The 57,671-nt window shown below is 47.1% G+C and carries 42 protein-coding genes and 1 pseudogene (2 of these 43 running past the window's edge); 19 read left to right on the top strand and 24 right to left on the bottom strand.

Translation table 11 applies throughout. From position 1 onward, the window contains the following. Positions 1 to 409, top strand: partial view of a 3-hydroxyacyl-CoA dehydrogenase gene (locus H3H32_RS36415; RefSeq protein WP_182460576.1) — the 3' portion only. The gene continues 386 nt to the left of window position 1, outside the view; 409 of the gene's 795 nt are visible here — the last part of the coding sequence; its start codon lies off the left edge, out of view; it ends in the stop codon at positions 407 to 409. A gap of 201 nt (positions 410 to 610) precedes the next feature. On the opposite strand, the gene H3H32_RS36410 is transcribed toward H3H32_RS36415, so the two are convergent. From H3H32_RS36410 to H3H32_RS36395, 4 genes are all read right to left on the bottom strand, one after another. After that, positions 611 to 1,888, bottom strand: a complete 1,278-nt coding sequence (locus H3H32_RS36410; RefSeq protein WP_182460575.1) for an SGNH/GDSL hydrolase family protein — start codon at positions 1,886 to 1,888, stop codon at positions 611 to 613. A 184-nt stretch (positions 1,889 to 2,072) separates the two neighbouring features. Then, the gene (locus tag H3H32_RS36405; protein ID WP_240543598.1) at positions 2,073 to 2,939 is read right to left on the bottom strand and encodes an FKBP-type peptidyl-prolyl cis-trans isomerase; all 867 of its coding nucleotides are present in this window, start codon (positions 2,937 to 2,939) and stop codon (positions 2,073 to 2,075) included. Positions 2,940 to 2,995: 56 nt separating this feature from the next. Next, positions 2,996 to 3,877 (bottom strand): FKBP-type peptidyl-prolyl cis-trans isomerase, encoded by an 882-nt coding sequence (locus tag H3H32_RS36400; protein ID WP_240543597.1) that lies wholly within the window; start codon positions 3,875 to 3,877, stop codon positions 2,996 to 2,998. Between the two features lie 173 nt (positions 3,878 to 4,050). Then, positions 4,051 to 5,007, bottom strand: coding sequence for a fasciclin domain-containing protein (locus tag H3H32_RS36395; RefSeq protein ID WP_182460572.1), 957 nt, complete (start codon positions 5,005 to 5,007; stop codon positions 4,051 to 4,053). Positions 5,008 to 5,293: 286 nt separating this feature from the next. Between H3H32_RS36395 and uppS the strand changes: the two genes are divergently transcribed. The 5 genes from uppS (at position 5,294) to H3H32_RS36370 (ending at position 12,386) form a co-directional block, all read left to right on the top strand. Beyond that, entirely contained in the window at positions 5,294 to 6,031 is a 738-nt protein-coding gene (gene uppS, locus H3H32_RS36390; protein ID WP_182460571.1) for an undecaprenyl pyrophosphate synthase, read from the top strand. A gap of 109 nt (positions 6,032 to 6,140) precedes the next feature. Further along, complete coding sequence (gene bamA / locus H3H32_RS36385) at positions 6,141 to 8,732, top strand: outer membrane protein assembly factor BamA (protein WP_182460570.1); 2,592 nt, start codon at positions 6,141 to 6,143, stop codon at positions 8,730 to 8,732. A 154-nt stretch (positions 8,733 to 8,886) separates the two neighbouring features. Continuing rightward, entirely contained in the window at positions 8,887 to 9,459 is a 573-nt protein-coding gene (locus H3H32_RS36380) for an OmpH/Skp family outer membrane protein (protein WP_182460569.1), read from the top strand. 109 nt (positions 9,460 to 9,568) lie between these two features. After that, a complete protein-coding gene (locus H3H32_RS36375; protein ID WP_182460568.1) occupies positions 9,569 to 10,237 on the top strand; it encodes an OmpH/Skp family outer membrane protein in 669 nt (222 codons plus the stop codon). 190 nt (positions 10,238 to 10,427) lie between these two features. Further along, the gene (locus tag H3H32_RS36370; protein WP_182460567.1) at positions 10,428 to 12,386 is read left to right on the top strand and encodes a helix-turn-helix domain-containing protein; all 1,959 of its coding nucleotides are present in this window, start codon (positions 10,428 to 10,430) and stop codon (positions 12,384 to 12,386) included. Positions 12,387 to 12,533: 147 nt separating this feature from the next. Here H3H32_RS36370 and H3H32_RS36365 read toward each other — a convergent pair whose 3' ends face one another. Further along, positions 12,534 to 15,449, bottom strand: a complete 2,916-nt coding sequence (locus H3H32_RS36365) for an SdrD B-like domain-containing protein (protein WP_182460566.1) — start codon at positions 15,447 to 15,449, stop codon at positions 12,534 to 12,536. A gap of 93 nt (positions 15,450 to 15,542) precedes the next feature. Next, positions 15,543 to 18,263, bottom strand: a complete 2,721-nt coding sequence (locus tag H3H32_RS36360) for an SdrD B-like domain-containing protein (protein ID WP_182460564.1) — start codon at positions 18,261 to 18,263, stop codon at positions 15,543 to 15,545. Between the two features lie 958 nt (positions 18,264 to 19,221). Between H3H32_RS36360 and H3H32_RS36355 the strand changes: the two genes are divergently transcribed. Beyond that, a complete protein-coding gene (locus H3H32_RS36355) occupies positions 19,222 to 20,808 on the top strand; it encodes a hypothetical protein (protein WP_182460563.1) in 1,587 nt (528 codons plus the stop codon). A 68-nt stretch (positions 20,809 to 20,876) separates the two neighbouring features. On the opposite strand, the gene H3H32_RS36350 is transcribed toward H3H32_RS36355, so the two are convergent. From H3H32_RS36350 to H3H32_RS36320, 7 genes are all read right to left on the bottom strand, one after another. After that, positions 20,877 to 21,806, bottom strand: coding sequence for an aldose 1-epimerase family protein (locus H3H32_RS36350; RefSeq protein ID WP_445265555.1), 930 nt, complete (start codon positions 21,804 to 21,806; stop codon positions 20,877 to 20,879). A gap of 25 nt (positions 21,807 to 21,831) precedes the next feature. Further along, positions 21,832 to 22,299, bottom strand: a complete 468-nt coding sequence (gene rpsG, locus H3H32_RS36345) for a 30S ribosomal protein S7 (protein WP_182460562.1) — start codon at positions 22,297 to 22,299, stop codon at positions 21,832 to 21,834. A gap of 128 nt (positions 22,300 to 22,427) precedes the next feature. After that, positions 22,428 to 22,856, bottom strand: a complete 429-nt coding sequence (rpsL, locus tag H3H32_RS36340; RefSeq protein ID WP_182460561.1) for a 30S ribosomal protein S12 — start codon at positions 22,854 to 22,856, stop codon at positions 22,428 to 22,430. A gap of 145 nt (positions 22,857 to 23,001) precedes the next feature. Beyond that, on the bottom strand, positions 23,002 to 23,325 hold the full coding sequence (locus tag H3H32_RS36335) for a DUF3467 domain-containing protein (RefSeq protein ID WP_182460560.1): 324 nt from the start codon (positions 23,323 to 23,325) through the stop codon (positions 23,002 to 23,004). Between the two features lie 59 nt (positions 23,326 to 23,384). Next, positions 23,385 to 23,774, bottom strand: a complete 390-nt coding sequence (locus H3H32_RS36330; RefSeq protein WP_220472583.1) for a DUF4870 domain-containing protein — start codon at positions 23,772 to 23,774, stop codon at positions 23,385 to 23,387. A 220-nt stretch (positions 23,775 to 23,994) separates the two neighbouring features. Continuing rightward, positions 23,995 to 25,233 (bottom strand): TlpA disulfide reductase family protein, encoded by a 1,239-nt coding sequence (locus H3H32_RS36325; RefSeq protein WP_182460559.1) that lies wholly within the window; start codon positions 25,231 to 25,233, stop codon positions 23,995 to 23,997. Positions 25,234 to 25,350: 117 nt separating this feature from the next. Continuing rightward, complete coding sequence (locus H3H32_RS36320) at positions 25,351 to 28,800, bottom strand: pyruvate carboxylase (protein WP_182460558.1); 3,450 nt, start codon at positions 28,798 to 28,800, stop codon at positions 25,351 to 25,353. A gap of 474 nt (positions 28,801 to 29,274) precedes the next feature. Here H3H32_RS36320 and H3H32_RS36315 point away from each other — a divergent pair, with 474 nt between their 5' ends. After that, a complete protein-coding gene (locus H3H32_RS36315) occupies positions 29,275 to 29,928 on the top strand; it encodes a DUF1345 domain-containing protein (protein ID WP_182460557.1) in 654 nt (217 codons plus the stop codon). A gap of 1 nt (position 29,929) precedes the next feature. Here H3H32_RS36315 and H3H32_RS36310 read toward each other — a convergent pair whose 3' ends face one another. Then, entirely contained in the window at positions 29,930 to 30,100 is a 171-nt protein-coding gene (locus tag H3H32_RS36310; protein ID WP_182460556.1) for a hypothetical protein, read from the bottom strand. Positions 30,101 to 30,488: 388 nt separating this feature from the next. Between H3H32_RS36310 and H3H32_RS36305 the strand changes: the two genes are divergently transcribed. The 5 genes from H3H32_RS36305 to H3H32_RS36285 all read left to right on the top strand — a co-directional run bounded on the left by H3H32_RS36305 (position 30,489) and on the right by H3H32_RS36285 (position 36,595). Beyond that, positions 30,489 to 31,202, top strand: a complete 714-nt coding sequence (locus H3H32_RS36305; RefSeq protein WP_182460555.1) for a ferritin-like domain-containing protein — start codon at positions 30,489 to 30,491, stop codon at positions 31,200 to 31,202. Positions 31,203 to 31,217: 15 nt separating this feature from the next. After that, entirely contained in the window at positions 31,218 to 31,964 is a 747-nt protein-coding gene (locus H3H32_RS36300) for a ferritin-like domain-containing protein (protein ID WP_182460554.1), read from the top strand. Between the two features lie 249 nt (positions 31,965 to 32,213). After that, positions 32,214 to 33,569 (top strand): neutral/alkaline non-lysosomal ceramidase N-terminal domain-containing protein, encoded by a 1,356-nt coding sequence (locus tag H3H32_RS36295; RefSeq protein ID WP_182460553.1) that lies wholly within the window; start codon positions 32,214 to 32,216, stop codon positions 33,567 to 33,569. 24 nt (positions 33,570 to 33,593) lie between these two features. Further along, positions 33,594 to 36,209, top strand: coding sequence for a bifunctional glycoside hydrolase family 9 protein/polysaccharide deacetylase (locus tag H3H32_RS36290; RefSeq protein ID WP_182460552.1), 2,616 nt, complete (start codon positions 33,594 to 33,596; stop codon positions 36,207 to 36,209). Between the two features lie 98 nt (positions 36,210 to 36,307). After that, complete coding sequence (locus H3H32_RS36285; RefSeq protein ID WP_182460551.1) at positions 36,308 to 36,595, top strand: hypothetical protein; 288 nt, start codon at positions 36,308 to 36,310, stop codon at positions 36,593 to 36,595. A gap of 74 nt (positions 36,596 to 36,669) precedes the next feature. Here the strand turns inward: H3H32_RS36285 and H3H32_RS36280 are convergent. From H3H32_RS36280 to H3H32_RS36265, 4 genes and pseudogenes are all read right to left on the bottom strand, one after another. Beyond that, a pseudogene (locus tag H3H32_RS36280) lies at positions 36,670 to 37,882 on the bottom strand (ATP-grasp domain-containing protein). A gap of 133 nt (positions 37,883 to 38,015) precedes the next feature. After that, on the bottom strand, positions 38,016 to 39,491 hold the full coding sequence (locus H3H32_RS36275; protein WP_182460550.1) for a leucyl aminopeptidase family protein: 1,476 nt from the start codon (positions 39,489 to 39,491) through the stop codon (positions 38,016 to 38,018). 390 nt (positions 39,492 to 39,881) lie between these two features. Then, the gene (locus H3H32_RS36270; RefSeq protein ID WP_182460549.1) at positions 39,882 to 40,958 is read right to left on the bottom strand and encodes an alpha/beta hydrolase; all 1,077 of its coding nucleotides are present in this window, start codon (positions 40,956 to 40,958) and stop codon (positions 39,882 to 39,884) included. Between the two features lie 63 nt (positions 40,959 to 41,021). Further along, positions 41,022 to 41,450 (bottom strand): response regulator, encoded by a 429-nt coding sequence (locus H3H32_RS36265; RefSeq protein ID WP_182460548.1) that lies wholly within the window; start codon positions 41,448 to 41,450, stop codon positions 41,022 to 41,024. A gap of 485 nt (positions 41,451 to 41,935) precedes the next feature. On the opposite strand from H3H32_RS36265, the gene H3H32_RS36260 reads away from it, so the two are divergent. The 5 genes from H3H32_RS36260 (at position 41,936) to H3H32_RS36240 (ending at position 49,944) form a co-directional block, all read left to right on the top strand. Next, positions 41,936 to 43,102, top strand: a complete 1,167-nt coding sequence (locus tag H3H32_RS36260) for a DUF4856 domain-containing protein (protein WP_182460547.1) — start codon at positions 41,936 to 41,938, stop codon at positions 43,100 to 43,102. A gap of 205 nt (positions 43,103 to 43,307) precedes the next feature. Then, positions 43,308 to 44,468 carry an imelysin family protein gene (locus H3H32_RS36255; RefSeq protein WP_182460546.1) on the top strand — a complete coding sequence of 387 codons (1,161 nt, stop codon included), beginning with the start codon at positions 43,308 to 43,310 and terminating at the stop codon, positions 44,466 to 44,468. Between the two features lie 108 nt (positions 44,469 to 44,576). Then, a complete protein-coding gene (locus H3H32_RS36250) occupies positions 44,577 to 45,926 on the top strand; it encodes an HTTM domain-containing protein (RefSeq protein ID WP_182460545.1) in 1,350 nt (449 codons plus the stop codon). A gap of 97 nt (positions 45,927 to 46,023) precedes the next feature. After that, positions 46,024 to 48,468, top strand: a complete 2,445-nt coding sequence (locus H3H32_RS36245; RefSeq protein WP_182464592.1) for a TonB-dependent receptor domain-containing protein — start codon at positions 46,024 to 46,026, stop codon at positions 48,466 to 48,468. A 312-nt stretch (positions 48,469 to 48,780) separates the two neighbouring features. Continuing rightward, complete coding sequence (locus H3H32_RS36240; RefSeq protein ID WP_182460544.1) at positions 48,781 to 49,944, top strand: transglutaminase domain-containing protein; 1,164 nt, start codon at positions 48,781 to 48,783, stop codon at positions 49,942 to 49,944. 93 nt (positions 49,945 to 50,037) lie between these two features. On the opposite strand, the gene H3H32_RS36235 is transcribed toward H3H32_RS36240, so the two are convergent. The 5 genes from H3H32_RS36235 to H3H32_RS36215 form a co-directional block, all read right to left on the bottom strand. After that, positions 50,038 to 51,675, bottom strand: coding sequence for a SulP family inorganic anion transporter (locus H3H32_RS36235; protein WP_182460543.1), 1,638 nt, complete (start codon positions 51,673 to 51,675; stop codon positions 50,038 to 50,040). Positions 51,676 to 51,810: 135 nt separating this feature from the next. Next, entirely contained in the window at positions 51,811 to 52,101 is a 291-nt protein-coding gene (locus tag H3H32_RS36230) for a hypothetical protein (RefSeq protein ID WP_182460542.1), read from the bottom strand. A gap of 270 nt (positions 52,102 to 52,371) precedes the next feature. Next, the gene (locus tag H3H32_RS36225; RefSeq protein WP_182460541.1) at positions 52,372 to 53,739 is read right to left on the bottom strand and encodes a HAMP domain-containing sensor histidine kinase; all 1,368 of its coding nucleotides are present in this window, start codon (positions 53,737 to 53,739) and stop codon (positions 52,372 to 52,374) included. A 218-nt stretch (positions 53,740 to 53,957) separates the two neighbouring features. Continuing rightward, positions 53,958 to 54,962, bottom strand: coding sequence for an IS701 family transposase (locus H3H32_RS36220; protein WP_182460540.1), 1,005 nt, complete (start codon positions 54,960 to 54,962; stop codon positions 53,958 to 53,960). 119 nt (positions 54,963 to 55,081) lie between these two features. Next, on the bottom strand, positions 55,082 to 55,765 hold the full coding sequence (locus tag H3H32_RS36215) for a response regulator transcription factor (RefSeq protein WP_182460539.1): 684 nt from the start codon (positions 55,763 to 55,765) through the stop codon (positions 55,082 to 55,084). Positions 55,766 to 55,907: 142 nt separating this feature from the next. Here H3H32_RS36215 and H3H32_RS36210 point away from each other — a divergent pair, with 142 nt between their 5' ends. Continuing rightward, positions 55,908 to 56,774, top strand: a complete 867-nt coding sequence (locus H3H32_RS36210) for a tetratricopeptide repeat protein (protein ID WP_182460538.1) — start codon at positions 55,908 to 55,910, stop codon at positions 56,772 to 56,774. Between the two features lie 104 nt (positions 56,775 to 56,878). On the opposite strand, the gene H3H32_RS36205 is transcribed toward H3H32_RS36210, so the two are convergent. Then, positions 56,879 to 57,671: the 3' portion of an exo-alpha-sialidase gene (locus tag H3H32_RS36205; protein ID WP_182460537.1), read on the bottom strand. It continues 422 nt past the right edge of the window; only the last 793 of its 1,215 coding nucleotides appear in the window; its start codon lies beyond the right edge, outside the window — the gene reads right to left on this strand; the stop codon is at positions 56,879 to 56,881.

The raw sequence follows: 57,671 nt of genomic DNA, 5'->3' as shown, positions 1-57,671 counted from the left end.
GGCTTTAGCGATGGAGCATAATACGCCAAATCGTGGCGACGGACCGTTCGAAGGCGAACGGGGCGTCATCATCAACACAGCTTCTGTAGCTGCTTACGATGGCCAAATCGGTCAAGCGGCTTATTCGGCCTCGAAAGGTGGAATTGTAGGTATGACCCTCCCCATTGCCCGCGATCTGGCTCGCTCGGGTATTCGGGTTATGACCATCGCGCCCGGCTTATTTGAGACGCCATTGCTGGCTGGCCTACCCGAAGAAGCCCGCCTGTCATTAGGTCAACAGGTACCTTTCCCGTCGCGGCTTGGTCGGCCAGCAGAATACGCTATGCTGGCAAAAAGCATCCTCGAAAATCCAATGCTGAACGGCGAAGTAATCCGGCTCGACGGCGCTATTCGAATGGCTCCGAAGTAGGATGTTTAAACCAAAGTAAGCGATTGCGCTATAAAACGTAAAACACAGCCAACCCATTGAGTAACCAACTCATTAACAGTAATTTATAGAATTTTTTTTGTCATCCCGACGAAGGAGGGATCTTAAGGTTTCTTAACGCACTAATAAGGATATTTTTAAGATCCCTCCTTCGTCGGGATGACAAAAAAAGATTGGCTACAACTAGTTGTCAAGAATTTCTCCAATAACTAAAAATTGCCCGGCATAACAATCCTGAGGCTCATACGGCTTTGGGTCTATTATGGTTACATTACGTTGCTTCAGGATAGCCGCTTTGTCAAGTTTTTGCGCATCGACATATAATTCAACCGTATGCACGCCATCTGGTAGGGCTGGTAACAGAAAATAATTTGACCGATAGTAGGTACAAAACCGGTCGAATCGAGGATATAGCTTAGTCTCCTGACCATCGATAACCACCCGAAACTGTCCACAACCGGGACCCATAACATCATATACCCCAAAATGAGTACCTCGAAAACGTACCTGAATCCGTGCGCCCGGAGTCGTTGCTTTCAGTAAAAAAGCGAACCGATTGGACAGCTTTCGGGCTACCGAATCAGTAGTCGGTGTGATTTCGAGCCAGCCTGCCGAACGGGTACTCTGTTTCGCGCTGATCATTTGGGCGCGCCCCCAGTTATTGGCGAATAAAGGCTCTTTGAGTTGCTTTTTGCGCTTCGTCCCTGCCGTTTCCAATACCTTGAAAGCCCGTGCCAACGCTTCCGTATAAAGTCGGTGGCCTGTTTGCGGATAAGGGTGCACATTATCGGCCGAGAAGACTAGCTTGCCCGGAAATTCATCCAATTTTCCACTAAATACCAACTCTCCCTTTTCGGCCAATCGAACCACTTCCAGCCCAAGATGGATAGATGGAATAGCATAGTAATTGGCAATTTTTTCCATCGTAGATGCCGACCTTGGAAAGTACCCTTTGGCCAGCGTGGGAGCCATACCCGCCGTTAATGTATAGACAAAACAAATATCGGTGTGGGGGTTTGCTTGCCAGATTTGCCGAACAATGCCCTCCATCGCTACGGAAATCTGTTCCGGATTTTTCCCATCATCGTTGACCGCAAATTCGACGAAAACCAAATCGGGCTGGAAGTTTAATACCTGTTCTTTCAATCGAAACACACCCAGATCCGAACCCGTACCACCTATGGCGGCACTCACCTGCTCAATGGACGCTTTGGGATATTGTTGGCGAAACCAGGCCAATGATTGCTCTCGCCATCCCCCTGCTGCTTCGGTAATGCTGCCCCCCAGATAGGCAATTTTTACGGCTTGTCCAGCTTTCACTTTGGCAAAGAAATACGGCAAGCCCCCTCGTACGCTGCACTCTTTAGCCGGTACTAACAGGGTATCTGACTGCGCTTTGCTGAGCATGGGCGTACCCAGCATAATCGTCAGCAATACAGAAAACGAAAGGATTTTGGTCATAACGATAAGAGCTATTTTGAATTTCTCGAAGACTAACATACTACGCAAAGCCATATCGGGCCCTGTATTTTCCAGAAGCCCCTTTTCACGAACAGACTACTCATATTCGGTCTATTTTTCATCAAAAAAGCGCCCCATGAATTCATCATGAAGCGCTCTAAATTGATCTGAATTGGCGTTTTCCTTACTGGGCCGAAACCAGTTCGATATCGAACCGTAGGGGCGCATAGGCTGGAATAACCTGATAGCCCGTTGCGCCATAGCCAAGTTTCGATGGGAAAACAATCGTTGCCTTTTCACCAACCCGAAGTTTAGCCAGGCCTTCGGCAAAGCCCGGTACAAACTGACTGGCCAGAGCAGAATAAGTACCAGTTCCGGTACTATCGAAGGCAGATGTAGAGCGTAGCAATTTCCCTTTGTATTTGATTGTCAGTGTCTGCGTAGGCGTTGTTGCGGCCCCTGCTGCATTTTCGAGCGTTCTGACAAACCGTAGTCCGGTTGCTGTCAATTCGGTTGGAGTCATCTTGTTAGCCGTCAGATACTCATCAATCTGCTGATCTTCGCTACGGGTCCGTTTCAAGGTTACATCCAGCCGAACAGGTGCATTAGCAGGAATAACTCCATTACCTGCACCAGTTCTGCCAAATGCGTAGTACGATGGCAGCAAAATTTGAGACTGATCCCCTTCCTTCATTCGGATCAAGCCTTCGGTCATACCCGCTGTATTGTCAACGATGTAGAGATAGCTGGATTTGGTTGCGTAAGTCGAATCGACAAACGTATCGATCATCGCATTAGCACTGTTCCGAGACAACACATACAATTTATAATTAAACTCCACTTCCTGACCAACAGTCGGGATTACCGAAGAGCCACTGGGTTTGATTAAGGCATAATAGACCCCAGACGCAGTCATTGACCCTCCTAATCCTTTGGCCGCGGCATAGCTAAGAATATCGGCTTTATTGGATTCCAGAATCTGATCATCGGTAAGACCGATATCTTCTTTTTGGCAAGAGGACAGCCCACCTATTAGGAGAAGGCCAGCCATACATACAGATAGATTACGCATGAAAAATAGAAATACAACTAATTGAACTTACTGATTTATTGGGCCGAAACCACTTCAACATCATAACGTAGGGGGGCATAGGGCGACACTTTAAAAAGGGCTGTCGATTTGTCAGCAAGACCATCAGAACTATAGCCAAGTGATGATGGAAATATAAACGTTGCCTTCTCACCTACTCTTAATTTTGCTATTCCTTCGGTAAATCCAGCCACGCTGTACAGGTTCAAGCCCGTGCTCGTACTGTCGAAACCGACTGCCGTTTTAGCATGAAGCTGCTTGGCCACATACTTAATAGTTATTGTCAAATTTTTAGCTTGCGCCGAGTCCACACGCATACCTACCGCGTTTGATTTTGTCTGAAAAAAGCGCAGACCGGTTGATGTTTTCTGCGTCAGAGTTAAACCAGTGGTCGGAACGTACTCTTCAATCTGCTGATCTTCGGTCCGGGCCCGGTTCAGGGTTATATCGTACCGCACTGGCGTATTGCCAGGCACTACGCCATCTGAGCTCCCAACATCACCAAAGGCCAAAATCGAGGGCATCAATAAAATAGCCTTATCACCTTCGTGCATGAGTAACAGGCCTTCTTCTACGCCCGCTTTTAGTATGCCTTTCTTAAACGGAATAAAAAGTGGGGTTTTCGAATAGACTGTGTCAACAATTTTGGCGTTAACCACTGTCGTAGAAGTGCCTACAGTAGTACTCAATGAAGAAAGTGTATAGGTAAACTCAAGCTCCTGTCCATAAGCGGCACTTACGGTCGATGAACCTGCTGTTGTCAGTGCAAAATAGAGTCCCGAATTCGAAGTCACCGCTGTAGGTGTTGTTGACCAGGGCTGAGAGGCAATATATGTATCGATAGCGCTTATATTAGCTGTATAGGTTGCGGATTTTGAAGCGGCATCTACATCCTGCATTTTGCAGGATGCAATCCCACCCAAAAACAATAGACCAAGAACTATTAACTGAAGTTTACTCATGAAAATGACTGAACAAACATACCTTATACGCTAAACGACCCCTGATTGTGGCAATGCGTTGGTAGGCGGATGAAAATTTCTGCTTTTTTTTGACGATTATGACTGGTTCTCTATGGCTGTAGGACCTGGTCGATAATATGAATAACCCCGTTAGTGGCCGTAATATCAGCCTGTTTCACAAAGGCCGCCGTTGTATTTTTATTGCCCTTTACGGAAATCTGAGTCCCCGTCACAATAACCGTGACTTTGTTTCCACTAAGCATCGTAGACACTGTACCCGACTGAAACTGGTTGGAAAACGTTACGCCCGGTAAAACATGGTAGAATAATGTATTGGCCAGTGTTTGCGAATTCGCCGATTCGATAGCGGCCAGCGAATAATAAACTTTATCAGCCTTAAAAGCGGCATCGTTCGGCGCAAACAGCGTGGCCGTATTCGTAGCCGAGGCATTATCTAAGGTCGACAATAAGGTTGGGTTACTTGTCGCAATACGTTTGATGGCAGCCGATAAAAAAGTCAGGTTTGGGTTCGCCTGAATGGCCGTCAGCAAATTGCCGGTTGCGGGAATCAGCACCCGGTCAATAATGTGGATGTAGCCATTTGCGGTACTGATATCGGTTTGCGTCAGTTTGGCGCTATTGATATAGATCGTACCATCGGTGGTTTTATTAACAAAGGCAATGGCACTGCTGGAAGTGACCACCGAATTACTTCCTGATGGAATAGCAGCCGCAGCGACCCGGCCGTTTAGTACATGATACATGACCAGGCTCCGCACCTGATCCTTCGACATGGCCCGGATAGACGCTTCAGTAGATAAGCCTGCTGCCTGAAAAGCGGCATCGGTTGGCGCAAACAACGTCAGGTTCCCCGCCTTCAGCGCATCACTAACGCCCCCATACGCCATAGCTATCCGGAACAGCCCGAACTGGCTATCTTCCAGAACACGATCGGTAATTGTTTGAGGGCTTGCAACGGCATCATCCCGTTTCTGGCAACCCAACAACATAACCAGCAAGACAACAACTGATAGCTGGCTCAAGAATAACGAAAACGACTTAGTCATTTAAAGTGCTTAGTGAAATAATAGGTTCGTACAAAAAAAACGTACCGACCTTATTTATGTTTTCTTCCGGCAAAGATACAGAGAGTTAATCTGCGAAACAGATGGCAAATTGGCCTAACTGAGCCCGTTTATGCCGGTAACCTTTAATTAGCGCTACCTAAATCCAGCGAACGCTCACTAAGCCTAGAATCGGTAATCAGATTCGTCAAGAATGCAGGCAGTTTGTTAGGAATTAGGTAGTTTTGTAAGTTGAAAACTTAATTCTTGTTAAAACTCCTCCTTTGGAATGAAGGAACACATTGACTCGGGCAATCTGCCTCAGCACATAGCCGTTATCATGGACGGAAACGGCCGCTGGGCTAAGCGTCAAGGGGCAGCCCGGGTGTTTGGCCACCGCAACGCCATCAAGGCTGTACGCGAAGTAACAGAAGGATGCGCCGAGCTAGGCGTAAAGTATCTGACGCTCTACGCCTTTTCAACTGAAAACTGGAATCGTCCGAAATTTGAAGTAGACGCGCTCATGACGTTGCTGGTTCATACCATTCGGGGAGAAATTAAAACATTAATGGACAACAATGTACGGTTAGGAACCATTGGTGACACGAATAGTTTGCCCGCCGACTGTCGGCGTGAGCTGGCTGAGGCTATTCGGGAAACCAGCCAAAATACCGGCCTGACTCTACTTTTAGCGCTTAGCTATAGTGGCCGATGGGATATTCTACAGGCTACCCGCCAACTGGCGGCCGATGTACGCGATGGAAAGATTACCCCCGAGCAAATTGATGAAACGTTGTTTGATCAACAGCTGGCTACGGGCGGCATTCCAGATCCCGAACTAATGATCCGCACCAGTGGCGAAATGCGTATTAGCAACTTCATGCTTTGGCAATTGGCTTATGCCGAATTATACATGCCTGATGTACTCTGGCCTGATTTCCGAAAAGCACATTTGCACGAAGCTATTGTAAATTATCAGCAACGCGAACGCCGATTTGGCAAAACCAGCGAGCAATTAGTTAAATAAAGTGAAATCGGTTGTGGGGCTCAGTCAGGTAAAAAATAAGTTACGTATCTTTCAACCCTGATTGCCCAAATTGGGTCCAGACAATCAAACAGTTAACACGCATTACAACTTGGAACACCGTATAAAAGTATTATTAGGAACTACTCTCCTGCTCATTAGTTTGTTGCCCGCCAAGCTTTGGGCACAAGTACGCGTGGGCGTAGGGCGTGACAATACCCCTGCCGTAGAAAGTAATGATTTACTCAATTACGCCAGCCCGAAAGAATATGAAATTGCCGGATTAACCGTAACAGGCACCCGTTATCTGGACCCAAACTCGCTTGTGTCGCTGGCTGGTCTGAAAGTAGGGGATAAAATCCGTATTCCAGGCGAAGTTGTTGGATCTTCTGTCCGTAAATTGATGGAATCCGGCCTGCTGGATAACGTTGAATTGTTTGCCACCAATGTCAATGAAAATAAAGTTTCGCTGATGTTTCGGGTACAGGAGCGGCCCCGTCTTTACCGGGTTAGTTTCATGGGCGTAAAAAAAGGCGAACAGGATAACCTGAAAGATAAAATCAAACTTAACCTGGGTAAAATCGTGACCAACACGATTACAAAAAACACCCAGATGGCGGTGCGCAAATACTTTGTCGACAAAGGCTTTTTGAACACGAAGGTTAAAATAACCACCATTCCCGATAGCACACGCAATAACGCTACCATGCGTGTATTGGTTGACAAAGGCCAGAAAGTTAAGATTGCGAAAATTAATTTCGAAGGTGTCGACGAACTGGATGAGACTGCGGTTCGGATGAAAATGAAAAGCACGAAAGAACAGCGGTTCGGTCGTGTGTTTACCCCATCGAAATTTATTCCCAAGAAGTACGAGGAAGACAAGAAGAAACTACTTGAGTACTACAATAAACTCGGCTACCGCGATGCCATTATCGAGCACGATACGGTAGTACATAATGGTGGTAATGCAATTACCATTAACATGAAAGTAAGTGAGGGCCGTCAGTACTACTACCGTAATATTGATTTCTCGGGCAATTACCTCTATACCGCTACTCAGCTTCGTCAGGTATTAGGTATCACGAAAGGAGATGTTTATAACCCGGAGGATTTAGAAAAGCGGATGAACGGAAACCCTGGTCAGGATTTAAGTTCGCAATACATGGATTTGGGCTATCTGTATTACAACGCGCAACCCATCGAGAAAACTATCGAAGGCGATTCTATCGATCTTGAAATCCGCATCTTTGAAGGGAAACAGGCCACCATCAACAAGGTTATTCTGAACGGTAATACCAAAACCAGCGATCACGTGGTAATGCGTACCATTCGGACATTACCCGGTCAGAAATTCTCGAAAACAAACCTGATTCGTACCCAGCGTGAATTATCGACGCTCGGTTATTTCGACCCCGAAAAAATCGGCATCAACCCAATTCCACAAAGTGATGGAACGGTAGATATCGAATATACCGTCGAAGAGAAACCGTCCGACCAGATCGAATTGTCAGGTGGTTGGGGTGGTTATGTCGGCTTTGTCGGAACGCTCGGTCTAACGTTCAACAACTTCTCGGCTCGTAACATCCCGAACTTTAGCGCCTGGAAACCACTCCCTGCTGGCGATGGCCAACGCGTTCAGTTACGCTTCCAGGCCAATGGTAGCCAGTATCAAGTATACTCGCTGTCATTCACCGAACCCTGGTTAGGCGGTCGCAAACCCAACGCCTTGTCGGTAAGTGCCAGCCATACGGTTTACCGGACATTCTATGATCCTACGAACCCATATAGTATTTACCAAAGCTTACAGGGTCGTACGCCAACGGGTTCGTATACCAATACAGCCATTACGATTGGTTTAGGTCGTCAGTTAAAAATACCTGATGATTACTTCTCGTTGAGCAACTCGATTTCGTACCAACGATATGACCTTAACAACCTCGATTTGTTCTACATCGGCTACAAAGACGGTATTTCGAACAACATTACGTTCAATACGACGCTATCGCGGAACAGTATCGATAACCCACAATTCCCACGAAACGGGTCGTCATTTACATTGAGTGGTTCGTTCACTCCTCCGTATTCGGCTTGGCGTACAACAACCGCAACCGAGGCTCCGAAGGATAAATACAAGTTTGTTGAGTACCACAAATGGATGTTCGACGCTAGCTGGTTCCAGACAGTGTTTGGCAAGTTGGTATTAAACACTCGGGCTCACTTAGGTTTCCTGGGTAGCTATAACAAACGTACGGCCATCGGGCCATTCGAACGGTTTATATTGGGTGGTTCGGGCTTAGCCGGACAAGGCCAGTTTGCCCTGGCGCAGGATATTATCGGGCTACGTGGTTACGATGACCGTAGCGTTTACACTGCCGACTACGACCGCGCTGTTGATCAGACGTCTCGCAGCCAGGGTGGGGTTGTTTACAACAAATTCGTTGCTGAACTCCGTTATCCTGTTTCGCTAAACCCATCGGCAACCATCTTCGTACTGACGTTCCTGGAAGCCGGTAACAACTGGGCCAGCTACAAACAGTACAATCCATTCGATTTGAAACGGTCGATGGGCTTTGGGGCACGTATTTTCATGCCTGCCTTTGGGTTGATTGGTATTGACTACGGTTATGGCTTCGACAAAATTCCGGGTGTGAAAGACCATGCATCGGGTCAGTTCCACTTCACGATTGGTCAGCAGATTAGATAATGGATTTACGAATTACGCGTTACGAATTACGAGTTATAGACACGGGCAATCTTCCGGTTAAACTATCGTAATTCGTAACGCGTAACGGGGCCGCCCGCGCGGTCGTAAATGACTTGTTATTCAATCACTTCCTGCAAATTTTGACTGGTTCCTAATGAAAAAAGCCCTATTTATTGTACTTTTGTGCTCCGTTTGGGCAACCATTCCTGCTCAGGCCCAGAAATTCGGATACATCGATACGGAGTACATCTTTAGCAAGATGCCTGAGTATCAGAAAGCACTTAGCGAAATCGACAAGTTTGCCGATAAGTGGTCTAAAGACATTCAGGACAAATACGTTGAGATTGAGAAGCTCCAAAAAGCCTATCAGGCCGAAGAAATTCTGCTAACTGAAGACATGAAGCGCGACCGGCAAAAAGCCATTAGCGATAAAGAACGCGAAGCCCGGGATTATAACAATAAAGTATTTGGGTATCAGGGCTTGTTATTCGAAAAGAAGAAAGAGTTAATGAAAGCGCCAATGGAGCTGATTAACCGAGCGGTTGAAAAAGTATGTCTGCAGAAGAAACTGAACTTTATGTTCGACAAAGCCTCTGACTTTGTTATGCTCTATACAGACCCACGGCACGATTACTCAGACTACATTATGGAAGAATTAGGGTTAGACACTAAACCAACGGCGACCAACGGCAATCCAACAAATAAAACAACCACAAAACCTAAGTAAATACATGAATAATGTAGAATGAATAATAGATAATGATAAATCCAGCACGGTCATTATACATTTTACATTAGTCATTATTCATTAATTTAATACAAACAATCAATTCGAGATGAAGAAAAACCTCGTCATGGCGTTTGCAGCAGCCCTCTTAATGGGCGGTTTAAACGCACAGGCACAAGCCCCAACCGCAACGCCTGCTACGACCACCGCAGCTGGGCCGCTGAAGTTAGGCTATACGAACATTGACTACGTTCTATCGCAAACGCCCGAAGCAAAAGATATCCAAAACCAATTGACCATTCAGCGGACCCAGTCGGAAAATGAACTGAAGCGGATGCAAAAGGAATTGGAAGACAAGTATGGCGCTTATGAAAAAGGTGCTGCTCAAATGTCGGACGTGATCAAGAAAGACCGCGAAACCGAATTGCAGAGCCTGCAAGCCCGGATTCAGGAATTTAGCCAAACATCGCAGCAGTCGTTGCAGGCTAAATACCAACAATTGGTGAACCCAGTAGTACAGAAGATTCAGAAAGCGATTGACGCTGTTGCTAAAGAAAATGGCTACCAATACGTATTCAATCTTGACGCTGGCGCCAATACCATCCCCATTCTGCTGGTTGCTCCGGAAGAAAATAACATCACGGAACTGGTCTTAAAAAAGATGGGTATCGATCCTGCTAAAGCCGCTGCTGCTAAACCAGCTACAACAGGTGGAAGCGCTCCGGCCACAACGAAGCCTGCCGCACCAGCTTCAGGTACAGCTCCTAAGAAAAATTAATCCGATAGGTTTCGATCATAATGCAAAAGCGGCACTTCCCTGAACAGGGGAAGTGCCGCTTTTGCATTATGACTTAGTCTTAAGGCTTTAACACCCTTGTCCTATCAACCTTATTTGTATTTTTACAAGCAGTAACTTAAAAATAACCCAAGCCAATGATTGGGCCCATAAGTTAACTTGTATTGAATGCATGATAAGTTCCGACGAGTCTTTTGGAGTAAAGCTCAAGTCGCTGATTGACAAAAATTTACCTGATTCATCCCTCTCGGCCGACGTTATTTGTCGGGAAATGGGGGTTAGTCGCTCGAGTTTACATCGGCTTGTTAAAGAACATACAGACTTATCGGTCAACTTATTCATTCGGCAATGTCGATTGGAGAGAGCTAAATTTTTGCTCAAAACGACCGAATTACGCATCGCTGAAATTGCCGAGCTGGTAGGGATTCCCAACCCGCAGAATTTTAGTAAATATTTCACCGAAGCTTTCGCCGTCAGTCCTACTGAATTTAGAAGACAGAAGCCTGAATCCGAGTCGATCACTCCCGATCCAGCTCCTGAACCGGCCCTCATTCAACCGATTACAGATCCAGTATATACTCCTCAACCAGAGGACAACCTACCTGTAGTTGTTCATAAACGCCAATATAGATATCTGATAGCAGGAGTGATTGTAGCTGGCTTGGCCGGTCTGGCCCTGTATGTCTGGCTTCAATTAGGACGCCAACATCACGGGGTATCATCGTTATTGGGGACTAACCAATCCATTGCGATTCTGCCCTTCAAAAACATGGGGCCAACCGATACGGGCCCGCTGGTGGAGGGCATCACCGACGATCTGCATACCGTGTTGTCGCTGGGAGACTCCCTCAAGGTCGTTGCTCGTACCTCCTCCGACCAATACCAGAATACGAAAAAATCAATCTGGCAGATTGGTGACGAACTACAAGTAGCTAATCTACTGAAAGGCAGTGTATTGAAAAATGGCAATCAGCTTCAGGTGAAGCTCGAACTCATTCGTACAAATGACGATATTCGACTCTGGGCTAAAACGTTCAGCGGCTCCTATAATGATCTCTTTCGCCTGACCGACCAGATGGGTCAGGAAGTCCTCCAGCAACTCAATCCGTCAGGTGTTCAACGTACCCAAACGATCTCACGACCGGTACCAACCACCAATACAGTTGCCTACAATGCGTTTTTGCAGGGCCGCCAGTTAATGCTTACGCGCTCGGAGGACAAACTTAAAGCTGCGATTAGTCAGTTCGAGCAGGCCGTACAACTCGATGAGCACTTTGCCGATGCCTACGCCTATAAAGCCGTATGTTACCAGTTGCTGATCGACATGGGCTACCAAACCGGCCAGGCCATCTGGAACCAGGGAAAACAAAACGCCCTGACGGCTATCCAGTTCGACAGCACCAACAGCACGGCCTACGCCACACTCGGCAGTTTGTATGCCAATGCGTACCAATGGAAGCAGGCCGAAGCAGCCTTCCGACAGGCCTTACGCCATAACGCGAACGATGCCCAGGCTAACTACTGGTATAGCCTGCTGCTCCGGTCGGTGGGGCGGCTGAAGGAGGCCATGACATACAGCACCAAAGCCCATACCCTCGACCCACTTTATCCAGTTATTCTGACTGGGCACGTGTTAAACTGTGCCTACGCAGGCCACTTCGATCTGGCTAGTCAAACACTGGCCGATGGTAAGCTACTGTTCGGCGATTCGTTTCTGTATGCGTTTGGTCAGAGTCTCACGGCTCTGGCTAAAGACGACTACGCTCAGGCGGCTAACGCCTACCGGGAAGCGCTGCGACTGAATCCTAATCTTACGACCCAATGGCCTTCGCTCTACTACTGCGAAGCCCGGTTAGGTCAACCTGCCCACGCCCGTGCCTATCTGGCAACTCAGCCTGAAACACCCCAGATCTTGTACAACAAGGCTGTTGTATGTGCAGGCCTTGGCGACCAGGTCAATTGCCTGCGCTATCTTCGGCAAGCTGCCGACGGCGGTTATGTTTATCGAGACCTGCTGGTGTTTCCCGTCTTCCGGCCCTACCACCGTAATCCAGCGTTCCGTGCCATTCTTCGCCAGTATGGCCTACCCGATTCCCTTCCTGCCACTGCCCAAATTAGTAGTGGTTTATAAGAACGAGTATCCGTCCTAAAACCAGCTTACAAATACCTCAATCCTATAAGTCGATTGTTTTGCTTTCGCAAAACGCGAAAACAAAACAATAAAAGCATACCCGTTAGAGTATGCTTTTACTAGATAGGCTAGAGTCTTTGGTAACTGCTATCGAACTCGCTTCACTACAAAAGGGACGCACTTAGCTGGCGGACACGCGCATACCGTCTGAGCTAGATTCACCACTACATCTTTAGTACAACCGAGTCCATTAGTAATACGTACTGTGTAAGCCTGGCCGCTTGTTGCCGTTGGGTTTGGCAAATTAGCGACCAGAATACCATCGACAGGTACCGGCTGAGCTTCCCCACCAGCTACGATATGAGTCGCATCAAAACTGTTGCCGAGAGAAACCTGGTAGTAATAACTTGCCGTATCACTACCGCTTAGCTTCCAATCACTTACCAAAATCCGGCCATCTGCATTAGCTGAGGATAAGGTGGCCGAACTACAGGTTGGGCTCTGCGCATTCGCCTGATAAAGAGCAATCGAATCTTCCACAATTACGACCGGACAACAAGACCCATCAGGACACTGACCAACAACATTACCGTTGACGACCACGGAATAACTACCAGCCTGTGTAGCGGTGTAGGAACTTTCGGTAGCCCCGGTAATGACCACTCCATCCCGATACCACTGATACGTACCTAAACCAGCAGTTGTACTCAAGCCGATAGCATAGTTACTGCCTTTGCAGACATGCACAGGGGGCTGGCATGTAGCAACTGTACAGCTTTGAGGAGCCGTATAGGTTGTGCTGCTCTGGCCACAGTTGCTCAAGTTGGCAATCACGGTATGAACGAGTCCATCCGAGCTAATACCCATCAGTGAGAAGACAGCCGTCGACTGATTCGCGGTTACGGTCAATACAGTTGATACGCTGCCATCGGTAATGGTCAAACTACCGGCTCCGGCATTCGTCAAGCTCACCGTGCCTGTTAAGATATACTGATTCGTAGCTGATGTGCAGGAACCCGGTGTTACCTGTAGGGCTAACAGACAGGCCGGAGTCTGAGTAGTCACTGTAATAGAAGCGGTAGTTGTACAGGTCGGACCCGTTGTGCAAGTGGCCGAATAGACATTCGTTGGGTTAGCCGGCGTCACGCTGATACTTGACCCACTCTTTCCCGTTGACCAGGCAACCGTGCCCACACAACCAGTGGCCGATAGGCTCACAGGTGTTCCTATCATTACTAGTGTACTACTAGCACTTAGATTTAATACAGGTTGTGCCAATACCGTCACCGTACCTACGGCTGTCGTGGTTGATCCTGCAACCGTACAAGTAGCCGTGTAATTGGTGGCCTGAGTCAAAGCGGGTGTGATCAGGGTGGTTCCCGTAATGCTATTGCTCCAGGTTACGGTTCCTGTACAACCACTAGCTACAAGCGTAGCTGAACTACCATAGCACACCGTCGCCGATGTGACGACAATGCTGGCAGGCTCTGCTATCGTTACACTGGCTGTCGCACTGGTGGTGCAACTGCTGCCATTACTGACAATTACCATGTAGGTAGATACCCCAGCTGTACCGGGAGCCGCGACAGTGAGGCTCGCCACTGTCGTAGCCGTCGGTGTAGTAATGCCGGGTCCACTCCAGGTATACGTCGTAGTGCCCGATGTCGTTCCGGTCGCTGTCGCGTTTAGGCTAATCGTGCTTCCTGGCGTAGCATTCGCTGGTGTAGCGGTAGCACTCATATTGTTCGGAATCACACAGTTGCAATCTGTATAAGGCAACAAGGCTGTTACCGTCGTATAGCAACAGGGGCCGTTATAAATCACAATCGTATAACTCTGGCCACCAGCTGTGGCAGGATTAGCTAAACCCGTAAACGAAACGGCTGAAGCCGATACGGTCTGACTGCCCGTAGCCGTATAGGAAGGAATCGGTCCACTGGTAATTAAAAACGCTTTGTCGGCATTACTGATGCCCATTAGGGAAATTTGGCCGTTAGTATTAGCGGTGTTGTTGGCCACATTACAGGTAGCGGGAGTTACGCTCACACTGGCAACCGTCGTGGTTACACAAATAAAGCCCGCATCGAACGTATGATTGACACTACCCAATGCACCCGTCGTTACCGAAATGCCTGGGGCTGTAATCCCGGCTACGGTCGTGATCTGGATATCGGAATCATTTTGATCATTGGCCAGCCCACCCGTCGCATTGGCTATCGTAATACTGAAACTACCCAACGATGTACTTAAGACACCACTGGCAAACTGCCCACTCGTACCAAACAGAAGTTGATAAGCTGTGTTGGGCAACAAGGTTGTATCGGCGCTGGTGCCCGACCAGGTACCCGTGCTGAGTTTGCTCTTGTTGGAGAAATAATATTCGCCATTCACATCGGTTTGGGTTGTTGCAATTAACGTTGTGCCTTTGTAGAGGCTTACATTTACGCCACTCAATATCTTCTCACAAGCGTCCTGAATACCATCTTTATTGGTGTCAATCCAAACCCGGTTTCCAATTTCAAGATAGGTTGGCGTCGAACAGTTCAGGACTGCATCACCCAAGCCCGTCGCCTTACCAAAGATACCAGCCCCCGAGGCAGACGAATAAACAACATAGGCGCTATTGACCTGGCCATTCAAATTGTTCATATGCCGTACCCCACCAGCCTGAAAATAAGGCCCTGCATTGCTGGTTCCATCAGGTACATCCAGCGGGTCCATCGATACTGATACGACTTCGCCACTGCCCGGTAGCAGGGCCAAACCACCCACACTATTTTCGGCATGGGTAAGCCCTCCGCCCCCACCGTTGATGAAGTTATCGTTATAAAATTCGCCAAAACCGGGTCCCTGCCCATTGTTAACGCCAAACCCTGTCGTCGGTCCTGCTTTGGCATTATTTTCCAGAATATACGACGTTCCGTTACTATAGGCTCGTAAAATGTCGCCCCCAACAATTCCGCTGTAAAGCTCTTCGAAACTCGGATTTGGGTTGGTATTGTCAGGAGCTATATTAAAATAACCTGTTTGGATACCGGTCCGATCACCTAATGCCAGCACCATTGACCCGTCGACATCAAATTCAATCGACGAAAAAATAGGTTGCGGATAGATCAGGATTCGATCAAATCCAATTTTAATGGCCCAATCATCCGTCTAGGGAAACCATCCCGTTCGGCTCGGAGCAGCTCCGTCTAAAAATCCTTTAGGATACGTCAAGGGAAAATCAAAAGCTGTGCTAACGGTAGTTCCATCGAGTTCCTGAACATAGGCGCGCAAATCAGACTTGTTCTGCGAAACAGCGGCATCGCAAACCAGACCGACATACACTTTCCCTTTGTGAACTTTAACTGCCCAGGCATGTAAATTACCACTAGGGCAACTAAGCCCTTTGGCCATGTCGTACGATTTCACGTTGGCCGAGGTTGGTAATGTACCGTTAGTGTTGTAAGCTGTAATGTCTAATTCATAAAGTTTATTATCGAATAAATTCGTGAAATAGAGTTTGTTACCATCCGATGATAGATCCATCCCGCCAATTCCTAGTTTACCCGCAGCCGAGTATCCGGAAGGGTCGGCACTTGGCTTTGTCGGATCGCCCACTAAACCACGCGCGGCATTCGTAGGAATACTTCCCACGTTGATACCCAGCGTAGTAACGTCTAACAAGGACGCGGTAACTGGTGCATCAGGGTCGCTTAGGTCAGAAATATAAATACCACCCAGTCCTAAAGGGCCAAGACCCGCGTGACGTTTGACGGTAGCCGATAGAAATAACTTCTTGGTAAATTTGTTATAGGCCGTTCCCCAGGTGGTACCAACCGTTGCGGCATCAGCTACCTCCGTCATAGCTGAAGGATCATTTAAACCCGAAGTCGAGTAATCGAAGCCAACAACGGCATCGCGCGTTCCCGATGTCGGCCCATTTAAGGGATCGCCGTAGACGTAGCAGGGAACAATAATTTTCGGGTTCGATTGGCAATAATCATTCGGGTCTAAAACGCCCAAGTCGATGCCACAGGAAGGAGCCGTCACAAACTGAGTGGTAGTGCGTCCATCAGTTCCGTGGAGTGTTCCATTACTGGCATACGTTGGTAGATTGGCAAATTCCACTCTCACCGGATAGTTTGCGACAGGAATATCCAATACATAGTTTCCGTACGTATCGGTCGTTGTGGTGTACACCGTTCCATCGCAGGTAATCGCGTTGACGGTTACGCCAGCTAAGCCAGTCGTTTCGCCCGTATTGAGTACACCATCCGCGTTATAATCGTTAAAGACAGTTCCACCTGTTTGATTAGCCGTGGCGTTGCAGGTTGTTGGTGGGCAAGCAGCCGGAGCGGTATACGTTTTTGTATCCGAACAAGCTGTATTATTATCGAACGATGCAGTAATTGCCCCTCCGGCATCGGGCAAATCAATTTCAAAGGCAACCACCTGAGGAGACACAATGGTCTGACTATGACTGCCAATATTATAGCCATAGTTCACCTGGATTACACCCGGCGTGATGGTACGGGTCTGTCCGCCCAGCGTGACGGTGATGTTACCACTTGGCGCGTTGCTCCACGATACTTCCACACTGACGGTGGCTTTACTCACTCCGCTAACCGAATAACAACTTGATACCGTCGGTTTGATGTTAATAGCGCAAACCGGCGGTGTTGGGCATGTAATATCCGAACACAAAAACGCCAGCGCTTTAGCCCGTTGTAACGTAGCCTGCGAGTTATCGTACGGAATATATACACTGGCGGTAGAACTGCCCGGATCGACCTGATACACACAGGCTGTTGTTGCGCCTGAACCTACATATACCTTGGCATCAGGTCCAATCGTAATCGCCCACAATGGACTATCCGGCGCGCCAGCATTGGCAGCGGGAGCATTAGTGCCAATGCTGCTGCCCATTATATTCCCTGTTGTGGCATCCCGATGCTCTACGGCATTGTTATTAACCACCCAAAGACTACCATCCGACGCTACAGTGATACCTGCAAACAGCGCAGGAAACTTACTCACATTGACTAACGTACTGTTAACACCCAGCGTAGTTGGGTTAATCGACATGATTCGCGTCGTGGAATTGGTGGCACCTCCGTTCAAAAAATCGGTAGGGTTCCAACCCGTCGTTACATAAAGTTGACCATTCGTTGGACTTACACTAACGCCCCATAAATAATCGGTCGATAAGCCTAAGGTGCTGTTACTGGCAAAGCTGGCGTAGTTACTCGGGATACCTAAACTAACATCATACCGGTAAAGACCATGCTGGGCGGCTACATACAGATTGTTTCCCGATGCGTCTACCGCTAAGCTTAAGGCGTAATCAGAAGGCAGGTTAATGCTTCCCTGCAACCCTGCACTCGTGTATACACCGATTTGGCTGGCTCCTAGTGTAGTGACATAGATTCGTTTGTGGGCGATATCAACGGCGACCCCTTCCGAGGCATCAGTGTCAATCCCAGGTGCACAGCCATTGGTCGCATAAGTTGGCGAGTTGCCCGCGCCTGTATATGGGAAGTCGAAAATGTGCAACGTACCCGAAGAAGCCCCCTGCGGATAATCAGCCACAAACAGAAACTGATCACCTGTACAGATTGTACTAGCTACCGTGCTAGTGGGTTGGATCTTACTGGCTTTGGACAAGGTTTCTACTGAACGATACCCCTTATACGACACTACCTCAGCGAGCTTATCGTATTGATGGGCTAACCAATCATAGGCAGTTGACGAATCCCCATTGGCAGAGACTTTATCGACCCCGATAAAGACGGCCAATAGTACCACACACAAAAGGGGAAATGGCAAGCGAAAAGGAACTAGTGAGCGAGCAGTAGCGAACCACGCTCTACGAGTGGTAAAATTGTTTTTCACGAAAAATATAGTTTACGGTGGCGGTTAAACTAGTATAAGCCTTACTAAATGATGTCCAGATACAGCCCCAAACATCAACTACAAACTGCTTACGAACAGGCTCATAATTGCCCAAAATCTGATGAATAGCAGCCTGAAAAAAACATGCTGGTTTACGGTGAAGGCAATAGCAGGCCCCTACTACCAAATATTAGTAGTTCGTACTCTTTGAAGCTGATTGGCTAGATTGATATAGACTTGTAGAGGCTAGTCAATTGTCGAGCTATTCCGATAAAGTTGTTATAATACCCAAACTGACTGGTATTAGCATCAGGAGGGCTGTGTTTACCGGTTGGGTCGCCTAAATCAAAACGGACGGAGAACATCATCGGGATCATTTTTTTGCAAAGTAGATGTATACACGTATGATATATGACTAAAAGTCAATTTTATCAACTCTTCTATTTAGTTCGTGACAAGAAATATGCCATAACATTATAGTGAATGTGCCAACATGTAAAAGCACAATTTTTCTCTTTTAAGTAAATAGAAACAGGTCTGGATACTATATATACGATTTTATCAATTTTAATGCCATCATTTAAAAAAGTGGCCATTAAATATACTATTTAATCTAAAAAGATTATTTTTAATACTACAAGTCGAATCTATCAAGAAACTAAAAAGGTTATTTGTACCATATATGTATATACTAACGAAAGCTTGCCGCTTTTAGCGAACCTGTTACCATCTACCCCGTTTTGGCACCAACTTACCGAGCATCAACCCATATACTGTCCTAAAACCTTCGCAATTAATCACGCCAATAGGTATTACTTTATGTTGGAAAAATATAATTATAGCCGACTAAAGAGCCGAAATGAATAAGAAAAATCTTAAAAGCGTACTATAACATCAGGCAGACGAAATCTTAGTCTTATTTTTACGTTTTTTAACACAGACACCTTCGACTCTACTTATGACCCGAACTGCCGGTATAATTGCATGGCTACTACTGATCACAACGGTCCTTAGTACCTACGCGCAGGACTCCAAACCACTACAACTTGTATTTCCCAGCCAAACGACCTGGAACCATGTGTCCGAAGGAACCCCTATTCGATTTGATCTAAAAGCAATCGGCTCTCTGGCTGATACCGTAGTTTTTTCCATTCGAAACGAAATACCAGATGGCATTCAGTTCGATTCCCTTGGACATTTTAACTGGACACCCAGCTTCGATCTGGCCGATCGAATTCAGACCGTAAGAACTATACCGGTAACGTTTGAAGCGCGCAATAAACGTGGCCAGTCAGTTTCGCAAACCATCGACTTCAAAGTCGTACATGTTAATCGTCCGCCTGTAGTTGGCGAATTGCAGCCATTTTACGTCAGATACCGAACGCAGAATACCTATAAAATCGACCCGCAGGTGGTACACGATGACGATGGCGATCCAATCGTATTTATCCCCATTGCCGACCAAATGCCCGAAGGCAGCAAACTGTCATCGCAAGGCGAACTCACCTGGACTCTTTCGCTCAACCAATTTAATCGGTTGAAACAGGCTCCCCAATACCTTGAATTCTGGGTAGAAGATCAGCCGGCAAAGACACGCACAAAAGGAAGGCTAAAAATAGAGGTCACGGCTATGGATTTGCCCCCTGAGATTTCAATTATCCCCAAAGCAACGCACTACAAATTAAGAGAAAACGCAACCGTAGATCTAAAGTTTTACTTATCAGATCCCAACGGGGAGGACGACATCTCTACATTTGGTTTCCTGTCTGATAACCAACTAATTCCGAAAACAGCCTTAATTAAAAACACAGAAAATCAGTACGAATTTATCTGGCAACCAACTTATGATTTCGTAAAAGACCCGTACGATTCATTAAATGTTCAGATTACATTTTACGCGCTGGATAAAGCGCAAAATCGGGCAGAACAGCGAATTACCTTTACAATTTTAAATACGGTTAACGAGGCCGAGAAAGACCGTTACTATTATAATCAATACCGCCAAGTGTTAGTCCAGGCATGGGGGCTGATCGAGCAGTTAAGCGATAAAGAAGGACAACTCAAGGATGATTACAAAAGAGCGAAAGGAGGCAAGCGTAATCGTTCGGTAGCCAATGCCTCACTGGGAGCTGTTACAGGTGTAACACCAGCCGTAACAGGTGCAAGTACCAGTGCAGCCGCTCAAAGTAATGGACGTATTATTTCGGCTGTGGGTGGTACTGCTGTTTTAACAATGGGCACGCTCGAAGCAACCGAAGTCATTGGTAAGTCGATGAAGGATTTGCTCGACCGTTATAACTATGTATTGGGCAAACGAAGTGAACTACAAAACAAAGGCGACGTATTTGCCCGCGAGTTTGCGTTGAAATCGACTCGTCGTACTGGAGATTTCGTTAAAAAATTAGATGATTTCCGAAATTCAATGAGCTTGAGTGGTTTAGTAGCCCTTGAATTAGATGCCAACTGGCAAAACAAAAAAGAAGCTACTGATAAAGCTATCAAAAGGACGTTCAAGGATTTTACGCCACTAGAAGAAACGCAGTAGGACTTTGTGTATTTGGTTTATGGTTTACGGTGGCTGGCGCGTAAACCATAAACCAAATACCGTGAACCTTATTTCACGTCAATAGTAAAAGCAGCTTCAAATACCTCTCCCTCTCCTACCTGCTGAATAGCTTCTTTTTGTTGAATGGGTTTTAGCTCACCCTCGCTATCTGCGCAACCCAACCAGGGTTCAATACACACGAAGGATGCACCAGGCTTGGCCCACAAGCCTAGATAAGGAAACGACGGAAAACTCACCGTTACGGCGTGGTCGTGTTTATCGCTTCGAAGCGACACGCTCCGCGAAGCCAGATTTTTGAAAACCAGCGCATCTTCGTCAAACAAATGCTTCGTTAACGGCAAGCGATGACCTTCTGTTGGCACTGGTTTCGTTTCGCCAGTAAAATAGCCGCCCGCCGAAAGCATGTGTGTTTCTAAGTCTTCTGCCTCTTCAAATTCAATGAAATAGTCTTCGAGGTTTTCATTGACGAAGAATGGAGCCGCAAAAGCCGGGTGTGCGCCCACAGAGAAGAAAACGGTCTTCTCATCCTGATTGACAACCCGATAGGTAACCGTCAGGCGAGGACCATCGAGTTCATACATTATCTGAAAGTCAAATTCGTACGGGAAATGTACGCGCGTTACGACGCTGGACCGCAAGGAAAATATGGCATGAGTCGTTGTCGATTCTGTTGTTTCGAATAGCGACTGACGCGTAAAACCGTGGCGCTCCATTGGGTATGTTTTTCCATCAATGAGCACCTGATTGTTCAGGCACCCACCAACTACTGGAAACAGATTGGGAGCATGCCATCCCCAAACGGAGGCATCGGCTTGCCAGAGGTGTTCGATACCCGTAGGTTTATGAAAAATAGACGTCAGTTCGGCCCCTTTCGGACGAATCGACACGCGGAGATGGTCGTTTTCCAGAATTGTCATAGGCCCAAAAATAACAAAAGCTCCCCAATGTTGGGGAGCTTTTGCAAATTCAACGGCCATCGGGACTTTGGCGCGTTTGGTTGGTTTAGAACCGGAAGTGTGAGAACGCCTTGTTGGCTTCTGCCATACGGTGCGTATCGTCCTTCTTTTTAACAGCTGCGCCTTCACCTTTTGCGGCTGCGACGATTTCGGCTGCTAACCGGTCTACCATAGTTTTCTCACCCCGCGAACGAGCATACTTAATAAGCCATTTCATGCCTACCGCGACTTTTCGGTCTGCCCGTACTTCGGTTGGCACCTGGAAGGTAGCTCCACCGACGCGACGACTTTTAACTTCAACTGATGGCATTACATTGTTCAATGCCTTTTTCCAAGTATCCAGACCGCTTTCGTTGGTGCGTTTTGCAACTACATCAAGTGCGTCGTAGAAGATGGAGTACGCCAGGCTCTTTTTGCCTTCGTACATCAGATTGTTAACAAATTTGGTTACGAGGATTTCCTTATACTTAGGATCAGGTAATACGTAACGCTTGGGCGGTTTCGCCTTTCTCATGATTTCTTCAGATTTTTGATCTTACTCTGAACGTAGTCTTTCCAGCGTCCAGTCAGTTGTTATATATGATGTAGGATGTATGATCTATCTTATTAATACATCATATATCTTATATCATACATAGTTAATTATTTTTTCTTCTTAGCTGGTGGTGCACCTTTGCCACCTTTTACTGGAGCCTGACCTGGTTTCGGACGTTTGGCACCGTATTTCGAACGGCTTTGCAGACGACCGTTAACACCAGCCGTATCCAATGCACCGCGAACGATGTGGTAACGTACCCCTGGAAGATCTTTCACACGACCACCCCGGATCAGTACGATTGAGTGTTCTTGGAGGTTATGACCTTCACCTGGAATGTAAGCGTTAACTTCCCGACCGTTCGTTAAACGAACCCGGGCAACTTTACGAAGAGCCGAGTTTGGCTTCTTCGGCGTGGTCGTGTACACCCGTGTACACACACCCCGACGTTGTGGGCAGGCATCTAAAGCTGGCGACTTTGACTTGTCGATCAGCTTTTCGCGGCCTTTACGCACTAATTGTTGTATAGTAGGCATTCTTGATTTTGTTTATAAAAAAACAGTCTTCCCGAATTTTGAGGTGCAAAGGTAATAAAAATTTGCGAATTACGAGGTACGGATTGTGATTTATTGTTACCCTCACAGGTAAATCATAAATCGTAAGTCTCAAATCGTAAGTCAATTACGCCTGCCCCACTGGGCCACCGAAGCCACCAGACGGGAATCGAAAAGCATCGTTGGGTTCGTTGATACCGCCGTGTGCCTCTTCATACCGACTAATGTTTTCCCGTAGGGCATCCAGCAATCTTTTAGCGTGTTCGGGAGTCAGAATAATTCGGGCTTTTACTTTTGCCTTAGGAACGCCCGGCATCAGGCGAATAAAATCCAGGATAAATTCACTGTTTGAGTGAGCGATCATCGCCAGATTTGCATAAACGCCTTCAGCAATTTCTTCACTTAATTCAACGTCAATGGAACCTTCTGGATTTTGTTGTTGCGGATTCATATTGTTAAAATTGTTATCTGTCAGTTTACCAGCCACCCTTACCTGAGGTTGATAGTGACTTATTTAATAAATCGAATTGCTATCGGATACCGATAATACTCTCCATTATTGGCCTTAATGCCGGCAATGATAGTGAAAACGAGCCAAACAATACCTACCGCCCAGATCAACACAAATCCGATCAACACAAACATGAGCAGAATAGATATGCCCGTTGCAATAGCGATCGTAATCTGAAAATTAAGGGCTTCTTTTCCATGATAATCAACAAACGCTGACTTGTCTTTCTGGATTTGCCAGATAACCAAAGGTGCCACAACGCTTCCTACAACGAAGAACGAACCCGGCAACGCACTCAGGTGAGCCAGCATGGCCCACAGTCGGGCATCGGCTTCACTGAACGAGGCTGGTGTGGGTGGCATAGGCGGAATTGGCGGTTGATTTTCCATAGTCAAGAAGTAAGTTGGTTACAGCAGTAAGTTGCGATAAAACTTTGACTGGCACAATGTTAAGCCTATAAATTAACCTCTAGATTAGCTTCTGACCTTCATTAACCTACATTGGCCAATTTCTGCTGAGTTGGGAGATATGTATCGAATGTAAACTACGCCGTAAAAACAAAGCCACTGCATCATTGCAGTGGCTTTGAGTAAGCACATAAGTTAGCAATTATTTATTGAGTCGCGGTTTCGTTTCGCCCGAAGGTGTCTCATTGATCAGGTGATCCATTTCGGTGTTGAATTCCTTCACAAATTCTTCGTAATACTGCCCGGTTGCTGGTCCCGAATAGCCGGTATGTACTTTCGCGACTTCGCCATTTCGCCGAACAAAAATCGTTGTGGGGAAAACCGCTACTTCGCTCAATGCGGGTAATGCTTCTGACGGATGTTTACCATCTAAGAGGCCCGCAAACAGAATATCATACCCAATCTGATACCGTTTTTTCATGGGTTCAAGTCGGGCTTTGGCAAAGGCTGGATCATTCTTATACTCAAACGCCAGCCCAATAATTTCAACGCCCCGCTTTTTATTGGCTTCGTACCAGGGCGACAGAAGGGCGGCTTCGTCCATACAGTTGTGGCACCAGCTTCCCATAATGGTTACGATAACTACTTTATCCTTATACTTCGGATCATTCAACGATACTGGTTTGCCCGTAAACGCATCTGGAAACGTAAACGCAAAAGGGACTCCTTTTTTCATAGTTGTCAGGCTATAAGCGTCGGGCAAGGCAGCCTGCGCATTTCGGGTGCCCGTAATAGGCTGTACAGCCCGCGCACTGGCCTGTTCACCAATTAGCTGATTGCCGCTAACTTTTCCCTTAAATAATTGTGGACTAGACCCATCGAACGCCGACAAGGCGAAACTATCGGCCTGCACAACACCTTCGTAATAACGGAGGTCGCCACCTGTACTCAGAAACGTACCCGTCAGTCGGTTGGCGCGTTGCTCAAATACACCGATCAACTTGGTTTTGTCGTTAATAACCACATCCCATTTCCCCTGTAAACTAACCGAAGCGGGGGCCGGATGCTCCACAAAGCGATACTTTTTACCATACTCGGCCCGAAACGGTATTGGCTTAACGGGTGTCGAGGTTCCCAGGTAATTAAACGTTCCTACCAGCGTTCCATCGTTTTCAATTTTGGCGGCTAGTAGCCGATTGTAAACATCAACCGGAATAAACAATGAATCACCCTGTTGATGGACGCCCGGAAGTTCGAATCGCTCCGTTCCATTGATCAGGTAAGCCGATTTTCCCTTCAGTTCGAAATTGAAAGGTGCCTGCAGTCCACCCGCCATTGTAAAAACTCCTCGCCAAAAGCCATCTTTTGGTTTTGTCTGTGCCTCACTACTAAAACCGGCCAGCAGACATCCAAGTGCAAGGACTAGTTTTTTGAGAGTCATAAGATGTGATTTGTAAGGTTAGTTGTGATGAATTTGTTGCAAAAAACGGTGGATTCGTTTGATCTTATTGACTTGGCAATCAGAATCAAATGAATCCACCGTTTTTAAAACGTAGTACTACGCAAGCTCTAATACACAGTCGTCCTGCTCAACCGTTGTACTTTCTTTCAGGACGATTTTACTAACTGTTCCTGCCTTCTGAGCGGCTACGATACTTTCCATTTTCATGGCTTCGATCACGAACAGCGGTTGGTTTTTCTTAACCGTATCTCCTTCTTTCACCAGAATACGCGTAAGTCGTCCCTGCAACGGAGCCCCTATATCGCCCGCTTTGCTCGCTTTAACGTGATGCGACTTCTCCACTTTCGATGCTTTATCACGCACCTTCACCTGCCGGCTCTGACCGTTCAGTTCGAAGGTAATCGTCCGCATACCGAACTCGTCTGGCTCCGACCGGAATAACAACCGAACCAGGATATTCTTCCCTTCTTCGATGTTAATCAGGATTTCTTCGTTCTCTTTTAGACCATAGAAAAACGCAGGTGTCGGAATGATGCTGACGTTACCATACTGCTCATTCGCCTTATAATATTCGTCATAGACCTTCGGATACATCTGGTACGACAAATAATCCAGGAAGCCATCGCAAAGCGGGTATTTTGCCTCGAATTCCCTGAAATCAGCATCGAAGTCTATGGGTTTCAAGTGCTTATTGGGTCGATCCGTAATCGGTTCTTCGCCTTTCAGCACAACTTTCTGAATGTCTTCGGGGAATCCACCAACTGGTTGACCCAGAATTCCTTTCATCAGTTCTTTTACCGATTCGGGGAAGGATAAGGAGTCTCCTCGTGTCAATACATCGTTGGCGGTGAGGTTATTGGCAGTCATGAAAATCGCCATATCCCCCACTACCTTCGACGAAGGTGTTACTTTCACGATATCGCCAAACAATTGGTTAGCCACCGAGTAATTCTTCTTCAGCGTCTCGAATTTATCGCCCAGACCAGTTGCAATAGCCTGTGGTTTTAAGTTCGAATATTGACCTCCGGGAATTTCATTTTCATACACCTCGGCACTGCTCGCTTTCATACCCGACTCAAACGGGTAGTAATACTCCCGAACATCTTCCCAGTAGTTGGAATAGGCGTTCAGCGAGGGCAGATTCATTTTGCATTCGCGCTCGTGCCCCTCCATCATCGCTACGACCGAGTTAAAGTTCGGCTGCGACGTTAGGCCCGATAACGCGCCCAAAGCACAATCGACAATATCTACTCCCGAGTCAATCGCTTTCAGGTAGGTAGCCGCCTGAATACCCGCCGTATCATGCGTATGCAGGTGAATTGGAATGCTCACGGCTTTTTTCAACTCACTCACCAATACCTCAGCCGAAAGCGGTTTCAGCAAACCAGCCATGTCTTTGATGGCCAGCAAATGAGCGCCCTCATCTTCGAGCTGACGAGCCATGTCGAGGTAATACTGGAGCGTGTATTTGTGCTGGTTAGGCGACAGAACATCTCCTGTGTAGCAAATAGCGGCTTCGCAAAGGGCGTCGGTACGCTCACGAACAGCCCGAATACTCACTTTCATGGCCTCAACCCAGTTGAGTGAATCGAAAATTCGGAAGACATCGATACCGGTTTCCCACGATTTCTCCACAAATTTTTCGATCAGGTTATCGGGGTAAGCCGAATAACCAACCGCGTTGGAACCACGGAACAGCATTTGCAACAGCATGTTCGGCATGGCCTCACGCAGCGCTTCCAACCGTTTCCAGGGACTTTCGTAGAGGAAACGCATAGCGACATCGAAGGTCGCACCGCCCCAGACTTCCATTGAGAATAGTTCTGGATGGTTTTTTGCGAACCCTTCGGCTACTTTCTGCAAATCCTGGGTTCGAACCCGTGTTGCCAGCAATGACTGATGTCCATCGCGGAACGTCGTATCGGTATAGAGGACGCATTTCTGATCTTTCACCCACTGCGAAAACTTCTCGCGGCCTAGTTCTTTCAGACGATCCCGGTTCCCGGCTGGGTAAGCCCCGTAGGTATCGAAAGCCGGAACAATAGGCGTGCGGAATACTTTGCTGTCGTCTTTCTTTTTTACTTCCGGATTACCGTTTACAATAACATCAGCGAGGTAGTTGAGTACGCGCGTTGACCGGTCCTGTGGTTTACGGAGGTTAAAGAGCTCGGGGTGCGTTTCAATGAACGAAACCCGTGCTTCGCCCCGCTGAAAAATTGGGTGACTAATCACATTCAGCAAAAAGCTGATGTTGGTTTTAACACCCCGAATCCGGAACTCCAGCAGTGCCCGCGTCAGGCGTTGAGTCGCTCCTTTGAGTGTGCGTCCCCTCGCCGAAACTTTCACAATCATCGAGTCGAAGTAGGGCGAGATTTTCATACCCGCGTAGCTACTTCCCTCATCTAACCGGATACCGAAACCAGCCGCATTACGGTAGGCCGTGATCGTACCAAAATCGGGTTTAAACCCATTCGACGGATCTTCAGTCGTGATACGACACTGAATAGCGTAGCCGTTCAATGGGATATCTTCCTGCCGATTGATATAAATACCATTGTCGGAAAGTTGGTAACCCATCGCAATCAGGATCTGGGTTCTGACAATGTCGATTCCGGTTACTTCTTCCGTAATGGTGTGCTCAACCTGAATCCGTGGATTTACTTCAATGAAGTAGATATTCTCATTTTTATCGACTAGGAATTCAACCGTTCCTGCGTTGGAATATTCGACAGCCCGGCCCAGTTGAAGCGCGTACGCATAGAGTTTATCCTTGGTTTCCTGCTTCAGGCCAAAGGAGGGTGCCACTTCCACAACCTTCTGGAACCGGCGTTGTACCGAGCAATCCCGCTCATATAAGTGAACGATGTTTCCATGCTGATCACCAAGCAATTGAACTTCGATGTGCTTGGGTTCTTCGATGAATTTTTCCAGGAAAATCGTGTCATCACCAAACGCGTTGCGGGCTTCGTTCTTTGCTTCGGCAAATGCCTTTTCAAATTCTTCGGCCTGCCGAACTACCCGCATTCCTCGCCCACCGCCACCAGCTGCGGCTTTCACCATAATCGGGAAACCAATTCGCTGAGCTTCGGTCAGGGCAAATTCGGGGCTCATGTTCTCTTCCCGAGAATCGGGAATGAGTGGTACGCCAGCTTTGGTAGCCAGATTCTTGGCTCGCACTTTATCGCCAAGCGCGTCCATTGCTTCGGGCGATGGGCCGATGAAGATAATTCCCTCTTCGCGGCACCGACGAGCCAGTTTTACATTCTCCGATAGAAAGCCGTAGCCGGGATGAATGGCATCGATTTTATGACGTTTAGCCAGTAAAATAATACCCTCGACATCTAAATACGGTTTCAGCGCATCTTCATCCCGACCAATCTGATACGCTTCATCGGCCTTGTAGCGGTGAAGCGAATAGCGGTCTTCATAGGTGTAAACAGCAACGGTGGTAATGCCCAATTCGGTGGCAGCACGCATGATACGGATGGCAATTTCGCCCCGGTTAGCGACAAGCAAACGTTTGATGGGTCGGATGTACTCTTTCATAGATTCTCAACAAAACGACTTCTGGCTGTAAGATCGTCAAATGACAAGGCAAGATGGTTGAAAATTTCGAAAAAGCCCTCCTGTACCGTATAATCATTGGAAAAAACAGATTTTTCCAAGAATATTCCACAAACCATTCAAACAGGTATTTTTATGATTTAGGCCTATTTACTACCTAATAATCTGATTCAACTGCGTTTACAGGTATAGATGACGCTATGTACCTTATTTCAGACAGTGGATTTTCCCCATCAAAGAAACGCTACAGAAGGCCTATATCAGGTATAAAACCCTTGTTGTCGCTAGCGTGAACAATTCAGGTCTGTGTCTATTTATAACACAACTCTAAATCTATTTTTAATCTAGTCGAGTATGCTTACGCTCACCTTTACGCTATTCGTTCAGCGCCCGTAAATTTGGGCAACAACAGACGGATGGCTTATTGAGCGGCCAGCTTGTCTTTCCGGCATTTCCATGATCAATAAATTGATTCAGTACGTTTCCCGATTCGATTCGCATCATCGGCTTATGATTGCCCTGGCTGTATCAGGAATCGCCTATTTCATTGTTCCGGAGAGTTATAATGTCCCTGCTCATGTCACGGCTGTCTGGGTAGCCTTTGCCATGACAATATTAGGGCTGGCCTGGACATCTTTGCTGGTGGCACATCCCCGCGATTTGCCAAAACTGTCGCGCCTTCAGGATTCAAGTCGACTTTATATTCTGGTTTTTGTTGTCGTAGCCGCCGTTGCCAGCTTGTTCGCGGTTGTGGCCCTGCTCAATTCGATGGATAACAACCGAAGAGAGCATCTTCTGCTACCTATTCTGGCGGTTGCCAATGCCTGGATTTTGGTGCATACGGTCTTTACAATCCGTTACGCACATCTCTATTATGGCAATGATACCCGATTGAGCAAGCGTCCCAAAGGCTTGAATTTCCCGGATGAGCCCGAGCCTGACTACCTCGATTTCGCTTACTTTTCGTTCGTTATTGGCATGACTAGCCAGGTTTCCGATGTAACGATCAGTTCAAAAAGAATGCGTCGAACCGCGCTGGCTCATGGCGTGCTTTCGTTTGGTTTCAACGCGATTATCATTGCGTTGACGATAAGCGGCATCTCCAAATAGATTAGCCAGCGTTTCTAGTCTGCTTCTTCGCTTTTTCGAGTTGTTCTTTTTCGTAAGACTCCCGTTGACGCTTATCAGCAATCAGCGTTCGATAAAGGCCATTTAGTACGTATAAGTCATCTACTTCATCAATGAGACGATGGAGGTGTTCGCGCACTTGCGTAATGTTCATATTAATTCGTTGGATGCGTTGGTTATTGTGGCTTCCCCTGATTAGGCCGTAACGAAATTACAATCGGCGGCCGATTTTCTCCCAATCTTCACCGACAATAAACGCTCCAGGTAATCCATTTTAATCTGTCTTAGCGCTTTACCGCTTTGTCAATCAACAGGTAGTGGTCGTTTCTGCGGCCTGCTTACTCTTCTAACTCTATTTTTGTCAGGCGTTAGGTACCGATTCCAACAAATTTGGCATCAAGATGTTAAACACCAGTAACAGCCCGTTTTTAGTACTTAAGGCTGTTTTTATAGAAAGCCCAAATCCAAATTTCATCCGCAGTCGTAAGTGTTCCTAAATAATACGAAACGGCATTCTTTCGCTGCTTTTTAATTAATACGTTATGAAAAAACAGGACAATGAATCGGGCCTTACCATGCTACCAGGCCAGTTAGAACCGGTTAAAGTAGGTCGCCGGTTGTTTCTCTACTATGCAGGCGCCTTAACCGCTGGAGGAGCTATGTTGGCCGCTTGTGGCAATGAAGAAAATCCAACAACAGTAATGGCTCCTGTGGATTTAGGCACGGGCGACACCGGGATTTTGAATTACGCCTATGCGTTGGAGCAGTTAGAAGCGGCTTTTTACACACAGGTAATTGCCACGCCCTACAGTGGAATGACAGACGCGGAAAAAACACTCTTAAGCGACATCCGCGATCATGAAATTGTTCACCGTGAATTTTTGAAAGCAGCGCTGGGCACTAGTGCTATTGCGGGTTTAACTCCAAATTTTGCGTCGATCAATTTCACCGACCGGGCTAGTGTTTTGGGAACAGCCAAAGCGTTTGAAGATCTTGGGGTATCGGCCTACAATGGGGCGGGTCCGCTCATTACAAATCCAGATTACCTGGCAGTAGCCGGAAAGATTGTATCGGTTGAAGCGCGTCATGCGGCAGCCATTCGTGATCTACTCAATCCGAAATCAGCTGACTTTGCTGGCGACGATGTAGTGGCTCCTGCCACGGGTCTCGATGTCTCGAATCCACCCGCAACGGTGTTGCCTATCGCACAGAAGTACGTAAAAACAACCATTACGGCCACCAATCTTCCCAAGTAAACCTGACACAACGCTATGAATTTATTTAAATTAATATCTGATATTGAGAAGGTTGATCCCGAATTTAGTGATCGCTATAGCTTTTACTCTCGCCGGAACCTCCTCAAATTTAGCTCAAACCTGATTGCTGCGGGTATTCCAGCTATTGTTGCGGGTACACTCAATAAAGCACTGGCCCAAACCACAACGGCACCTTCGCAGGCCGCCATCGATGTAGCCAACTTTGCCCTGACGCTCGAATATCTGGAAGACGAATTTTACCGTACTGGATTAGGCACATCAGGCTTAGTGCCCTCTACGGATACTACAGTTATCACACAGATTAGCAAACACGAAACTGCACACGTAGCCTTGCTAAAAGGCGCTCTGGGTGCAGCTGCGGTAGCCAAACCGACCTTCAAGTATCCAGCCGGGACGTTTACTAGTTATGCGACGTTCTTAAACACGGCTCGTTTGCTGGAAGATACGGGAGTCCAGGCCTATAAAGGTCAGGCCCCTGCTCTGATCAATGATAAAGCCATTTTGGGCGTAGCGCTGCAAATTCACTCGGTAGAAGCCCGTCATGCGTCGGAAGTTCGCCGGATGCTGGGTATGAAAGGCTGGGTTTCGGATGCGACTCAGACAACCTTTATGCAGGGCACGGTGAATTTAAAAACGCTGCCTAATGTAACGGGCATATCGGACGATAATTTCCGAGGTGCCTTTGATGAGCCATTAACAAAAGCACAGGTACTGGCTGGTGCAGCGCCATTCCTGAGCTAACAAATCATAATATAGGGAGGCCGGGAAACCGGCAGGGTGACGGAAGGCATCGGAGATTTTCTCCGGTGCCTTTTTTTTATCAAGAGGGGTCAGGGGTGGTCAGAAATTGTCAAGCGTGGTCAAAGATAGTTAGGCCTGAAAATTCCCTTATCACCTCCTACTCATTCTTGACAACCTCTGACTATTCCTGACCACACCTGACAACTCTTGACAACTTTTAACGAAATTCGCCAGTCTAAGCGATAGTACATGAAATTCGTCCGTATTCTTCTCAAAGTTCTTCTGGGGCTGGTTATTTTTATTCTACTCTTTCTGGCTGTTAGTCTGGCGCCTGTTGATGACACGCCTTATCAGCAAATGCCCTACTACACTCAAACTAAACAACGGCTCGAGCAACTCTCGGCACCATCAACGGCCAAAACTCCTCTACAAGCCGGTTGGGCAAAAGTAAATATTACCCCCCCTTACGATACGCCCACTGGCGGCTATGGGGCACGGCGTGGTAAACACTGGCACGTTGTTGCCGATTCCATTTTTGCACGGGCTATTGTACTGGATAACGGTGGTACCAAAGTCGCGGTGGTGGGTTTGGATTTACTCATTACGCCCCCGACTGTCATGGAAGCGCTCAAAAAACGCCTTCCTGAGGTCGGTTTGCAGTGGGAGAATGTCTATACGGGCGCTATTCACTCACACAATAGCATTGGTGGCTGGGCACCCGGTCTGGTTGGGCAACTAATTGCGGGCGGCTACGATGAGAAAATTGTGACCCGCATTACAGATGGAGTCCTGCAGGCCATTCGGAATGCGCAAACCAATATGGCTCCCGTTCAGGTGGGTTTTGGACAGGCAGATGCCAGCGATCACATCTACAACCGAATTGGAAGCTCAGGACCAACTGGGCCACTCGATGGTATGATTCGCCTACTGAAGTTGAAAAAATCGACGGGCGAGTCTGCCTTGCTGTGCACCTTTTCTGGCCACGCGACTCTCTATGAGGACGATATGTGGAATTACCTCAGTCGTGATTATCCAGGTTCGCTCGTAGATCGGTTGGAAAAGAAATCGGCTGATTTCGCCGTGTTTATGGCCGGGGCCGTTGGTAGCACAGGACCACAAGCGCGGGGCAAAACTGATTTTCAGGAAATCCGAAATTATGCTGGTGATTTAGCCCTACGGATCGAGCGAACTGTTCCCCAAATCCAGACGAAATCCGACAGTGCATTGGCCATTCTCACCTTACCGCTGGGTTTACGAGAGCCACACCCGCGCGTAATCGGAAACTGGCGGGTGCGCCCCTGGTTGTTCTATGCCATCTACGGTGACTACCCATCCGATCTGAAAGCTTTGCGCATTGGCCAAACCGTAATGCTGGGTACCCCCTGCGATTTCTCCGGCGAATTTGTTGCCGACTTCAAGCCATTAGCCACCCAAAAAGGTGTTAACCTAATGATTACCAGTTTCGACGGTGGCTATATCGGTTACGTCACCCCCGATGCTTACTACAATCGCCCAACCTACGAAACCCGCGACATGAATTGGTTTGGCCCCTATAATGGTACCTATTTCGAGGAAATGATGATGGGGTTGTTGAAGAAGATATAGATGGATCATTCCACCCTAGAACCCATGCCTATTCGTCTACCTGTAATCATTGCGTTAGTAATCAGCCTCACCGCATTTATTAGTCTACCCGTCCATGTAGAGACAAGGCATGCCTTGTCTCTACAAACGCGCCAATCACAACAACCACCCGCCGTTATACGCATTAACCTCCTCGGTTATCGCCCTAGCAGCCCTAAAATAGCCGTTTGGGGAAGCTTGACTGAGCAGACGTTGACGCAGTTTCAACTTGTTGATGAACAGACGAATCGCGTAATCCAGCAATTACCAGCCGGAAAGGCATTTGGGGCTTATGGGCCGTTTCAGCAAACCTATCGACTCGATTTTTCAACTGTCCGACAACCGGGTCGCTATTACCTGCAAACAAACGACGGCGTCCGCTCACCCAGTTTCCGTATTGACGAAACCGTTTATGATGGTGCCGCTGATTTTTGTTTACGGTATATGCGCCAACAACGAAGTGGCTACAACCCATTCCTGAAAGATTCCTGTCATACGCACGACGGCTATACACTCTACGGCCCCATGCCCGATAGTACGCACATCGACGCGTCGGGAGGCTGGCACGACGCATCTGATTATCTGCAATATGTAACTACCTCTGCCAACGCAACTTATCATCTATTAGCGGCTCAGCGCGATTTCCCGAAGGCGTTCGGCGATCAGCATCAGGCGAATGGATTACCGGGCAGTAACGGACAAGCTGACGTACTGGACGAAGCGCAGTGGGGATTGGACTGGTTACTGAAAATGCATCCCAGAGAAGATTGGCTTTTCAATCAACTTGGCGATGATCGCGACCACGCTGGTATGCGCATTCCGAAAGAAGATAATTTCTACGGGAAAGGCTTTGAACGCCCCGTTTACTTCGCGTCGGGACAGCCGCAGGGGATGTTTAAGTACAAAAGCCGCGCAACTGGTGTAGCCTCTACCGCCGGAAAAGTCAGTAGCGCACTGGCTTTAGGTTATCAATTACTGCATACTCGTCAGCCTGATTATGCGAAGAAACTTTGGCAACGGTCAAAATCGGCCTATCAGCTTGGCTTGAACAAACCGGGAAACTGTCAGACGGCACCCGGACGGGCACCGTATTTCTACGAAGAAGACAACTATACCGACGACATGGAGCTGGCGACTGTTGAGCAACTCAATGCAGCCAAAGCCACAGGCAAGCAAGCAGCTAACTGGCAAACGAAAGCGCTGGATTTTGCCCGACAGGAGCCTGTGACACCCTGGATTCTGAACGATACCGCCCGACATTACCAATGGTATCCGTTTGTGAACGTCGGCCATGCTGAGCTGGCGAAAAAACTTCCCGCCAGTCAGCGCAAAACGGTCACTGATTTTTATAAGCAAGGCATCGAGACCATCTGGCAACGTGCGAAACAAAATGCGTTTTATCGGGGCGTCCCCTTTACGTGGTGCAGCAACAACCTCACCACTTCCTTTGCCACGCAGTGTTTCTGGTACCGTCAGTTAACGCATGATACGCAATACGAAGCACTTGAGCAGGCCAATTTCGACTGGTTATTTGGCTGTAACATCTGGGGCACCAGCTTCGTATATGGCCTTCCCGCTAATGCCGATACGCCCGCCGATCCACACTCAGCCTTTACGCACCTTAAACAATATCCGATTGATGGTGGTCTGGTCGATGGTCCCGTACGCGGCAGTATCTACAGCAAGCTGATTGGCATTACGCTCTATCAGCCCGACGAATATGCGGCTTTCCAGAGCAACGTAGCTGTTTATCACGACGATTATGGCGATTACAGTACCAACGAGCCAACAATGGATGGTACCGCAACGCTCATCTACTTATTAGCCGCCAAACAGGCCGAAAAACCTAGTGCTCTCAGTCCTAAAGCTATCCCTAAAAAAGTAAGCAAACCTGTTAAAAAGCTCAACCTACCAGCAAACGAAACCAAATCAACCTATTTCAAAGGGGCAAAAATTAGGGGCGATACCTCGCTCAAACGACTCGCACTCGTCTTCACAGGCGACGAATTTGCCGATGGTGGCTCAATCATTGCCCGAACGTTGCGCAAGCACGGCGTTCGGGCTTCGTTTTTTCTGACAGGGCGTTTTCTTCGAAATCCAAACTTCTCTGCGATAATCAAGCAGTTGGTTCAGGATGGAAATTACTTTGGCCCCCATTCTGACCAACACCTGTTGTATTGCGATTGGGGTAAACGAGATAGCTTGCTCGTCAGTCGAAAGGAGTTTGTGAACGACTTGCGGGCTAACTATGCAGCTCTGGCTCGCTTTACTAATTCATCTAACAACCCTCGCCTATTTCTACCACCTTACGAGTGGTATAACGACAGTATTTCGGTATGGACAAAGGCCGAGGAAATTCAACTCATCAACTATACACCTGGCACGTTGAGCCATGCCGATTACACAACGCCCGAAGATCGGAATTACCGAACCAGCGAGACAATCCTGCAATCCATTCACACGTATGAAGCCAAAAAGCCAGCGGGATTAAACGGATTTATCTTGCTGATGCACATCGGTACCGGCCCCACGCGAACGGATAAACTCTATGATCGCCTGGACGAGTTTTTAACTGACTATCAACGAAAAGGCTACCAGTTTGTGCGGGTTGATGAATTGTAATTTTAACTCGAAACTTTACGCATGAAAGAGAGTTGATAGGATACCCGATTTCCAGTGATTTAATTGGCGTCGGCTTACTCAACAAATGATCTTTTCTTATGCGTACGCTCCTATTTTTCTTCGCAGCCAGCTTGTCTGGCTCTCTTTGTCTCGCTCAAACCGATTCTAGCAAAGTCACGGTTCAGGAACCTGTACAACGGCAGGTCGCTATTCCAGGGGTTGATACACCACTGTCGGGTGGAGGCTTAACGGCCCAAACTCCAGCGAACCCAATCCCGCCCGTCCAGAATGACAAAAAACGAAAAACCATGCCTCCCAGCGACCCACGCGCGTTTGGCGTGTCGGTGCCACTGGGAAAAGCCAAGAAAGATACTTTGAGGAATTAGACTTGTAACGTGGGCCTCCGGTCCGCATAGTTGAAACTTAAAAACTACCTATGCGGACCAGAGGTCCACGTTACTTAACTCGTTGGTTTATCGGGCAAGGGGGCCGAGGCATGAAACTCGGCGTAAATCCGATGCATGTATTCATCTAATAAGTCCAGCACTCGATCACGGCTAGACGAATTGACAATCAATCCAACGTGATATTCCCGATTGATACGCCAGAAAATTTCGGGTTCGGTAAACACCGAAAGATCAGGCCATTGTTGACGGGCTAATGACACAATCAGACCGGCGTAATTTTCTGTATCGACTGGCGGTACATAATGCTCTTTACGGGCAACGGCTATTTCCAGTTTGGCCCACTCTCGCCATAAGTTGACGCCAGATGCAGCTTCAACCATCTCGGCAATATGCGCACCACCTACTCGGGAAGACGTTTCCAGAAAATACAATTCGCCATCGTGATCCCCCCGAATGTATTCGGAATGTGAAGCGCTGTAACGCATCCCGAAGGCTTCCAAAACCTGATCGTTCATCTGCTGCAACGCATTCGTTTCGGGGGTGTTCAGCGGCAGTGTTCCGGTACGAAATACGCCACCACCGTGAGCAACTTCCATAGGCGTAGCCAGGTATTGACTCACCCGCGAGAAAACCGCTTTCCCATCGACCGACAAGGCATCAACGTGATAAACCTTGCCCGGCTTAAATTCTTCGATCAGGTAGTGATGCCGAAGATCGCCGAGCAAGTGAATGGCCGACCAGGCTTCTTCCAGCGAATGCACTTTCCGAATACCTGTCGTAGAGGCTTCAGAACGGGGCTTAATCAGCCAGGGCGATTCGGTTGTCTGTAAAAAAGCAGTAACCGTTTCGTCATGAAACAACGAGCTGAACGCCGGAACCCGGATGCCAGCCGAAAAAGCCCGCGTCCGCATGGCTAGTTTATCGCGGAAGTATCGGGACGTTGTTTGCCCCATCCCATCAATGCGAAACGTCTCCCGAATAAGGGCACCTTTTTCTACGTCGAAGTCATCCAGAGCCACGATCCGGTCAATCTTACGGGAACGCATCGCATGCGCCAGACCCACAATCATTTTTTCCAGGTCTTCGGGAGCGTTACTTGGCGAAGGCAGAAAAAAAGAACTCGTCGATAGCCTCACGAGGCCAGTTTTCATTCGCTAATTTCTGATCCGTCAATAGATAGACGGTGTTGCCCAACTCTTTGCAGGCCTTCATGAAATCGTGCCCCTTGAGGAAGGTGGCTATGCACAAAAAGGACAACTGGCTCATAGTGATTTAGGTTGTAGTTTGTGGTTAGTCGTTTTCTGGTGCCTATCCTCTGGTGTGGGTAGTAATTACTATTGGCAAACTACAAATTATAGCTACTAAACCTACGGCCAAAAAACAAAAAGGCGAACTTTTCTTAGTAAGTCTCTGCAATTAATGCTCGTAAATAGGCGATTAACAAGCGAATACCAAATCCTGTTGCGTTTTTCTGCGAACCAAATTCTGTATCAGCGAACGCCATTCCGGCAATATCCAGGTGCGCCCAGGCTGGATGATTTTCCGAAAACACCTCCAGAAATTTAGCCGCGCTGATCGATCCGGCAATGGGTTTACCGCTGAAGTTTTTCAGATCGGCTACATCCGATTTGATGTCTTCCCGATATACATCCCAGAGTGGTAACCGCCACAACCGCTCGCCTGTTTGATTCGAGGCACCAATAAGTTTGCTGGCCAGTTCATCATTTTGGGTAAATAAGCCAGCTGCGTGGTAGCCTAAGGCCGCAATAACATTGCCCGTAAGCGTAGCCAGATCAATCAGGATATCGGGCTGGTAATTGCGAACCATATAACCAAGACCATCGGCCAGAATCACGCGTCCTTCGGCGTCTGTATCGATGACTTCGATGGTTTTTCCGTTATATGCCGTAATCACGTCACCCGGTTTGGTCGAGCGGCCATCAGTTGAGTTTTCGGTTGATGGCACAATACCAACTACGTGAATCGGCAGTTTCAGTTTGGCCACCACCTCTACCGTTCCCAAAACAGCCGCAGCACCGCCCATATCGCTCTTCATCAGGTGCATATTCGACGACGTTTTGATCGATACACCTCCCGTATCGAACGTAACACCTTTGCCTACTAACCCTACCGTTAAAGGATTAGTAATGCCTTCGGGTTTATATTCGGTCACGATCAGCACGGGGGGTACATCGCTCCCCTGACTAACACTTAACAAAGCACCTAGCTTCTGTTTTTGCAGCTCGGCCTTATCGAGAACTGTCACAGAATAGTCATACTGACTACCTGACGAAACGGCCCAATCGGCTAATGTCTGCGGAATTTTATAATTAGCGGGCGCATTCATCAAGTCCAGAATCTGCCGCTGGGTTTGCGCAATGGCTTCGGCGCGGGTCAGAGCTTCCTGCGCTAGTTCCTGCTGATCTACATTGATATAAAGTGTCAGTTGCCCTGCATCGGAAAAGAAAACAGGAGCCGCCGATTTATCTGTCTGATAGAGTTTCAGATCGTACCCGCCCCAGCGGACACCCAGAACAGTGGCCTCGACCACCCCGGCACTAAAGGCTGTTAAATCAATGCCAATCTGTTCCGACAGTTTCGTTCTCTGCTCGAAAAACAACTTCCGAAACGCACGAAGCCAGTCGATTTCCTGTGGATCAGTCCCCAGACCAAGCAGGTATGTTTTACTTCCATCGGCTCTGTATAAAACCAGTACCTCTTTGGCATCGGCCTTAAAATCGCGTTGGAGTACAGAAACTGGTAGCGCCAGTTTCTCGGCGACACTGGCCAGTTGATTCGAAAGGTCAGCCGTTTGGTCAATCGGAATAATCAGATCGCCAGCGCCGGAAGCCTGGGTACTTAAGGTAATATTCATAGGTATTTATGGAACGCTGATTTTCAGGATCAATATGATTTTTTATGGTTTTTTACCTCCTCGTTCTGTGTCCTTGCCTAGAGTATATACACATCTCTAATATAGCCAAATCAGCCCTATAAGGGCGTCCTGTCAATAGTCATTGTCGCTTAGTAAGAGACCCAAGCGCCGTAGGTGCGACCTAACTTTATCTCTATAGGTCGCACCTACGGCGCTTCAGAGTGCGATTAGTCTTCTGTTTTCTATTAACAGGCCACTCCTAACGGAGTTTTGAGCATACTCAAAAAATGTGTGTATACTATAGGTGTCCGCACAGGCCGAGGATACGGTAATTGTACTGCGCCAATATCCCTAAAGATCGTTGTTAATCATAAAAATCTGGGGGTTATTTCAGTAAAACAACCACTCTACCGCTTTTGGGAATTCACGACTCCAGTGGGCTTCCTGATGCGTCCCTGTTGGATCGACAGATAAGTGAATATCGATAGGGTTGCCGCCATATTCCTGGCGGGCCAGTGCTTCGTTGAATCGCTGAATATTCGGCACCATATACTGCGACTCCTTTTCTCCGCCATAGGCATAAATTTTCATCGGCACGGACGCCTTGAAACGAATGGCATCGAAATAGATTTTAGGCGAAATCCAGAGTGAGGGCGAAAAGACCATCAATCGTCCAAATACTTCAGGGTGCATCAGACCCGCATAAATGCTAATCAGACCGCCTAACGAACTCCCACCAATACCTGTATGAGCCGCATCGGGTAAGGTTCGAAACCGTTGATCAACCAGCGGTTTTAAGGTTTTTCGAATAAAGTCCAGATAGTATTGGCCCCGGCCTGTACCAGCCCGTGTACGGTGAAACGTAAACTCCCGAATACGTTCGTCATGCGCATGATCGATGGAAATCAGAATAACTTCGTGATGGTGTCTGGCTGCCAGAAGTGCCATTTTCTGGTCGATTTCCCAACTCCCGTAGCCCACTCCGCCACCAAATAAATTCTGGCCATCATGCAGATACAAGACGGGATATCGCTTTTCAGTCTGATCATAATCGTGCGGCAACAGGATATGAACCCGACGTGTCTGGAGGAGTTTGGGCGCGTTGAAGGTATCGCCGAGAAGATCAATTTTAGGTAAAAAGGCCGGATTGAAAGGAATACCGAACCATCGCCAGTGAGGTACGTGCTCTCGTTTCGAGTTGACAGAACGCGCTACTGTTCGATTTCCAACCGACTCACCCGATGCACTCAGCTCGACATGATCCCAGCCACCACGGGTATATTTATACTCCAGCGTTTTGGGCAGTTCCATCCCTTTGGGGAACTCGTACACAAACTGATCCGGCCCAACAGGCTGCAACTGAAATTGCGCCAAATCGGGAAGCCAGTCGCAAACATTACCCGATACAAACACCGGGCGATCGTCGCTAATGGGCGTACTGAGTTCTAAACGTAGTGATGAAGACATACGTTTAAAATCGGATACCGAGTAAAGTTGGTTCAGACGAAGTATGAAAAATTTAGGGTAACCCTACGCCAGGGCCCAATCTTCGGCCAGTCCTTTCACCAAATGAACCAACTGTTTATAGCTGGCAGGTTTCGTGAGGCATTGATTGGCACCTAAAGCTAAACTCCGCTGCCAATCAGATTTGTCTGACGATGTAGTCAGCATCACAACGGGTAAGTGAGCAAAACTGGGGGCGTTCCGAAGTTGATTGAGCGTCTCGAAGCCATCCTGACGATTCATATTGATATCTAACAGAATCAATGAGGGCAACTCGTCGCAGTTCGTTAGCTGCGGCAGTAACTCATCACCATCGGTCAGCGTACGAACATGAATAGGCTCATGCGTTTCCTTAAAAGCGGAGCGAATAAACAACTGATCGTCTTCATCGTCATCAACGATCCAAACGGAAGGGGCAGTGGGTAGCCTGGAGCCGGTTAAGGAATGTATGGTCATGACGATTCAGAAAGTAAGAAGGTTTAACGGCGGATAAAGCAAAAGTAATTGCTGACTGACTACGGCGCAACAAGGAATAATAGAGAGACTCAAAAGCAATAATAATCGTTGGAATTCGCAAATTTTTATTGGTTGAGCCGGCTATAAAATCGAAACGACATTCAGATAAGCAGCCTATAAATATACTATTTTATCTCGTAATTAATCAAGGCGTTGCGGCCAATTTAATATTTATTTAACGGGCTTTTTCGGTAAAGATTTTACTTGCCTTTCGCTATTTATTAATTGGCCATCCAATTTCAGAGCGTCAAAGCGCGCTGACCCTGTCTTTTAAATCGAGAGGTAACTACTTATCTACAACCAATTTACACAATAATCCATTCATCATCCTAATAATTTTTTAATTTATTTTTAACATAACTTTATAATTAGTCTAAATACCACTTAATTTTGCCCCGACATTACGATTCAATTATTCTTTAAGCATGATAAAGCTAAACTTACGCGCTCGATTTGTATTGGTACTAGCATTTGCAGTCAGTCTGTCTGCCTGTAAAGACGAAGAGAATCCAACTACGGTTCGTCCACAACTCCGAAAAACTGTTGACTACGCAAAGCTAACCGATACGACCACCTACGCTAACTTTTTCGTTGATGATGCTGGCGTTAAAACCGTTGATCTGACTACTGGCGCTAACCGCCTGTTGATGTTCCGGGCGATCAATACTTACAATGGCACAGCCGTTAGTACAGGCGCTACGCTGGATGCTACGGTATTGAAAAATATGTTTTCGAACACCAGCAATCCATTTTCGGGTACAGCCAACGCAGCTTTGAATAGCTCAGGCGTTCAGTTGCGTAACGTAACGGCCTCTTCTCTTTCGGCTACCGACGCCGAAAAAGAGCGAACAACGATTGAAGCTGGTTTCCCTAAAATCGCTACGGCCAGCAAGTCTGTAACCGCTACGGCATCCGAAGGCAAAGCGGGTAAACTAGGCACTTATCTGGTTGATGAGCAAGGCATTGAATGGGCACAGATCATCCAGAAAGGCTTGATTGGTGCGTTCCAGGTCGATTACATTGGCAACGTTCTGCTCAGCGACAAGAATCTTGCGTTGGACAACACTACACTGGTTACAGGGAAGAAGTACACCGCTCTGGAACAAAACTGGGATGAAATCTACGGAATCATCACGGCCAATCCAGTTTATGGTGGCAAAGCCACTACTACCTCGTCTGGCGAAAGCTTCATCGGCTCTTACCTATGGGAATACAATCAGGAAGATTTTGCCAAGGTTCACAAGGCGCTGTTAACAGGACGGGCTGCTATCGTTAATAACGACTTGACCACCCTGAAAACACAAGCGGCCTTTATTCATAAGGCGATGGAAAAAGCCATTGCTGGTGCTGCTCTGGGCTACCTTAACAAATGGAAAACCGGTACAACCGATGCAGCTCGTGCACACGCTATGGGCGAAGGACTGGGCTTTATTTATAGCCTGCGTTACGCAACCATCGCCAAAGCGGATGCTGCTTTTTCAGACGCTATCCTAGCCGGTCTGATTGGCGCTCCCAATGGTTTCTGGGGTTTGACAAATGCCAAAATTGATGCGGCTTCAACGGCCATCAAAACGAAATTCGGTATTCAGTAAGCCCGATCCGATTCTGTTAATTCGGTGAATTGAGGTTGTACCCATGGGCTTCAGCCCGTGTTTCTAATCAACGCATACACGGACTGAAGCCCGTGGGTACATTCCAACGAATCATAAATCGCTTAGCATCCAAAATTCAATCAGAATATACATTCAACTCGTACAGAGCGGTATTTGACGTGCCGCTCTGTACCTATTTAGTCTCATGAACCAATTCAGGTGGAAACAGATCGGCTTTATGTGCGCCTTTATCGCGACATTATGGGCTTGTGGAGGTGGTGGGTCCGACAATCCAACACCCACACCGCCTACCCCTACCGATCAGGCTAGCAGCGACCGAAAGGCTATGCTAACCAACATTGCCGACAATATCATTGTACCGGCCTATGCTAATTTCAAGACGAAGTTTGAGGCTATGGTCGCCAAATCGGATGCGTTTGCGGCTAAGCCCGATAAAACTACACTGGCCGATTTTCGGCAGGCCTGGGTCGATGCGTACACCGAATGGCAAAAAGTTGAGCTGTTTGATGTTGGTCCAGCCGAGCAATATACCCTCCGTAATTTTTTCAATATTTATCCAACAAGCGTCACTGGAATTGAGGACTATGTGGCGGCTGGTTCAGGTTCATTCGATGTGCCCGCTTCGTATCCCAAGCAGGGATTTCCAGCGCTGGATTACCTAATCAACGGCATCGGTACGACCGACGACGCGATTGTAGCCCACTACGCAACAGCGACTGATGCTGCCAAGCGAATTGCCTATCTGAAGCGCCTGACGACCCAGATGAATACGCAGTTTACAACCGTATACACAGCCTGGACTACGGGCGGCTACCGGGATACGTTCATCAATAGCACCGCCCTGACTGCCAGCGGTTCAACTGGGAAACTGGTGAATGGTTTTGTTTTAAATTATGAACGATACATCCGGTCGGGCAAATTCGGGATTCCATCAGGCGCGATGGCCAATGGCACGGTGGCTCCCGATAAGGTAGAAGCCTACTATAAAAAAGACCTGTCGCTAACCTTGGCGAAGACAGCCCATCAGGCATCTATCGACTTTTTTAACGGTAAAAATGTAAAAACGGGTGTCGAAGGACCAAGCTTGAAAACGTACCTGAACGGTATTGGTGCTAAAGACAGTCAGACCGGCAAATCTTTGGTCGATATTATCAATGCCCAGTTTGAGTCGTCCAATCAAAAACTCGCTGCGCTGAAAGCCAATCTGGCCGATGAGGTTAAGAGCAACAATACGGCTATGGTGGCGGTCTACACCGAAATGCAGAAAGCCGTTCGGATGTTAAAAGTGGACATGACTTCGGCCATGAGCATCACGATCACCTACACCGACAACGACGGGGATTAGCATTTTTTGTCATTCCGACGAAGGAGGAATCTCAAATTTGCGTATTAGTCAAGTTTAAGATTCCTCCTTCGTCGGAATGACAAAAAATTATATAAGTACCTATTTATAATGCGTGATTACTTTCAAAAAACCACTTCGGCAGCACCTTTGGCTGTTTTCAGAATCCTATTCGGATTGATGCTCTTCGGGAGCATTGTTCGTTTCTGGAGCAATGGATGGATTGCCGATTTATACGTTACACCTCATTACTTTTTTTCGTTCTACGGCTTCGAATTTGTGAAGCCGCTGGGCGACTATACGTATCTGCTTTTTCTGATTTGTGGCCTCTCGGCACTTCTGGTAGCTATCGGCTTATTTTACCGGGTGGCCATCAGTAGCCTGTTTCTGAGCTTCACCTACATCGAGCTGATCGACAAAAGCACCTATCTAAACCATTACTATTTCACAAGTATGGTTTGTTTGCTGCTGATCTTTTTGCCCGCACACGCCTACTTTTCAGTCGATGCTTATCGGCGTCGTAGCTTGCTGGCAGACCAGATTCCAGCCTGGTGTCTCGATTCACTGAAACTGTTCGTGGCGCTACTGTATGTATTTGCGGGATTAGCCAAACTCAACAGCGATTGGCTGGTACATGCGCAACCCTTACGAATTTGGTTACCTGCGCATAATGACCTGCCTATAATTGGCTCCTTGTTCAATTATCCCTGGGTTCCTTACGCGTTCAGTGGGTTTGGTTGTGTATATGACCTGTCGATTCCGTTCCTGCTATGGAACTCCTCAACCCGACTCTGGGCTTATGCCGCCGTTGTGATTTTTCATGGGCTTACGGCACTCCTGTTTCCTATTGGGATGTTCCCTTACATCATGATGGTGACCGCTTTGATCTTTTTCTCAGCCAACTTTCACCAGATACTTATCCGACAACTTGGTGCCTGGTTAGCGATCCCTTATAGCTTTCTACGTCCCCAGCGTGTGTATCGGTTTCAGCCCATTATGAGCAAACTTGTATTGGGTTTACTGGCCATTTTCTTTGTTGTTCAGATCGTGTTTCCATTCCGGTATCTACTTTATCCGGGCGAGTTATTCTGGACAGAACAGGGCTACCGATTCTCGTGGCGGGTGATGCTGATGGAAAAAACGGGCTATGCGCAGTTTACCGTTAAAGACAATTCAGGACACCGAACCATTGTCAACAATTCGAACTTCCTGACGCCTTTGCAGGAAAAAATGATGGCTACCCAACCCGATATGTTGTTGCAATACGCGCATATTCTCCGGGATTATTATACCCAACACGGATTCCGAAACCCGGAAGTCTACGTGGATTCCTACGTAGCACTGAACGGTCGTTTGGGGAAACCATTGGTTGAGCCAACCACCAATCTCGCCAACAAACAAGACTCATTTACCAACAAAGAGTGGATCACTCCTTTCCATGATACGATTTACGGTTTTTAGTTATGACAGTTGTGTTGTCAGGTTCTTAAACCTGACAAAAGAGGTTTCTCAAAACCGACTGTGCAATTCTATACAGTCGGTTTTGAGAAACCTCACAATGTCGGGTTTAAGAACCCGACAACACAGATTGAAGATTTCGGGCTTGTTTCTTTTTAGCTTTTTTTCTACCACAACCTTTGCCCAATATCAGCTCTTAGGAACGGTGCAGGCCCGGCATGATGGTACTGCTATACAAGGCGTTACCATTTATCTGAACAACGGAAAGCGTCAAGCGTTGACCGATAGTTTGGGGAGGTTCGTGTTCGCCAATTTGTCCAAAGGTCAATATGTATTGCACACCAGCGCCCCCGATTTCAAAGCCACGAAACAGACGTTTACGCTGGCTGAACACGATTTATCCGTGCGCATTCAACTGACGAGTCGGCAGGAAACATTAGCCGAAGTGACCGTTACCGACAAGCAGTCCGATTTCGGTTTTACCCGCATGAGGGGCGTGGAAAGCATGGGTATTTATGAAGGAAAAAAGTCGGAAGTGATTATTCCCGACCAACTGGTGGCTAACCTCTCGACCAACAACGCCCGTCAGATTTACGCTCGTGTGGCTGGACTCAATATCTGGGAAAACGAGGGGGCAGGTCTACAGCTCAGCATTGGTGGACGCGGCCTCGACCCCAATCGAAGCTCCAATTTCAACGTGCGCCAGAACGGTTACGACATCAGCGCCGATGCCCTGGGTTACCCCGAAAGTTATTACACCCCTCCTACCGAAGCCGTGGGCCGTATTCAGATTGTGCGAGGGGCGGCTTCGCTCCAGTACGGGACTCAGTTTGGTGGGTTACTTAATTTCGTCATGAAGAAGCCTGTCGCCGACCGAAAGTTTGAACTGACAGCCCGGCAAACAATTGGCTCTTTTGGGTTTTACAATGCGTTCACTAGTGCCAGCGGCACCGTGGGCAAGCTGAGTTATTACACCTTCTTCCAGTATAAAAAAGGCGACAGCTGGCGACCCAATTCGCATTTTACCAACTACACGGCCTTTGCCGATATCGATTACCATGTTTCGGAGAAGACCACACTGGGCGTCGATATTACGCAAATGAGCTATCTGGCACAGCAGCCCGGTGGCCTTACCGATGATATGTTCCGCGAAAATCCCCGACAAAGTAATCGGGAGCGTAACTGGTTCAAGGTCAACTGGACCATGCCCGCGCTCCATTTCGATCATAAGTTCAATACCAACAATGAGTTTAACTTACGGGTGTTTGGCTTGTATGCGTATCGGTATTCGCTTGGCTTTCGACCCAATCGGGTGGCCAGTATCGACGATAACAGTGAGCGGGATTTGATTAAGGGGGATTTCCAGAACTGGGGCACCGAAGCCCGGTATTTAAAACGCTATACGCTGAGCAAGCAACAGGCAGTTTTGTTAGTTGGTGGACGCTACTACCACGGCTTTAATCATAGCGTGCAGGGGTTGGGCAGCACTGATAAAGACGCCGATTTCAACTTCATCTCCGACGCCAACGCCATTTCATACGATTACCGATTTCCGAACCGCAACGTCTCAGCCTTCGCCGAAAATATCTTCTACATCGGCGAGAAAGTGTCCATTACACCCGGTATCCGCTTCGAGTATATCAAAACGACTGCCGATGGTTTTTACGGCACCATCACCCGCGACTTGGCAGGGAACATCATCAATTCGGTCAGCACAACAGAATACCGAACCAACGGGCGTCAGTTTGTGCTGGGCGGTATTGGCATCAGCTATAAGCCAGTTCCCCAACTAGATATCTACGGAAACCTGTCGCAGAACTATCGGTCTATCACGTTCACCGACATGCGTATTGCTAACCCATCGTCGGTAATTGACCCCAATATGCAGGATGAAAAAGGGTATTCGCTTGATCTGGGCATTCGCAGCACGCAGACCACGCTTTACAATTTCGATATCAGCGCGTTTTACCTGAACTACAATAACCGCATTGGCGAGGTGCAGTTTTACGATGCCAACGACCGGGTTCTCCGCCGTAGGGGTAATATTGGGCAAGCCGTGATTATGGGGATTGAATCCTACGCTGAAGGTGATTTCTTACGACTAGCGAATCCAGCAAACCCGAACGTCAGTGGAGTAATTTTTGCGAATGTCGCCCTGATTCATTCTACCTACAAAGCCAGCGAAATTTCTGGTGTAGTGGGTAATCAGGTGGAGTTCGTTCCTAACCTGAACTTGAAAAGTGGGATACGGCTGGGTTATAAAAACCTGAAAGGCTCGTTTCAGTATACGCACCTGTCCAACCAGTTTTCGGATGCGACCAACGCGACGGAAGGCGGTGTTTCGGCAGTTCTTGGACTGATTCCAGCCTATACAATTCTGGACGCCAGCTTGTCGTATCAATTCACTCGCTTTCGGCTGGAAGGCAGTCTGAACAATTTGGCCAATGCCACTTACTTTACCCGACGAGCAACGGGTTATCCCGGACCAGGCATTTTGCCATCCGACGGCCGAAGCGTTTACGTGACGATTCAGATAAAGTTGTAAAGATGTACTGGTGCTTTTTGTACAAGAAAAGGCAATCAATGTGTTCGCTTTTGTAAAACAGGAATTATTATTTTTGTTTTACAAAAATCGCCTACATAAGCATTCACCAAAGACTACAAAAGCTAATATTGGTAACAAATCGCACCTACATAGGAGCTCGTCATTGCATCCAAAGGTATGCATTGACCATAAATCATAGTTTACATCGACATGAGTAACGACGACTTGTTTTTCTATTATTTAACCTAATCTGATCAATAGCCAAACCTATTGTAACGTTAAAAATCCCACCATTATAGAAACTCATTTAACATGAAATTAATACTTATACTACTTATTTCATTACCCTTATACGCGCAGAATAAAGCAACAAAAGCACCTAAAAAAAGCGTATCAGTAATACAAGAACCAGCGACACCAGTAGTTATAAATAAATATGAAGAAATAGACAAACAAATAACTACAGATACCACGCAAGTATCGATTCAGCAATTGAGCAATCGCTTCCAAACTTTACCTTCTGAGGAGGCAAAAGTAAGGGCGATTTATATGTGGGTATCCAAAAATATTGCCTACGATGTTAACCAATTATTTTCGTTCCACTTTGGTGAGACATCTGATTTATCTACAGATCAAATTTTACGTACAAGAAAAGGAGTATGCGTCGATTATGCATTACTGTTTAATGAGCTTTGTACTAACGTGGGGTTAAAATCATATACAGTTGAAGGCTATGTAAAAAAAGGTAAAGTAATAGGTGATTTTGGCCACGCGTGGAATGCTGTTCGTATTCATGATCAATGGTACTTGTTCGATTCTACATGGGGAGCCGGTTATGTATCAGAACGAACATTTACCCAAGCACCTAACGATGTTTACTTTATGGTTCCACCCGATGAATTCATCTACTCACACATGCCTTTTGATCCTATATGGGAGTTTTTAGAGCACCCAATTACAAATCAAGAATTCTATAACAATCTTAATAAATCATCTAATATAAGCGTTGCTTTTTCCGTCAATGACAGCCTGAAAATATACGATCAGCAACCACACTTAAAACACCTGGAAGCTGCAGAAAAGAGAATCGAGAAAAATGGTAATGTGAATTTTATGACGGAAACATATCTTCACAACATAAAGTATGAAATTTTAAGTACTTACTACAGTCGGGGTGTTGATGCCTATAATGAAACCGTAAAGTTGATCAAGGATTTTACAAACTATAGAATTGCCCGTTTCACTCCCTTAAAATCAGATGAAGATATTAAGAAAATGTTAATTGATATCGAAAGTCAATTAGCAGCCACTAAACGAATTGTAGCCGAAATTCCTCTAAAAAATAAGGACGTAATAAAAAAGGTTGACGAAATCAATAAATTACTAGTTGAACTTGACCAAAATGTAAAAGAACAGAATCAGTTTTTGACGAAATACTTTAAAGTCTGGAAACCTTTACGAAAGGCCATGTTATAAAAACGGAGCGTTCCCCTTTATTGACTATTGTATAGAGTCAATAAAGGGGAACGCTCCGTTACTACAGACACTTAATGCCTTATGGCATCCCTGTTAGGCAGGAACACTAGATGCTCCTGCAGGGCGGAAGCTGTTAACGAGCTCTTGGGATGATGTACGAACAACTTGTGAATCAGCTACGCGGCTTGGCAAAAAGATAAGCCGAATATTCCGCTGACGAGCCGCGACCCCGAAGTTCTGAATAGCGGTAACAACGTCGCTGTCAATGTAAGACGACTCCGTTCCGTTAATTTCAATGATAGAATTATCAGGAACACTCTTTAGAAGTTTCACCAATTTAGCCTTGCTCAGGAAGGACACGTGATCGCCCAGACTTACGTGAATTCGTTTAATATCCCTGTCATAATCCATTCGGACGCTGTGTGTATTCTGATAATGGTCGCGCAGGATGAAGAAAATACCCGTTGCCATTCCGATGCCAATACCTGTCAGTAAGTCGGTCAATAGGATTGCCAGAATGGTAACCACAAACGGAATGAACTTAGTGATACCCTCTGCAAAAACAGCTTTAACAATCTCAATACGAGCCAGTTTATAACCCGTCACTAACAGAATTGACGCCAGACTAGCCCAGGGAATTTTGTTTAACAAAGTCGGTAACGTTACCACACAAACCAGCAACAACGTGCCGTGAATCAGTGCCGCCAGCTTGGTTCGGGCACCCGCGTTGATACTTACCGAACTTCGAACAATAACCGAAGTAAGGGGAATACCGCCAATCAGCCCACTAATCAAATTACCAATTCCCTGCGCTTTCAGCTCATGGTTGGCCGGTGTTTTCCGTTTTAGCGGGTCTAGTTCGTCCGAGGCCTCGATAGCCAACAGGGCTTCCAGACTCGCAACCATAGCAATCGCTACTGCCGATGTATAGACCAGCGGGTTAGTCCACTGCGAAAAATCGGGCAACGTAAATAGATGAAAAAAGGCCGCTGTACTTTCAGGAACAGGCAGTTGAACAACGTGATTCCCCTTCAATACCCATTCTGGGGCAATTACCCGAATCAGTTCATTGATGCAAATACCCAGCACGACGACGACCAACGCAGCCGGTACATTTTTAGCAAAAGCACGCTGCCGGAAAGCAGGCTGTTCCCACACATAAAATACGGCTAACGATACAATCGTAATCAAAATCGCCACGACCCGGAATTGCCCCAACGCCATGTGCAGTTGTTCAATGATATTGAAACCGCCCGGCTGGAAAAGTGTAAGCCCTTCAGCGGCATCGGCATCGTAACCCACCAGGTGCGGTAGTTGCTTCAGAATCAGAATAATACCAATACCCGCCAGCATTCCCTTAATGACTGACGATGGAAAAAAGTTACTAACAATACCGGCTCGGGCAAACCCGAGACCGATCTGAATAAGACCGGCGATACACATAGCCAGCAAGAAGGCAGGGAATGAACCCAATGCCTGAATCGCGCTGAGTGTCACTACAATCAGGCCCGCTTCCGGTCCCGAAATACTTAACGCCGACCGGCTAAAAATACCGACAACCAGGCCGCCTACAATACCAGCGATGATGCCCGCAAACAGCGGTGCTCCCGAAGCCAGTGCGATTCCCAAACACAAAGGCACTGCCACCAGGAACGAAATAGCTCCTCCCCGGATGTCGCCCTGCCAATTGCTGAGATCAATAGATTGAAAAATAGGTTTCTTCGTGTTCATGTTCATTGTATAGTTGTACTCTTTAAGGGATAGGTAATGGATAATGTAAAATGGATAATGAACAGTCAACCCAGATAAAACACTAACAATCAACAACATTCCATTCTTCACTATTCATTACCCATTACTTCAATCTTATAACTCCTGGGCTCTCACTAGATTGTCGCCTTTGTCGGACTGACTGGTTGATAGTTTCCGTACGCTCGACTTTTCGATTTGTCGCAGCCGTTGTTCTAGCCGGACTTTCTCGTTGTATAATGAATCGGCGCGTTGACTTTCGGCCTCGTATTGAGCACGATAATTGCTGTTGCTCAAGCGGTTATCGAAATAGAGGTTATAGGCAACAAGCAACCAGATCAATCCCCATACAACCACCCAGCTGGCCGGTTTTCTGAAGTTCGTTTTTCCATTAACGTTGTTATCCATGATCCAAAATGGTTTATATCGCCACTTCACGAATCCATTTGAACTAGTACTATAAAAACGATTTTCTGCCATAGCAGCTCGCAAAATCCCCATAGAGTTCATGTGATTTTTGCGAGCTTACTATGACAAAAAACTTCATTTTCACTTCCAAGACTTAATTCAAACAGCTTCTAAGACTCAGGTAACAAAGTTCGTTTAATCAACTACAGCATTAATTAAGGACCTCTTAGAAGGTGATGAGAGGTTAGTTAGAAGTCGATTAGAGATCGATTAGAAATGTTTGGGCAATTGAATGGTAAACGTGGTACCCTGCCCAATTTGTGAAGACACATTGATTCGCCCGCGGTGAAGCTGAATAATCCGGTACGTCAACGGTAGGCCGACACCATGCCCGTGAATCCGCTTGACGTTTTCGGCCCGGAAGAAGGGTTCGTAGATACTTTTTATATCAGTTTCTGAAATACCAACACCCTCATCTTTAAACGTAATCGTTACCCACCACTCATTGGCTCCGAGAATAACATCTACCCGTTTTTTCTCCGAAAACTTACAGCCGTTTTCCATCAGATTGAAGAAAGCCGAATACAGCAATGATTTATTTCCTTCCAGCGTCAGCGAGGATGGCACTTGCTCAGCTTCACCCTCGAATGAGAACGCAACCATATAGTCGGCTTGTCGATTCATGAGCATCTGGGCCGCCTGATAAATAATCTCATCGACACTCACTTCACTGAATTTCAGGGGTGTAGCCCCCAAGCTAACCATCGTCAAATCCAGCAAGTTATTCGTCAGTTTGTTCATGCGCTGAATCACGCCCAGGGCCGCTTTCCACTTTTCTTCGTGTTCTTCAACGGTACGCCGTTTGAGTAGGGTCACCTCAATTTGCCCTGTAATAATGGTAAGTGGCGTGCGTAATTCATGCGACGCATTGGCCACAAAATTTCGCTGAACTTCAAAGGCTTCCTGCACGCGGTCGAGCATCAAATTGAACGTATGGGCCAGTTGAGCCAGTTCGTCGTGGTCGCTACCAGCCGTGACACGCTGATCCAGATTCGACGCTGTAATCTGATCGACCTGTCGAACAACATCGGAAATTGGTCTGAGCGTTCGACCGGCATAGGCCCAGCCTACGGCAGCCACCAAAGCCAGACTGCAAACCAGACCCACAATCATGATTGTACCCAAATGGCCGATTTCCTCTTTCCCGTATTGGTCGTAGGCAGACGCCACCAGCACATATTCCTGATTCTTATGCTGATACGTAAAGCCCACAATCTCAGAGCGATTCTTCCGAAAGAAAATCTCTTTCTTCGTCCGAATAAAACTCAGGACTTCGGGCTTTACGATAGAGCTATCGCGTGTTGAATACAGAATGTGATTGTTGTGATCGTAAACGTTGATTTGTTCTTCGGGGAGCGCTGTAATGTTGTTGCGCTCGATGATTCGAAACAAACGAAGGTCAATTTCTTCTTCATCCAGCAGCAGCCGGGCCACGTTTTTAGCCTTATCGCTTAGTCGACTATAAAAATCACGTTGCCGGAAATACTCTGCCGTGGCATATACCACTCCCGAAAACAGGAGCAGAATAGCCGCTACGATTCCCACAAACGTAACCAGAAGTCGAGTGCGTATTTTCATGAGAGCTAATTATGAATGGATAAGGCAGAATGAATAATAGCTCCTAGCAATCAACACATTACATTATCCATCGTGCATTAACGTGAATTATGGAGGATTTACGAATAAAATTAGACTAGTTTTTTGTCATCCCGACGCCAGGAGGGATCTTCGGTAAGTAATCAGTTGCCGAAGATCCCTCCTGGCGTCGGGATGACAAAAAATAACATTATTAGGACTTACGCAAAGGCAACTGAAGGATTCGCCAACTCTTGACGAAGGTAAGCATCTAATAAGCCTTGTTTGAGTTGGTAAACCGTTTTCTTAGTCTGATAAGCCAACTGTTTAAAACGTAACCAAGTCAGAGCCGCTAAGCCAATGTGATTGCGTTGACTACGAGCTAATCGACATTGACAACATTCCAGACCCGTGATCTGCTTATCTTCTCGATGAAACTGCTCAATTGTCCAACGAATACCACTTTTTTCTTCAGCGGCACTCGTCTCATTTTGAGCTAAATCGTTGGTGACGATATAGTCCGTCCGGTGGGTAGACACCAGTACGCGGAACAGTTTAAGATAGGTGTTTTGAGGCATCTTGTGTACTTTAACCAGCTTACCCTGCTGCACCTGTTGAGCTGACCAGCTCAGATAGCTGACAGGTTGATACGATTCTTTGCCACCTGAATCATCGACCTTACGGTTGCTCTTGATAGGACAGTAAAACAGTTTTTCATTGGTAATGAGCCACTTGAAGAGGTCGGTCACAGCATACCAACTGTCCATTAAGACGATTCGATAACTGATCTGGCGGGGTGCTAGTTGGTTAAGCATGTCCAACACATGATCCAACTTGCTTTTTCCATCCTCATCGGGATTAAAAATACGGTAGTCAATGAGCCAGAACTGATTAATTTTAGGATTGAAGTAGACACAATTAACCACACCGATGCCTTTGATGATTCCATGAGCATTTCCACTGTATTGCCGACGAACCAGTTCAATTTTATGACTATGTTCTTTATTGAGCACGGTATCATCAAAGAGGATATAGCCATCGGTATCCAGTTGAATTTGGTGGCGGACATGTTGCCAGACCTGGCGAGGTGCCACTCGGCTAGCTTTGAGAAAGTACTGCACATTGTCATGGGTGATCCCTTCCAGGTGATCACCCAAGTAGGTAGCCGTATAGTTGATCTGGCTACTCAGTAGAAACTGTCCGTAAAGTTGTGCGGTGACCTTCAAGCTATTTTTTATTTCAATTTACCACTTTTGCGTAAGTCCTAATTATAAATAACTGACAATCAGTTAATAATTTGAGGTTCCATCCATTATTCATGTTACATTATTCTTTATCCATTCATTTAGTCATCAGTAGCCTGCATAATATAGCCGATGCCGCTGATGGTATGGATCAGTTTGACGGGAAAATCCTTGTCGATTTTCTTTCGTAAGTAATTGACGTATACGTCTACTACGTTGGTACCCGTATCGAAATTAAGATCCCAGACGTGCTCCATAATTTCGTTACGGGTAAGGGCTTTGTTCTGGTTCTTCATGAAAAACTCAAGCAATGCCAATTCCCGAGCGGTCAGCATTAGCTTCTGATTTCCTCGCTTTACGGCTTTGCTTTGCTGATTAAATTCAAGATCGGCAATTTTCAGGATGGACGGTTCCTGCGATGCCGCCCCACTCCGCCGATTCAGGGCCCGCAATCGAACAACTAGTTCGCGGAACTCGAAGGGTTTTACCAAATAGTCGTCAGCGCCGGCTTCGAATCCGTTCACTTTACTATCAGTGCTACCAAAAGCGGTCAGCATCAGAATAGGCAACGTTTCAAAGCGGTTGCGAATCATGCGGCACAGATCGAATCCGTTAATAACCGGCAGATTTACATCCAGGATTACAATATCATATTCTTTGTCAGCCAGTTGCTTTTGCGCTTCCATGGCGTTGCCCGCTGTATCGGCCTCAAAATCATATTCCTCTAAACCAGCCTTGATGAGCGAAGCAACCTCCCATTCATCTTCAACAATCAAAATTCGCATAGTTGTATCTTCAGACAGCGGTTCATCCAAATAAAGGGTAAAGTAAACCTGTAGAAATCATTTTTATTGCACGAGGTTCCGAATAAACGTAGAAGGCAAGCCTGTTGTTAGTAGGATAGTTGGATGCTTCTTTTGTACGCTTATGGAACTACTTGTTGCAGCGGCCATTATTGGCTATATTATTTACCTGCGTTATTACGCCGATTTACGAACCAAGTCGGAGAAAGACGTTGAGAAACTGCAGGTGGGCATACAGCTTTACAAAGCAGGTCAGTCTGTCGATGCACTGAATTTTTTTGAGCGCTATCTTCAAAAAGAACCTACTTCCAGTGTTGCTTATCTGTATCAGGCCAAATGTTATCGAGCTTTAGGCCAACTTCAAGAGGCTATCGACGCCTTAAAGAAAGGCGAAAGTTACGATGATACCGTTGCCGACTTACATCTGGAAATGGGGCATATTTTGTACGATCAACAGGATTATTCTGCCGCCTATCTGGAGTTTGATAAAGCCGTATTTCACGCCAAAGGGTTAGATGCCGATGCGTTTCAGGGCCGGGGAACCACCCGCCAGCACCTGGAAAATGATGAACAGGCCCAACAGGATTTGAATCGGGCGTCTTCGTTAAGAGAATCCGAACGCCTGATGGCAGCAACAGCCACTCCGAAATCCGACGTTTTTTTTGACCGAAAGCTACTCAGCCATACCGTGGTAATTCTGATCAACAGTGTGGTTTTGCTGGTAGTTATCAAAAATGCTCCGGTAATCCATCTGCCCTATCTGCTGGCAGCTATTGCTGCTACGGTTATCGGTTACCTGGAACCCCGAAAAGGTTGGGCGCTGGCAATTATTCAGGCCGCAACCCTTTGGCTGGGATATACTTTTTTCACGAAAACTCCTCAAACCAGCGGTGCGCGCGACCTGGAAGCATTTGGCCTTTACGGGTCAATGATTCTCACTTTCATCGGCAGTTTTATCGGTGGCGTACTAAAGCGACAATTGATCCGCTAATTGAATTTCACCTCTTAACCGATCATGCCTTTCCAACTTGCCATGTTCTCAATGGCTTCCAGTTTCGCAAGCGGAAGCCATTGAGAACATGGCAAGTTATTGGCCTATTGTGCCTCCAAAAACCGCACGACGATGACCGTGTTCTGCTTACCCTTCGTTTGCTCGTAGGCAACCAGCGTTCCATTTTTTGTGCCAAGCACGGCCGGATAGGTGGCATCAACCGATTCGGGAGTTAGATAAGTAGTTGGGGTAACAGTTCCACCAACTACGGTTCGCATGCCGATGCGCTGCACAAATGACCCCATTTCGTTGGAGCCATCTTTTGAGATCGATTCGTCCCAAACCCACACCAATCGTCCACCAGCCGACGCGATCTGAGGGTGCTTCGCTCGATTCGATAGCACGCTAGATACCAACTTATCAGAACCCAAACGAGCCAGTCGTAATCCGGCAGCATCTTCCTTCCCCGAAAACCAGGTGGTCAGAATATCGTTGCCGACTTGTGCCACAATGGGTCCCGCGTGTGGGCAGGCGTTCACTTGCCAATGATCGGCAAACAGAACCTGCGGTTTACTAAATGTTTTGCCACCATCCGTCGAAATGGCCGTGCTCATATCACGGGAAGCGATTTCACCAGCCTTAGCGGCAGGCAGCAAATCACGATAGGTCAGGTGAATGGACTTCTTAGTATCGACAAACACATTCATACGGCAGCATTGGCAGGCATTATCATCCACCAGAACCGACGAACCAAAGCCTTTGCCTTTCGTTGTCTGCGCAAACACGACTGGCCGCCCCTCTCGATTCGGCAATTTTTCATCGAGCCAGGCCACACCAATTTCGCCATTGGGCAGGCGCGTAATGTCAGCAAACGAATGACTCGTTCCGGGTCTGACA

The organism is Spirosoma foliorum, assembly GCF_014117325.1.
Taxonomy (GTDB): domain Bacteria; phylum Bacteroidota; class Bacteroidia; order Cytophagales; family Spirosomataceae; genus Spirosoma; species Spirosoma foliorum.
This window is presented reverse-complemented; position numbering and strand designations above follow the sequence as displayed.

What these genes read in the sequence shown, in the direction of transcription:
- H3H32_RS36410 (WP_182460575.1), bottom strand. Translation starts at nt 1,888, where the DNA reads ATGACCAAAATCCTTTCGTTTTCTGTATTGCTGACGATTATGCTGGGT.
- H3H32_RS36405 (WP_240543598.1), bottom strand. Translation starts at nt 2,939, where the DNA reads ATGGCTGGCCTTCTCCTAATAGGTGGGCTGTCCTCTTGCCAAAAAGAA.
- H3H32_RS36400 (WP_240543597.1), bottom strand. Translation starts at nt 3,877, where the DNA reads ATGCAGGATGTAGATGCCGCTTCAAAATCCGCAACCTATACAGCTAAT.
- H3H32_RS36395 (WP_182460572.1), bottom strand. Translation starts at nt 5,007, where the DNA reads ATGACTAAGTCGTTTTCGTTATTCTTGAGCCAGCTATCAGTTGTTGTC.
- uppS (WP_182460571.1), top strand. Translation starts at nt 5,294, where the DNA reads ATGAAGGAACACATTGACTCGGGCAATCTGCCTCAGCACATAGCCGTT.
- H3H32_RS36380 (WP_182460569.1), top strand. Translation starts at nt 8,887, where the DNA reads ATGAAAAAAGCCCTATTTATTGTACTTTTGTGCTCCGTTTGGGCAACC.
- H3H32_RS36375 (WP_182460568.1), top strand. Translation starts at nt 9,569, where the DNA reads ATGAAGAAAAACCTCGTCATGGCGTTTGCAGCAGCCCTCTTAATGGGC.
- H3H32_RS36370 (WP_182460567.1), top strand. Translation starts at nt 10,428, where the DNA reads ATGATAAGTTCCGACGAGTCTTTTGGAGTAAAGCTCAAGTCGCTGATT.
- H3H32_RS36365 (WP_182460566.1), bottom strand. Translation starts at nt 15,449, where the DNA reads ATGGTGCTGGCATTAGGTGATCGGACCGGTATCCAAACAGGTTATTTT.
- H3H32_RS36355 (WP_182460563.1), top strand. Translation starts at nt 19,222, where the DNA reads ATGACCCGAACTGCCGGTATAATTGCATGGCTACTACTGATCACAACG.
- H3H32_RS36350 (WP_445265555.1), bottom strand. Translation starts at nt 21,806, where the DNA reads ATGGCCGTTGAATTTGCAAAAGCTCCCCAACATTGGGGAGCTTTTGTT.
- rpsG (WP_182460562.1), bottom strand. Translation starts at nt 22,299, where the DNA reads ATGAGAAAGGCGAAACCGCCCAAGCGTTACGTATTACCTGATCCTAAG.
- rpsL (WP_182460561.1), bottom strand. Translation starts at nt 22,856, where the DNA reads ATGCCTACTATACAACAATTAGTGCGTAAAGGCCGCGAAAAGCTGATC.
- H3H32_RS36335 (WP_182460560.1), bottom strand. Translation starts at nt 23,325, where the DNA reads ATGAATCCGCAACAACAAAATCCAGAAGGTTCCATTGACGTTGAATTA.
- H3H32_RS36330 (WP_220472583.1), bottom strand. Translation starts at nt 23,774, where the DNA reads ATGGAAAATCAACCGCCAATTCCGCCTATGCCACCCACACCAGCCTCG.
- H3H32_RS36325 (WP_182460559.1), bottom strand. Translation starts at nt 25,233, where the DNA reads ATGACTCTCAAAAAACTAGTCCTTGCACTTGGATGTCTGCTGGCCGGT.
- H3H32_RS36320 (WP_182460558.1), bottom strand. Translation starts at nt 28,800, where the DNA reads ATGAAAGAGTACATCCGACCCATCAAACGTTTGCTTGTCGCTAACCGG.
- H3H32_RS36315 (WP_182460557.1), top strand. Translation starts at nt 29,275, where the DNA reads ATGATCAATAAATTGATTCAGTACGTTTCCCGATTCGATTCGCATCAT.
- H3H32_RS36310 (WP_182460556.1), bottom strand. Translation starts at nt 30,100, where the DNA reads ATGAACATTACGCAAGTGCGCGAACACCTCCATCGTCTCATTGATGAA.
- H3H32_RS36305 (WP_182460555.1), top strand. Translation starts at nt 30,489, where the DNA reads ATGAAAAAACAGGACAATGAATCGGGCCTTACCATGCTACCAGGCCAG.
- H3H32_RS36300 (WP_182460554.1), top strand. Translation starts at nt 31,218, where the DNA reads ATGAATTTATTTAAATTAATATCTGATATTGAGAAGGTTGATCCCGAA.
- H3H32_RS36295 (WP_182460553.1), top strand. Translation starts at nt 32,214, where the DNA reads ATGAAATTCGTCCGTATTCTTCTCAAAGTTCTTCTGGGGCTGGTTATT.
- H3H32_RS36290 (WP_182460552.1), top strand. Translation starts at nt 33,594, where the DNA reads ATGCCTATTCGTCTACCTGTAATCATTGCGTTAGTAATCAGCCTCACC.
- H3H32_RS36285 (WP_182460551.1), top strand. Translation starts at nt 36,308, where the DNA reads ATGCGTACGCTCCTATTTTTCTTCGCAGCCAGCTTGTCTGGCTCTCTT.
- H3H32_RS36275 (WP_182460550.1), bottom strand. Translation starts at nt 39,491, where the DNA reads ATGAATATTACCTTAAGTACCCAGGCTTCCGGCGCTGGCGATCTGATT.
- H3H32_RS36270 (WP_182460549.1), bottom strand. Translation starts at nt 40,958, where the DNA reads ATGTCTTCATCACTACGTTTAGAACTCAGTACGCCCATTAGCGACGAT.
- H3H32_RS36265 (WP_182460548.1), bottom strand. Translation starts at nt 41,450, where the DNA reads ATGACCATACATTCCTTAACCGGCTCCAGGCTACCCACTGCCCCTTCC.
- H3H32_RS36260 (WP_182460547.1), top strand. Translation starts at nt 41,936, where the DNA reads ATGATAAAGCTAAACTTACGCGCTCGATTTGTATTGGTACTAGCATTT.
- H3H32_RS36255 (WP_182460546.1), top strand. Translation starts at nt 43,308, where the DNA reads ATGAACCAATTCAGGTGGAAACAGATCGGCTTTATGTGCGCCTTTATC.
- H3H32_RS36250 (WP_182460545.1), top strand. Translation starts at nt 44,577, where the DNA reads ATGCGTGATTACTTTCAAAAAACCACTTCGGCAGCACCTTTGGCTGTT.
- H3H32_RS36245 (WP_182464592.1), top strand. Translation starts at nt 46,024, where the DNA reads ATGTCGGGTTTAAGAACCCGACAACACAGATTGAAGATTTCGGGCTTG.
- H3H32_RS36240 (WP_182460544.1), top strand. Translation starts at nt 48,781, where the DNA reads ATGAAATTAATACTTATACTACTTATTTCATTACCCTTATACGCGCAG.
- H3H32_RS36235 (WP_182460543.1), bottom strand. Translation starts at nt 51,675, where the DNA reads ATGAACACGAAGAAACCTATTTTTCAATCTATTGATCTCAGCAATTGG.
- H3H32_RS36230 (WP_182460542.1), bottom strand. Translation starts at nt 52,101, where the DNA reads ATGGATAACAACGTTAATGGAAAAACGAACTTCAGAAAACCGGCCAGC.
- H3H32_RS36225 (WP_182460541.1), bottom strand. Translation starts at nt 53,739, where the DNA reads ATGAAAATACGCACTCGACTTCTGGTTACGTTTGTGGGAATCGTAGCG.
- H3H32_RS36215 (WP_182460539.1), bottom strand. Translation starts at nt 55,765, where the DNA reads ATGCGAATTTTGATTGTTGAAGATGAATGGGAGGTTGCTTCGCTCATC.
- H3H32_RS36210 (WP_182460538.1), top strand. Translation starts at nt 55,908, where the DNA reads ATGGAACTACTTGTTGCAGCGGCCATTATTGGCTATATTATTTACCTG.